Origin of the sequence: Nostoc sp. NZL, from assembly GCF_015714705.1 — a bacterium.
GTDB lineage: Bacteria > Cyanobacteriota > Cyanobacteriia > Cyanobacteriales > Nostocaceae > Nostoc > Nostoc foliaceum_A.
On record NZ_WBKL01000205.1, the window covers coordinates 1 to 57,671 of the forward strand.

General features: G+C 40.9%; 42 protein-coding genes and 1 pseudogene (1 of these 43 running past the window's edge). 25 read left to right on the forward strand and 18 right to left on the reverse strand.

The annotated features are described in order from the left end of the window. Nucleotides 1-630: 630 nt before the first annotated feature. Nucleotides 631-909 (forward strand): hypothetical protein, encoded by a 279-nt coding sequence (locus F8R90_RS30140; RefSeq protein ID WP_230967131.1) that lies wholly within the window; start codon nucleotides 631-633, stop codon nucleotides 907-909. Between the two features lie 242 nt (nucleotides 910-1,151). Continuing rightward, nucleotides 1,152-2,018 carry a DUF2382 domain-containing protein gene (locus tag F8R90_RS30145; protein ID WP_196513710.1) on the forward strand — a complete coding sequence of 289 codons (867 nt, stop codon included), beginning with the start codon at nucleotides 1,152-1,154 and terminating at the stop codon, nucleotides 2,016-2,018. A 99-nt stretch (nucleotides 2,019-2,117) separates the two neighbouring features. On the opposite strand, the gene F8R90_RS30150 is transcribed toward F8R90_RS30145, so the two are convergent. The 3 genes from F8R90_RS30150 to F8R90_RS30160 all read right to left on the reverse strand — a co-directional run bounded on the left by F8R90_RS30150 (nucleotide 2,118) and on the right by F8R90_RS30160 (nucleotide 6,067). After that, complete coding sequence (locus F8R90_RS30150; protein WP_196513711.1) at nucleotides 2,118-2,891, reverse strand: sucrose-phosphate phosphatase; 774 nt, start codon at nucleotides 2,889-2,891, stop codon at nucleotides 2,118-2,120. 297 nt (nucleotides 2,892-3,188) lie between these two features. Further along, nucleotides 3,189-4,631 (reverse strand): glycosyltransferase, encoded by a 1,443-nt coding sequence (locus F8R90_RS30155; protein ID WP_196513712.1) that lies wholly within the window; start codon nucleotides 4,629-4,631, stop codon nucleotides 3,189-3,191. A gap of 734 nt (nucleotides 4,632-5,365) precedes the next feature. After that, a complete protein-coding gene (locus tag F8R90_RS30160; protein WP_196513713.1) occupies nucleotides 5,366-6,067 on the reverse strand; it encodes a response regulator transcription factor in 702 nt (233 codons plus the stop codon). 718 nt (nucleotides 6,068-6,785) lie between these two features. Here F8R90_RS30160 and F8R90_RS30165 point away from each other — a divergent pair. From F8R90_RS30165 to F8R90_RS30175, 3 genes and pseudogenes are all read left to right on the forward strand, one after another. After that, complete coding sequence (locus F8R90_RS30165) at nucleotides 6,786-8,186, forward strand: sensor histidine kinase (RefSeq protein WP_196513714.1); 1,401 nt, start codon at nucleotides 6,786-6,788, stop codon at nucleotides 8,184-8,186. 598 nt (nucleotides 8,187-8,784) lie between these two features. Then, nucleotides 8,785-10,647: an ABC transporter ATP-binding protein gene (locus F8R90_RS30170; protein WP_196513715.1), complete on the forward strand. Its 1,863-nt coding sequence runs from the start codon at nucleotides 8,785-8,787 to the stop codon at nucleotides 10,645-10,647. A gap of 67 nt (nucleotides 10,648-10,714) precedes the next feature. Next, nucleotides 10,715-10,853 (forward strand): annotated as a pseudogene (locus tag F8R90_RS30175) (DUF2887 domain-containing protein); the annotation flags it as partial. Nucleotides 10,854-11,384: 531 nt separating this feature from the next. On the opposite strand, the gene F8R90_RS30180 reads toward F8R90_RS30175, so the two are convergent. Beyond that, complete coding sequence (locus F8R90_RS30180) at nucleotides 11,385-12,605, reverse strand: HetZ-related protein (protein ID WP_196513716.1); 1,221 nt, start codon at nucleotides 12,603-12,605, stop codon at nucleotides 11,385-11,387. 396 nt (nucleotides 12,606-13,001) lie between these two features. Next, the gene (locus F8R90_RS30185; RefSeq protein ID WP_190893451.1) at nucleotides 13,002-13,661 is read right to left on the reverse strand and encodes an L-threonylcarbamoyladenylate synthase; all 660 of its coding nucleotides are present in this window, start codon (nucleotides 13,659-13,661) and stop codon (nucleotides 13,002-13,004) included. Between the two features lie 61 nt (nucleotides 13,662-13,722). Here F8R90_RS30185 and larC point away from each other — a divergent pair, with 61 nt between their 5' ends. Then, nucleotides 13,723-15,003 carry a nickel pincer cofactor biosynthesis protein LarC gene (gene larC, locus F8R90_RS30190; RefSeq protein WP_196513717.1) on the forward strand — a complete coding sequence of 427 codons (1,281 nt, stop codon included), beginning with the start codon at nucleotides 13,723-13,725 and terminating at the stop codon, nucleotides 15,001-15,003. 42 nt (nucleotides 15,004-15,045) lie between these two features. Here larC and F8R90_RS30195 read toward each other — a convergent pair whose 3' ends face one another. From F8R90_RS30195 to F8R90_RS30210, 4 genes are all read right to left on the reverse strand, one after another. After that, on the reverse strand, nucleotides 15,046-16,650 hold the full coding sequence (locus F8R90_RS30195) for an NAD(P)H-hydrate dehydratase (RefSeq protein WP_196513718.1): 1,605 nt from the start codon (nucleotides 16,648-16,650) through the stop codon (nucleotides 15,046-15,048). Nucleotides 16,651-16,950: 300 nt separating this feature from the next. Beyond that, entirely contained in the window at nucleotides 16,951-18,420 is a 1,470-nt protein-coding gene (locus F8R90_RS30200) for a beta strand repeat-containing protein (RefSeq protein ID WP_196513720.1), read from the reverse strand. A gap of 845 nt (nucleotides 18,421-19,265) precedes the next feature. Continuing rightward, the gene (locus F8R90_RS30205; protein WP_190893445.1) at nucleotides 19,266-19,976 is read right to left on the reverse strand and encodes a GDYXXLXY domain-containing protein; all 711 of its coding nucleotides are present in this window, start codon (nucleotides 19,974-19,976) and stop codon (nucleotides 19,266-19,268) included. Between the two features lie 157 nt (nucleotides 19,977-20,133). Then, entirely contained in the window at nucleotides 20,134-21,552 is a 1,419-nt protein-coding gene (locus F8R90_RS30210) for a DUF2157 domain-containing protein (RefSeq protein WP_196513721.1), read from the reverse strand. Nucleotides 21,553-21,734: 182 nt separating this feature from the next. Between F8R90_RS30210 and F8R90_RS30215 the strand changes: the two genes are divergently transcribed. Both F8R90_RS30215 and F8R90_RS30220 read left to right on the forward strand, forming a co-directional pair. Next, nucleotides 21,735-22,706 (forward strand): RsmB/NOP family class I SAM-dependent RNA methyltransferase, encoded by a 972-nt coding sequence (locus tag F8R90_RS30215; RefSeq protein WP_196513723.1) that lies wholly within the window; start codon nucleotides 21,735-21,737, stop codon nucleotides 22,704-22,706. Nucleotides 22,707-23,107: 401 nt separating this feature from the next. After that, entirely contained in the window at nucleotides 23,108-23,545 is a 438-nt protein-coding gene (locus F8R90_RS30220; RefSeq protein WP_190893437.1) for an NUDIX hydrolase, read from the forward strand. A 44-nt stretch (nucleotides 23,546-23,589) separates the two neighbouring features. Here the strand turns inward: F8R90_RS30220 and pip are convergent, their stop codons facing one another. From pip to F8R90_RS30235, 3 genes are all read right to left on the reverse strand, one after another. Further along, nucleotides 23,590-24,537: a prolyl aminopeptidase gene (gene pip / locus F8R90_RS30225; RefSeq protein ID WP_196513725.1), complete on the reverse strand. Its 948-nt coding sequence runs from the start codon at nucleotides 24,535-24,537 to the stop codon at nucleotides 23,590-23,592. A gap of 488 nt (nucleotides 24,538-25,025) precedes the next feature. Continuing rightward, entirely contained in the window at nucleotides 25,026-25,388 is a 363-nt protein-coding gene (locus F8R90_RS30230) for a hypothetical protein (RefSeq protein ID WP_196513727.1), read from the reverse strand. Nucleotides 25,389-26,056: 668 nt separating this feature from the next. Then, complete coding sequence (locus tag F8R90_RS30235; RefSeq protein ID WP_196513729.1) at nucleotides 26,057-27,835, reverse strand: iron uptake porin; 1,779 nt, start codon at nucleotides 27,833-27,835, stop codon at nucleotides 26,057-26,059. A 352-nt stretch (nucleotides 27,836-28,187) separates the two neighbouring features. On the opposite strand from F8R90_RS30235, the gene F8R90_RS30240 reads away from it, so the two are divergent. The 5 genes from F8R90_RS30240 (at nucleotide 28,188) to F8R90_RS30260 (ending at nucleotide 34,183) form a co-directional block, all read left to right on the forward strand. Next, a complete protein-coding gene (locus F8R90_RS30240) occupies nucleotides 28,188-29,402 on the forward strand; it encodes an HMA2 domain-containing protein (RefSeq protein ID WP_196513730.1) in 1,215 nt (404 codons plus the stop codon). Between the two features lie 37 nt (nucleotides 29,403-29,439). Then, nucleotides 29,440-30,285 (forward strand): HMA2 domain-containing protein, encoded by an 846-nt coding sequence (locus F8R90_RS30245; protein ID WP_196513732.1) that lies wholly within the window; start codon nucleotides 29,440-29,442, stop codon nucleotides 30,283-30,285. A 404-nt stretch (nucleotides 30,286-30,689) separates the two neighbouring features. Beyond that, a complete protein-coding gene (locus F8R90_RS30250) occupies nucleotides 30,690-32,942 on the forward strand; it encodes a heavy metal translocating P-type ATPase (protein WP_196513733.1) in 2,253 nt (750 codons plus the stop codon). A gap of 70 nt (nucleotides 32,943-33,012) precedes the next feature. Next, a complete protein-coding gene (locus F8R90_RS30255) occupies nucleotides 33,013-33,318 on the forward strand; it encodes a DUF5132 domain-containing protein (RefSeq protein ID WP_196513735.1) in 306 nt (101 codons plus the stop codon). 286 nt (nucleotides 33,319-33,604) lie between these two features. Further along, nucleotides 33,605-34,183: an HMA2 domain-containing protein gene (locus F8R90_RS30260; protein WP_196513737.1), complete on the forward strand. Its 579-nt coding sequence runs from the start codon at nucleotides 33,605-33,607 to the stop codon at nucleotides 34,181-34,183. A gap of 17 nt (nucleotides 34,184-34,200) precedes the next feature. Here F8R90_RS30260 and F8R90_RS30265 read toward each other — a convergent pair whose 3' ends face one another. Continuing rightward, nucleotides 34,201-36,549, reverse strand: coding sequence for a WD40 repeat domain-containing protein (locus tag F8R90_RS30265; protein WP_196513738.1), 2,349 nt, complete (start codon nucleotides 36,547-36,549; stop codon nucleotides 34,201-34,203). Between the two features lie 1,072 nt (nucleotides 36,550-37,621). Between F8R90_RS30265 and F8R90_RS30270 the strand changes: the two genes are divergently transcribed. Beyond that, complete coding sequence (locus F8R90_RS30270; protein ID WP_196513740.1) at nucleotides 37,622-38,611, forward strand: hypothetical protein; 990 nt, start codon at nucleotides 37,622-37,624, stop codon at nucleotides 38,609-38,611. A 211-nt stretch (nucleotides 38,612-38,822) separates the two neighbouring features. Here F8R90_RS30270 and F8R90_RS30275 read toward each other — a convergent pair whose 3' ends face one another. After that, nucleotides 38,823-40,211: a cytochrome P450 gene (locus F8R90_RS30275; protein WP_196513742.1), complete on the reverse strand. Its 1,389-nt coding sequence runs from the start codon at nucleotides 40,209-40,211 to the stop codon at nucleotides 38,823-38,825. A 329-nt stretch (nucleotides 40,212-40,540) separates the two neighbouring features. On the opposite strand from F8R90_RS30275, the gene F8R90_RS33595 reads away from it, so the two are divergent. The 3 genes from F8R90_RS33595 to F8R90_RS33235 are packed head-to-tail and all read left to right on the forward strand — an operon-like array spanning nucleotide 40,541 to nucleotide 41,240. Beyond that, on the forward strand, nucleotides 40,541-40,678 hold the full coding sequence (locus tag F8R90_RS33595; RefSeq protein ID WP_331000748.1) for a glycosyltransferase: 138 nt from the start codon (nucleotides 40,541-40,543) through the stop codon (nucleotides 40,676-40,678). Between the two features lie 37 nt (nucleotides 40,679-40,715). After that, a complete protein-coding gene (locus F8R90_RS33600) occupies nucleotides 40,716-40,844 on the forward strand; it encodes a glycosyltransferase (protein ID WP_331000750.1) in 129 nt (42 codons plus the stop codon). A gap of 6 nt (nucleotides 40,845-40,850) precedes the next feature. Then, nucleotides 40,851-41,240, forward strand: a complete 390-nt coding sequence (locus tag F8R90_RS33235) for a hypothetical protein (RefSeq protein WP_230967133.1) — start codon at nucleotides 40,851-40,853, stop codon at nucleotides 41,238-41,240. Between the two features lie 149 nt (nucleotides 41,241-41,389). Here the strand turns inward: F8R90_RS33235 and F8R90_RS30285 are convergent, their stop codons facing one another. Both F8R90_RS30285 and F8R90_RS30290 read right to left on the reverse strand, forming a co-directional pair. Next, on the reverse strand, nucleotides 41,390-43,495 hold the full coding sequence (locus F8R90_RS30285) for an acylase (RefSeq protein ID WP_196513743.1): 2,106 nt from the start codon (nucleotides 43,493-43,495) through the stop codon (nucleotides 41,390-41,392). Beyond that, a complete protein-coding gene (locus tag F8R90_RS30290) occupies nucleotides 43,485-43,679 on the reverse strand; it encodes a hypothetical protein (protein WP_196513745.1) in 195 nt (64 codons plus the stop codon). Before F8R90_RS30290 ends, F8R90_RS30285 begins: the two co-directional genes overlap by 11 nt. A 330-nt stretch (nucleotides 43,680-44,009) precedes the next feature. On the opposite strand from F8R90_RS30290, the gene F8R90_RS30295 reads away from it, so the two are divergent. The 4 genes from F8R90_RS30295 (at nucleotide 44,010) to F8R90_RS30310 (ending at nucleotide 48,222) form a co-directional block, all read left to right on the forward strand. Continuing rightward, nucleotides 44,010-45,041 carry a FecCD family ABC transporter permease gene (locus F8R90_RS30295; RefSeq protein WP_196513747.1) on the forward strand — a complete coding sequence of 344 codons (1,032 nt, stop codon included), beginning with the start codon at nucleotides 44,010-44,012 and terminating at the stop codon, nucleotides 45,039-45,041. Continuing rightward, nucleotides 45,038-46,078 carry a FecCD family ABC transporter permease gene (locus tag F8R90_RS30300; RefSeq protein ID WP_196513748.1) on the forward strand — a complete coding sequence of 347 codons (1,041 nt, stop codon included), beginning with the start codon at nucleotides 45,038-45,040 and terminating at the stop codon, nucleotides 46,076-46,078. Before F8R90_RS30295 ends, F8R90_RS30300 begins: the two co-directional genes overlap by 4 nt. Nucleotides 46,079-46,096: 18 nt before the next feature. After that, nucleotides 46,097-46,915, forward strand: coding sequence for an ABC transporter ATP-binding protein (locus F8R90_RS30305; protein ID WP_196513750.1), 819 nt, complete (start codon nucleotides 46,097-46,099; stop codon nucleotides 46,913-46,915). A 332-nt stretch (nucleotides 46,916-47,247) separates the two neighbouring features. Then, nucleotides 47,248-48,222, forward strand: a complete 975-nt coding sequence (locus F8R90_RS30310) for a hypothetical protein (RefSeq protein WP_196513752.1) — start codon at nucleotides 47,248-47,250, stop codon at nucleotides 48,220-48,222. A 423-nt stretch (nucleotides 48,223-48,645) separates the two neighbouring features. On the opposite strand, the gene F8R90_RS30320 is transcribed toward F8R90_RS30310, so the two are convergent. Further along, a complete protein-coding gene (locus F8R90_RS30320) occupies nucleotides 48,646-49,875 on the reverse strand; it encodes an AAA family ATPase (protein ID WP_196513756.1) in 1,230 nt (409 codons plus the stop codon). Between the two features lie 133 nt (nucleotides 49,876-50,008). Here F8R90_RS30320 and F8R90_RS30325 point away from each other — a divergent pair, with 133 nt between their 5' ends. The 4 genes from F8R90_RS30325 (at nucleotide 50,009) to F8R90_RS30340 (ending at nucleotide 57,238) form a co-directional block, all read left to right on the forward strand. Next, nucleotides 50,009-50,170, forward strand: coding sequence for a hypothetical protein (locus tag F8R90_RS30325; protein WP_196513757.1), 162 nt, complete (start codon nucleotides 50,009-50,011; stop codon nucleotides 50,168-50,170). 286 nt (nucleotides 50,171-50,456) lie between these two features. Then, the gene (locus F8R90_RS30330; RefSeq protein WP_230967135.1) at nucleotides 50,457-53,255 is read left to right on the forward strand and encodes a two-partner secretion domain-containing protein; all 2,799 of its coding nucleotides are present in this window, start codon (nucleotides 50,457-50,459) and stop codon (nucleotides 53,253-53,255) included. Between the two features lie 14 nt (nucleotides 53,256-53,269). After that, nucleotides 53,270-55,870 carry a CHAT domain-containing protein gene (locus tag F8R90_RS30335; RefSeq protein WP_196513761.1) on the forward strand — a complete coding sequence of 867 codons (2,601 nt, stop codon included), beginning with the start codon at nucleotides 53,270-53,272 and terminating at the stop codon, nucleotides 55,868-55,870. Between the two features lie 315 nt (nucleotides 55,871-56,185). After that, nucleotides 56,186-57,238: a hypothetical protein gene (locus tag F8R90_RS30340; protein WP_196513763.1), complete on the forward strand. Its 1,053-nt coding sequence runs from the start codon at nucleotides 56,186-56,188 to the stop codon at nucleotides 57,236-57,238. 335 nt (nucleotides 57,239-57,573) lie between these two features. Here the strand turns inward: F8R90_RS30340 and F8R90_RS33605 are convergent, their stop codons facing one another. Further along, nucleotides 57,574-57,671: the 3' portion of a hypothetical protein gene (locus F8R90_RS33605; protein WP_269141815.1), read on the reverse strand. 25 nt of this gene lie beyond the right edge of the window; 98 of the gene's 123 nt are visible here — the last part of the coding sequence; its start codon lies off the right edge, out of view; its stop codon occupies nucleotides 57,574-57,576.

Sequence of the window (57,671 nt, forward strand, 5' to 3'; positions counted from 1 at the left end):
GACTTGCTCTAGCATCTTTGTCCTTACTGCTTTTTCTATACTCTCAAAGCTTGTCAACTCTTCTGTTGGCGTATTCCGATAAAGAATTTCTGCTGCTTCCTGCAAACAGGTTTCCAAACGTTTGAAGTCTTCAGGGTTCATAGTAATTGCACTTGCCGCTCTTGTTGCCAGTGTAACTTTTTTCCCAAAATTATACCTGTATTTGCAAAGGTGAGATGCTCCCCTTGTTGATCCCCCTAACTCCCTTAAAAGGGGAGAATCAGAATCAAAGTTACCCGATAAATTGGGTAACTTAGAGGGATATCAAACTTTTGATACCGACAAGAGGACTTTTAAAACTTCCTCTTATTATGAGCCTTTACTAAAATATTGATGATTTTGATATTTTGAATGTTGCGTTATCTATACCTAAAGTAATAAGCATGATCAGTCTTTAGTAGTATTTTTAGCTGTGTATAATTTTCTCCAATAAATCTCCACTATTTACTAATAACTATTAAACTATTAGAAATAATGAATTAAAAAAACAGGGGGCATTACTCATGACTCAGTTAACTAAGTTAGTGTCAGCATCTGTATCTTTACTAACTTTAAATTTAAAAGTACTTGCGGTTGGCGCATTAGATACCTATGCTCAATCTTCTCCTGCAACTACCTTTAGTGATGTTCAAGCTAATTACTGGGCCCAGCCATTTATTCGATGTAGCGATAGCAACCAAAAAAAATATAGTGGTCAACCATCAAAATCCTAAACTTCTTAATCCCAGTAAACCTGCAACTAGAGGAGAGATTACAGCTTTAGTTTATCAAACTTTAGTGTATCAAGGAAAAATAGAACCACTTCCTACTAATTCACCTGATAATCAATATGTTGTTACTACTCCTATCAATAACCAAAATACTCAATGAATGTGAGTGACTTGTCTTTAATTAAAGCTAATATTAGCGGTATTTGGCTTATTTTAGGTTGAAAAACATAGTTATAAACCTCTAAAATCTTAGTCAAAGGTTGTATCTCGTCCTGAAATATACTTTTCTGAAAACTTTAAAAGGTGTCAATTAAATCAAGTAACTAATATCTTTCTAAAGAAAGAAGTAGTAAAAATTTTTATTTTTAAAATTGTAAGCATAGATGTTGGATCAAAAAGAATATGGCTTTATACAAACTGGAAGAGTTTGCTGCCAACTATGGCAATGCAGATTTTGATAACTACGACCTTAAGGATTTTGATGTCTATTCAGACATAGATGACGATAAAGTTGGCAGTGTCAAACACATCTTGGTGGATGATTCGGGTCGCGTGCGGTATTTAGTTGTTGATACAGGTTTTTGGTTCTTTGGTAGACAAGTATTGTTACCAATTGGGCGTTCCCGAATAAGCTATAGCAATCGGCGCGTGTATGCTATCGGGCTGACGAAGCAGCAAGTAGAAAGCTTACCAGATTTTAATAATTTGGAACAGATTGATTACGATTATGAGGAACGGGTACGTGGAGTTTATCGGACTCCAATCAGACAAGCAACTTTAGATACATCAACAGCTGTAGATGCACCACCAATCTCTGGCGATCGTAATGCATACAGGTATGAAGATGAACCAAATCTTTACAATATGAATCAGCAGGATCATCAAAACCTGAAACTATACGAAGAACGTTTAGTTGCCAATAAATCCCGTGTTAAGACAGGAGAAGTATCTATTGGCAAACATGTGGAAACTGAGACGGCAAGGGTTGCGGTACCAGTTGAAAAAGAACGCATAATCATTGAACGTACTACTCCAGAACAGTCTGGTAGAACTGTATCGCCTGCCGAGGCTGACTTCCGCGAAGGAGAAGTTACTCGCATGGATCTTTATGAAGAAACCCCTGATATTCAGAAGGAAGCCGTTTTGCGTGAGGAAGTGAAAATTAAGAAAGTAGTTGAACAGGATACAGTTGAAGCCGAAGGTACTGTTCGTCGTGAGGAATTAGACATTAATAAGAACGATGAGCGATTACGTGACAGAAGAGGCTAAATGGCTTTGAGATAACTCCTAGTGAAATATCCCCGTACTTTAAGAAGCTAAGTGCGGGGCAATTTTTGACATTCAAAGTTAATTTGGAATTGGTTGTGATCACCTATGGTGGGGCGTAGCCCATCGCCATCTGTTAGGAAATGGCAAAATATTAAAATAAATCAATCCTTCAAGAATACCTGCGGCACCAGGGTAGTGAGCTAGAAAGTGCCAAGGGTAATGTGTCTTATAATACCACCACAGAAGTTCGGTCTGGGCATTAGCAACGATAATCCCAGCTGATGGCTGTTGAAATAAACTGATGTCATTTCCAGAACCTCCACAGATAACGGTTGCATCTGATTGCGCTTGCAGCAATTGTTGCAGATATGCAGTTGCTTTACCCTTATTACTGTTCTTTGGTATGATATCAACATCTCGCCCATTGCTGAAAACTACCTGAGTCTGCAATCCAGTAAAAGCTAACAAATCTTCTAAATCATGGATAACCTCAAGCGACGCATCCATATCTAGCCAAAAGCTTAATTTATAGGGAGTTTGTTCACTGTCGGGTTGAGGTATCAGTGCAGAAAAGTAGCTAGCAATTGTCCAAACTGCATCCCAATCCCAATCTTTTGAGATTTGATTTGCCCAATCATTTTCTAAAAGCACACCCTGTTGATAAATCTCAGTGCCTACACTAGCAATCAAATAATCGGGTTTCAAAAGCTGTGCTTGTGTTATCACCCGACGACTAGAAGCATAAGACCGACCAGTAATATAGACTAAGTACATCTGGTTGCGTATAGCTTCTAGCCTTTGGTTTAAAGCGGCAATAGCTCGATTGTTACCAACCAAGGTATTATCTAATTCAATAACTAAAAGTAGTTTCATATTTGCTTGTTTCCACTTGTTAAAAAATTACATAAATTTAAAGATGTGTAGATAACTTATATATTTCAATACGGAAGTATAGCCTTACCTCTGTATTAATAACACTAGCGTTAGCGTTGTATGTACTGTGCTAAAAGTCGTTACACTCTCGGCTTTAACACTAAATGAAATATTGTTTCTAGATATTTTATAAAACGTCAACTAAAATACTCTGTAAATAGACTAATTAAAGCTTTTTGCTCAGGTTCAAAAATTTCAAACACTAACTTAGCGACTATCTCAGCTTTTACTTTGAATTTAACTCGTTGCCCACTTCAAAATACCGTTATAAAATGAGTCAATTAATTTTTCTAGAGCTTTAATTTCACGGGATTTTAAAGCTTTCGATTTTAACAAATTTTGGATTTGCTTTTCCAACTCTGGAGTTAAATTTTTAGTTTGAATAATTTCTTGAACAAACGTATCAAGTGTTAAAGATTGGTAGAGTTCGTGAACTTGAGCCGCAACTCCCTGAGTGCTAAAACGAGACTGAACCCAATTCTGTGCAGCATTGCCATAGCTCTCTTTTAGACCCGGATTTTTTAACAAATTGTGAATAGCGATCGCTAATGCTGTAGAATCACGGGGAGGAACCAAAAGTCCAGTTTCACCATGTACCACCGTATGCTGTAATCCTCCCACATTACTAGCAATTACAGGTGTTCCGGCTGCCATCGCTTCAATCGCAACTAAGCCAAAAGGTTCGTAGTAACTCGGTACAATGCAGATATCCCCTGCGGCGTAGTAAGCAGGTAATAGTGTTTGAGAGATTCGTCCCGTGAAAACTGTAACTGCTTCCAATCCCAGTTCGTTCACCAAAGTTTGAATGCGTTGTTGTTCTTGGAAGTCTGCTCCATCTTCACGGCTGCCACCAACTAGATAGAATTGAAATGTATCAGGCAAACTGGCGCAGGCTTTTACTAAGGTTTCAACTCCCTTGCGAGGGTCAAAGCGTCCTACATATAAGATAATCTGAGAATCTGAAGCAATTCCCAATTGTTGGCGAGCAACTTCTTTACTTATAGAACCAAAGTGTTCAGTATTAATTCCACAGGGAATGACTTTAATACGTCCATGTTGCGAAATTAACTGACGTAAATCTTCTGCTTCTTGGGGGCTGGTGGATATTACACAATCTGCTTGTTCTAAAATTGCCTTCTCTACACAATGGCGAATCGCAGCAATCTGCGGTGGATTTTCCAAATTCCGATATTTAACTGCCCCTATAGAGTGATAGGTATGAACTTGGGGTAGTCCCAATCGAGATTTAAGTTGCAATCCCACCCAAGCAGAAAGCCAATAATTAGTGTGAATCAGTGCATAGCTACGCCCTGTTCGTTCTTGAAAATTCAGCCAAGCTTCTACAAATTCCGGTAGATATTCAAATAAATTATTTCTAGAAATGAATTCTGCTGGGCCAGCATTTAGACGAATTGTGCGACACCCTGGTGCTAATTCCACAATTTCTTCTTGGTTAGGGTATTCGCGTCGGGTAAACATATCAACCTGACAGCCGCGTTTTGCTAATGCTAACCCCAATTCTCGCACGTAGACATTTTGACCACCTGCTCCTTCTTTACCAATTTCAGCTGTAGGGTCGCCATGAACTGAAATTAGTGCATAAATGGGTTGAGAATTTGGCGTTTCTTGAGCAGATTTTTCTGGACATTTAACTAAACTCAAAGAAGCAAGAGTATTCATAATTAAAATTTATTTGTAGATGACAGAAAAATCCACAGCTAGGTTATTTATAGTAACAAAATTTACAAGTTACCTATCATTCAAGGAAACGTGTAAAAACCTTCTAGGAAACATAAACGAATAACTTCGACTTAATTTTTTATTCGTTTGGGAGCATTCTGGAAGAGAATCAATTAATAACCGAAGTGCTTCATTAATTGATATCTGATGCTCTCCTGCATAATTTTTAAGCTTGCGATACTCTTCGTTGGTAATAACAATATTAGAAATATTCACTGAAAAATGAGACATAAAAATCTCCTAAAAGCTTAAATTTACTTTCCAAAAATACTTTTGTTCTGGATATTACACCTTAGAAGTTTAAATATCGGTTAGTAATTGGGTAAAAATCGGTTATTTAAAAATTAGTAAGAAAGAATTCAGGAGTCAGCAATCATAATTCATAATTGAATTCTGATTCAACGCTATTTAATTTCAGAAGAATTTGAGCCAAGATTATTGTAAACTTGTATCTTATTTTGAGATGCTATTTAATAATTAAGGTTTAAAAATAAAATAATTATGTATTTTTTGCTTTATTGACGTAAAAATTAAAATTCTCCAAACCAATAATTAAATTGATTTGGAGAACTCTAGTGTTCTGGTGTAAAAGAATAGGTTAATTACATTAATTTTAGTTTAACAATCAGTTGTAAAGATAAAGGGTAAATATCAGGTAGAAATCGGTTAGTTTTCTAAAGCTGCTTTAAACGATAGCCCAATCCATGAACTGTTTCAATAAAGTCATCAGGCGCACCTGCGTCTTTAAGTTTATACCGTAAACTCTTAATGTGAGACTTAACAGTTTCTTCGCTAGGAGGGTCATCAAGTGACCAAATACGCTCAATAATTCCGGCTCGACTTAGCACCCGCCGACCGCTAGAAACCATTAATTCTAGAAGAGCAAATTCTTTGGGCGTTAGGTGTAAAGGCTGATCAGCATAGGTGACTTCATAAGTGCTGGAATTTAAACGCAAACCACCCCAACCAAGGTCTGGGAAAGATGCTGCGGCACTATTACGGCGTAACAATGCGCGAACACGAGCCATTAACTCTGGCATTTCAAAAGGTTTGACCATGTAATCATCTGCTCCAGCATCCAACCCAGTAATTTTGTCACCAAGGGTATCACGTGCTGTTAACATGAGGACAGGTATTGTGCTATTACGCGATGGGCTACGACCCACCATAGGCGATCGCAAGCGTTGACAAAAACTCACACCATCCAACTTTGGTAAGGTAACATCTAGCACCACTAAATCATATTCCAACACTTTGATGCAATCCCACGCTTGCTCTCCATCCTGGGCTATATCCACCACATATTGACGGTCAGTCAGGGCTTCCATCAGCATCTCTGCTAACTGGACATCATCTTCAACTACCAAAATCCGCATTGTTTTAGAATATTTATCAATTTAAAAACTAGGATGAATCCCAATACCTAACCTTAATACTTCTAATTTGATTTAGGACGAGGAAATTTAGAAGCTGGTTTAAAGTTTTCTACTGGTACACCCTTAAGTGCCTTCTGCATAAAATCACGACAAATAGGAGCCACCATACCTCCGCCTGTTGCGCAGCTAGATAATTGTTGGTTGTTGTCCCTAGTTCTCCAGCTAACATAGAACTTGATAGCATAGTAATTGATAAGAGCGTAGTGCCAGTTATTTGGCCGACTCCTTGTAAAAATCTAAAACTAGGTAAAATCTGAGTTTGTGATTGTTTTTTTTCAAAAGTTTTAAACGAAGACACGGCAATTAGATTTCCTCACTTGTAAATTAAACTAAAATTCATTTTGTAAAGCTAGGCTATTAATTGTTATAGAGTTAAATTGGCAATATTAAGTAGATTTAACACTTTAAATAATTAAATTATGTTTTACTAAAAGTGTTAAAATGCAACCTGAGAAGTTAAACTATTTTATTTACTAAATTTTTATATTTTCTCGATTTTAAACCTTAGATGTCAAAAGATTGGGTAAAAATCGGTTAGAAATCGGTTAGAATTAAAAGACCTTTTGACTAAGTTTCTATTGGAAAAATATTTACCTTGATGTAAAGTTCTGTATAAGATATCGGCTCTAAACCATTAATTAATTTAATTAATTTTTTTATGAAATGGTCACTGGAAAGGAAATGGATTGCCTCTGGCTTTGGCTTATCCTTATTATTAATGAGTATAGTTAGTCTAATTTCTTACCAAAACGCTACTCAGTTAATTGAAAGTAGTAATCAAGTCAAGGATACACATGAGGTAATGAAAAACGTTACCGATATCTTCGCTACACTAACCGACGCAGAAGCCGGACGCAGGGGCTATATTCTCTATGGAGAGCAATCAGAACTCAAACGTTACTATCAGGCAATACAAAGTCTAGATACCAAAGTCAAAAAGTTGCAGCAACAAATTGCTGATGACTCTTATCAACAGCAGCAACTAACGAAACTAAAATTCCTTATTGCTCAAAGAGTTGAATTATCTAAACAATCGATTAACCTCAAGGAAGCAGGTAAATCAACCTTTGCTATTCAAGCACCCCTAGTTAATAAAAGCAATCAAAACCGTAATCAAGTCCGCGAAACACTTACCCAAATGCAAGCTAGGGAAGAGCAGTTACTGCAAATATCAGTCAGACATTCCCAAGACAATATTCGCAATCGAATGTCGATTGAATTCCTCGGTACTTTCCTGAGTTTTGCAATTTTATTAGGCGTTTATTCTTTGCTTTATCAACAACTGCTTAAGCGTCAGCAAGCAGAAGCTAATCAACAAACATTAGCTCAAGAAAAAGAACTTAGTGAATTGAAATTGCGCTTTTTTTCAATGGTATCCCATGAATTTCGTACACCATTGAGTATTATTTTAGGATCGGCTCAACTATTGTCTCAAAGTAATCAGCAGTGGACAGAAGAGAAGAAACTTAAAAATCTGTATCGTATTCAATCTTCAGCTAGATCAATGAACCAGTTATTGACCGATATTTTAACTTTGACCAGAGCAGAAGCTGGTAAATTAGAATTTCATCCAGAACTGATGGATTTGGAAGCATTTTGCATTAATTTGATAGAAGACCTCCAATTTTGCAATCAACAACAGCATACTATTAAATTTCTCACTCAAGGTAACTGTACTCATGCCAAGTTAGATGAAAATTTGCTGTATTCAATTCTGAGCAATTTACTCTCAAATGCCATGAAATACTCACCTCCAAAGGGAAGCATTTTTCTAGTTCTTAGTTGTGAACTAGATGCAATATTTTTCCAAGTTCAAGATAATGGAATAGGAATTCCTTCCGAATTTCAGCAGCATTTATTTGAGCCTTTTCATCGTGCCAAGAATGTAGGCAAGATTGTTGGCACTGGACTAGGACTGGCTGTGGTGAAAAAGTGCTTAGAAATACATCATGGAGAAATTTATGTAGATAGTAAGGTAGAAGGCGGAACAAGTTTTACGGTAAAATTTCCCCAACAGAGAACAGTAATAGTCAAGAGTAAATTAAGCAGTCATTATTAATATATAGGAATCTGCTTTGATTTCTGAAATGATTTGCGGTAGGCAGGCAATAACCCTCTGCTTTTATCAAGATAGTTTTTTTGAGAAACGCGATCGCAGCAAGTGAGATTTTGATAATTGGACGAGTGCGTTAAGCGGGGTTAAGGCTAAAACTCCTTATCAAAGTCCATTTTTTTAACGTAGACAATCGAATCGATTTTCGTGTCGGGTGGTCAGCCAATGCAGTAAAGTACATTGAGCGCACCCTTGAGTTTAGATCAGACTCAGTGCCAATCCAATCGTATCCAACAGTTAGTCAGCGAAGAAGCCTTAACCAGACAAGTCAAAGGCAGAAAAGTCAAAGGGAATAGGAGTTGCGATAATCTTAACTTTTTTGAGAACTAGTATTATTGGTGAGGCATTAGCTGCTACTCTGATAGAGAATTATTTATTGATTCAGAGATAGTACATCATACTCAACAAACTTTTTTGCAGCAGGGATGTAGTTATGCAACCATTCCTGTATTTTTAGCATTTTCAGTGGCATTAAATTACTAAGGTGTTCGTTTTTAGCCAAGGCAAAAAGAAGCCCTAAGTCTGACTTGTAGGGCAGTGTGTGATGATTTTGGGCAATGACGAATTGACCCGTAACTACAAAAAACAAAAAGTCGTGAAAATCAAATCTAAATCTCCTCAAATATCTCAGAAGCCTAGAAATTCAGACCATCCTTTACAACGTTTGCTCAACTATGGAAGACGGCATCGCCAACAAATTTGGCAAGCAACATTATTTTCAATAATCAATACAATATTAGATTTAGCACCACCTTGGCTAATTGGTACTGCGGTAGATATTCTCGTCAAGCAGCAAGATTCCATAATTGGAAAGTTGGGAATTCAAGATATATTCTCGCAATTTTTGTTGCTTTCATTGATCACTGTGATTATTTGGATATTTGAATCGGTTTCTCAGTATGCATACGATAGACTGTGGCGTAATTTAGCCCAAAATATTCAGCATGATTTACGTTTGGATACTTACAATCATGTACAAGAATTAGATTCAGCTTATTTTGAAGAAAGTAGCACTGGGGGCTTGATGTCAATTCTGAATGATGACATCAACCAGTTAGAAGATTTTTTAAATTTTGGAGCTAACGACATCATCCAGATTAGTACTTCAATCATCATTTTAACTGGTGGTGCTTTCTGGATTTTACCACCCTCCATTACCTTAGTAGTAATGCTGCCAATGCCATTTATTGTTTGGGGTTCTTTTATTTATCAAAAGCGTCTAGAAAGTCGTTATGCTGATGTGCGGGAAAAGGTAGGTTTTCTGAACTCACGATTAGCAAATAATCTTAGTGGAATTAACACAATTAAGAGTTTCACATCTGAAGAATATGAAAGTGCTAGATTGGCAGACGACAGCGAAGCGTATAGAAAAAGTAATGCTAAGGCAATTAAACTTTCAGCTGCATTTATTCCTTTAATCAGAATGCTAGTTTTAATAGGATTCACAGCTTTACTATTTTGGGGAGGTATGGCAACATCTGCTGGTACGATATCTATTGGTAATTACAGTGTTTTACTGGTTTTAGTACAGAGGTTATTGTGGCCCTTAGTATCATTAGGGGAAATATTTGATAAATATCAAAGGTCAATGGCTTCTGCCAATCGTGTCCTGAATTTGTTGGATGCTCCCATCAATATTATTAGGGGAGATATATCTTTAAATACTGCTCAGGTACGTGGTGAAATTGACTTCAAGCAAGTCACTTTTGCTTATCAAGATAGAGAACCAGTAATTAAGAAGTTATCCTTACATATTCCCCAAAGTCAAACTATTGCGATTGTTGGTTCTACAGGTTCTGGTAAAAGCACTTTAGTTAAGTTACTATTGCGATTTTATGACATCTCTTCTGGAAAGATTACTATTGATGGTATTGATATCCAAAAATTAAATTTACGTGATTTGCGTCGCAGTATTGGCTTGGTAAGTCAGGATGTATTCTTATTTCATGGTACTGTTGCTGAAAATATCGCCTACGGTACTTTTGATGCCAATGATGAACAAATAATTGAAGCTGCCAAAATCGCCGAAGCGCATGATTTTATTATGCGGCTTCCTCAAAGTTATAAGACGATAGTTGGAGAACGGGGTCAAAAATTATCTGGTGGACAACGGCAACGAATTGCGATCGCTAGGGCTGTTTTAAAAAATCCACCTATATTAGTTTTAGATGAAGCTACATCAGCGGTAGATAATGAAACCGAAGCGGCAATTCAGCGTTCTTTAGAACGGATTACCGTTAATCGAACTACGATAGCTATAGCCCATCGTCTTTCGACTATCCGCAATGCCGATTGTATTTATGTAATGGAATATGGCGAGTTGGTTGAGTCGGGAACTCATGAAGAATTGTTGGATAGAAACAGGATTTATGCTAATTTGTGGCGGGTGCAATCGGGGGTGAAATGATTAAGTTGAAGAAAGACATATCCGGCTAGGCTCAATTTTCTAAAAACTTTTTCAACAATACCCCACTTTGCTATTTGAACTCTTGACAAATACCTCAACAAATGGAACTACTTACCGAAAAAGGCAAGAGGCAGAAGGAACGATTTGATGCGGTAGCTGTCAAAGAACACAAATTTGAAATTGATGGGGTATTTTTACCACCAGAAACAGTTTAGTAAATCTTAAAGCTTACGGGCAGGATATCTGCACAGCTATTTTCAGAAATCTATATTCGCTGGTTAATACCAGATTTTAATATAACTTATAACGATTTACTGAACTTTCGTATTGTTACTTTTTTAATATTATTGGCTTCTTTTGCTTCATGCAGTATTAAATTGTTTCAAGCTATAGACAAAGGTAAACTAATAGGAGTAATTACACTAATCAGAAATATAATCTCATTTTACCAATATTTTTTGGAGTTAATGGAATCCATTATGCTATTGCTTTTGTAGACTTACTGGTTTCTTTAATAATTGTTTTTTACATGAGTAGAATTTAGAAAAACTTTCTTTAAAACACAGTTAAATTTTAATGATAAACATGGGTGAATTTATATCAAAATTCATCATTAAAAAGTGTTTGATTTCCCTGCTTTTAAAAGCAGTGCTGTTTCAAGTGGGGTTTAAATACACTTTCTGTTACATCCCATATTCTGCGCCTTCTACTGGCACGTAAATTTTAGCTATTTGGTCTTAGCCTGTCTGTGCCTCAGTATGGCCGTTACGGATAGCCCATGCTAGTTCTAACAGTTGAGTCCAACGTTTTTGTAGCTGTTTGGGAGTGCATTTGATGGCTTTAGCGATCGCTTGGTCGTTTTGTCGTGCAGTTTTCAACTCTAATATTTGCTGTTGCTGTTCTGTGAGTTGATTCACAAAGATTTCCCACTGCTGGGAAGATAAACCCAATTTTTGCTCTAAACCCGCACCTAGCCATTGATGTACTAATTGCCAATGGTGTTGCTTGGCAAACTTTTCTACATGGTATTTAAAGCGCTGTTGGAGATAATCGCGCTGACGGCTGGTTAAACCGAGAATTTGGTCAATTTCTGGGGCTGAGAGGTCTTGGAGTTTCAGGCTGAGGTAGTTCATACAGTCAGATTGACCTTGAGACTCCAGGTATTTCATCAATTCAGTGATGACGCGATCGCGTTCTGACTCTTCAGATGGATCGAAATTAGTTTGGGCAACCATTTGCGATCGCAGCTGTTGCACCGCCGAGTTACGCTGGTAAGATTCTGCCTCTTCACCCTTAGCAGACTCTACCGCCATTTCGATATCCACGGTAGTTTCTTGGGGCTGACGACGAGCAAAACCTTGGGCCCGTAAGATAATCAATTGCTGATTTGCACCACCAGGTAAATTGATCCGGCGTTTAGCATACTGTTCTGTAAATGCCATATATTCAGCTAATTGCAGCTGAGTACGCGGCGTGTGATCATTAGGTAGTTCGTTTTCTCTGCGGAAAGCTTTAATAGCTTCGATATAAAACGCTTGTAGAAAATCTTCAATTAGGCTGTAACGAGCCTCAAAACCCAACTCAGAGCCAGATATAGTTACATGGCGGTAAACCATAGCACCCAAATTGCTATGTAATTCCACGCGCCCTTGTTTGGAACCTAGTTGGTAGTAACGTAAGCACTTTTGCATCCGATGCCTTCCCAACGTAATCTGCCAGGACTTGATTTCCCCAGATGTTTGGATACGGGAGCTTTTATCGCAAATGCGTTCTACTTCTATGGTTATGCGCTTTGCTAAAGCTTCTACGCACCTGGGTGCTGCTTTTACTTGCGCTTGCATTTCGTGACAGAGCAATTCAATTAAGCTTTCGCTGCTGCTGTCTGAAAATTCTTCAGTCGAAAGGTGGTTATTAAAAATGGGTGTAGAGTTTGGTAGATTGACGACGTTAGCTTTCATGAATTTTCCAGGGAGTAGTATTGCACCGTAATTACAACGCAGACACAGCAATCAAGGCTAGCCAAGGCTTGTGAATCTTTGGGTATTCATCCATTAAGACTTGCCGTATATAATGCTCACATCTAAAGCTCATATATAAAACTGTAGGAAATACGAAAGAGTTACGGTTATGGCAATGTGTCGGTTTTTTCACAAGCCACCAAATTGACATGGGTACTCATGTCCCCACCATTGTCTCAAAGTTGTCAAATCTCTTGCTATACCGACTTTTACCCCATCCTGTTATTGCATCTGTGCCCGTCGTAGACATGGCCTTTAAATATGACAATTTAAAAACTGGAGTCGCTTTTATCACAATTTCCGAAACGGAGAGGTGCGCCTGTGAACGTTTAATTCTTATACCCATGCTGCTGCTGCTTCCCAACCTAAACCCCTCCGTATAATCATTGCTTCGTCTCCGGTCATATCCAAGATGGTAGACACTTCATATGTAGGTTCCTCGCCAGTATCTACAATGATGTCGACCAACTTGTCCAAACGGTCAAATAGCTCTACCCGCGACTGAACAGTTGCTGGATCTATCCGAATCATGCCATCATCTGCTTCATCTGGTGGCAAATGTGCTGAAGTTGAAATAATCGGATTGCCCAACGCTGCCAGCAACTCCAAACACACAGTATGGTTTGGAACTCTAATTCCAGTAGTTTTCCGCTTGGGGCTTTGCACCAATCGCGGTACTAATTTAGTTGCTGGGAGCAAAAACGTGTATGGCCCTGGAATCAAGCGTTTCATAATTCGATAGGCTGTGTCACTTACGAAGGCATAAGTTGCCACATTTGAAAGCGAGGGACATAAAAATGTCAGTGGTTTATCATTTGCTAGCTGTTTAATTTGCCGCACTCGTTCTACCGCCGACTTGGCATTCAAATCACAACCGATCGCATAAACTGTATCAGTAGGGTAAAGCATAACTGCGCCACTAGAAAGCGCCGACTTTATTTCCTCTATTCGGCGACTCTGAGGATTATCCGGATGAACTGGGAAAATTTTTGCCATAGGACGAGGAGTAGGGATTGGGGACTAGGAAGAAAGTTACTAACTCTTGACTAAACTTATTATGAATAAAATTGCTTATCTTCAATGTCCGACAGGAATTTCTGGTGATATGTGCCTGGGTGCTTTAGTAAGTTTGGGTGTTCCTGTGGAGTATTTAATTGAAAAACTCAATGGGTTAGGTATTGAACAGGAATATCAGTTAAGGGCAGAACTTGTCCAACGAAATGGTCAGCAGGCGACTAAAGTCCATGTGGATTTACTGCACGATCATCATCACCATCATGACCACGAACACAGTCACCAACACACACGCCACTTACCAGAAATAGAGCAGATGATTCTCAAAGCGGGTTTGCCATCACGGGCAGAAGCTTGGAGTTTGGCAGTATTCCGGCAGCTAGCAGTAGCAGAAGGGGCGGTGCATGGCATTTCTCCCGAAAAAGTTCATTTTCATGAAGTGGGTGCTATAGATGCGATCGTAGATATTGTGGGTACTTGCCTGGGGTTGGATTGGTTGGGGATTGAGAGCAATGAGGAAGGATGGCCCCTACTTTACTGCTCGGCGTTCCCGACTGGTGGCGGCACCGTTCGGGCTGCACATGGGCAGATGGCGGTACCAGTACCAGCGGTATTAAAGCTGTGGGAAATGCGTGGTTGTCCAGTTTATAGCAATGGGATTGACAGAGAACTGGTCACACCAACAGGAGCTGCGATCGCTACTACTTTGGTAAGAGATTTTGGTTCACCACCCGCGATCGCTATCAAGCAGATAGGACTAGGAGCAGGAACCATAAATTTACCCATTCCCAATATTTTACGCCTCTGGTTCGGTGAAAGCGCAAGTTTACAGCCAAATTTCAGCGATTCTGAAGATAATAGCTCAAATTTAGAAACGATATCAGTACTAGAAACCCAAATTGATGATTTAAATCCGCAAGCGATCGGCTATGTGTTTGAGGCGTTGTTTGCGGCTGGTGCGGTGGATGTATTTACCCAAGCGATCGGCATGAAAAAGTCTCGTCCAGGGATTTTGCTGACTGTGATTTGTCATCCAGAAAATTTACTCGCTTGTGAAGCTGTTGTATTCCGTGAAACCACTACTTTAGGGATTCGGCGAACAACTCAGCAACGCTCCATTTTACAACGGGAAATTCAAGAAGTGGAAATTGAATATGGCAAAGTGCGTGTCAAACTAGCATGGAAAGGACAATCACCAGAAAAAGTTATTGCAAATGTGCAGCCAGAATATGAAGATTGTGCAGAGTTAGCCCGAAAGCATAATATTCCCTGGCGCGAAATTCAACGCCTGGCGCTACAGCGTTGGTATTTAGTCAATAGCTGAATCTCCTCGTTCCCAGTCGGAGACTGGGGACGAGGGAATTGACTAAGTTAGAGCTTTTATCAAATATTGTGTCAACGTAAACGCATCTACACCCAATTCGGTACGCTCTTGGGCTGCTAAAATACCGGCTTGCGAATGCCACCAAGCGGCAGTTGCCACAATATCTTCTATGGGAATCTGTTTAGTTGCTGCTTGCGCCAACAATCCACCCAGTAGCCCAGTTAACACGTCACCGCTACCGCCACGCGCTAAGGCGGGTGTACTTTCAGGAACAATCCAAACGGCACCTTGAGGGTTTGCGATCGCAGTTCTTGCCCCTTTCAACAACACTACAGCCCCACTTTGCGTAGCTGCTTCCCCTACTGCTTGCACCCTGTCATGTTTGGCATCGGGGACATCAGGAAACAATCGTTGGAATTCGCCGGTGTGGGGTGTGAGTACGGTTACTGCTTGACGTTTTTTTAACGTCGCGATCGCTCCCATTTGTGCCAAGATATTTAAACCATCGGCATCGAGAATTAAAGGGCAATCGCTTTTTATGACTTCTTGCACAATGAGAGTAGCATCTCGTGTTAAACCAGGGCCACAAGCGATCGCATTAAAGGAACTCAAATCAGTTTTTTCTGGTAATTGCAATTGGGCGATCGCTCCAGTTTCCGTCTCTGGACAACCGACAATTAACGCTTCTGGCAAGTGTGACACCAAAAGAGATTTCAGCGATTCGGGTACAGCGATCGAAAGCATCCCCACACCACTAGCCCGCGCACCCAAACCAGTTAAAATTGCTCCACCTGCATAGCGCCGCGAACCACAAATCAGCAGTAAATGTCCTTCCTTATATTTGTGAGTGACTGGTGGACGGAGTAGGGGTAAAGTAGCAAGTGCTGTTGCTCGTGTAATACGTTTTATTCTGGGTGCATCTTTTAGAACAGCTTCTACATCAGCTAAAGGAATATCGAAATCGATTAACTCAGCTTTGCCGACATATTCCAGCGCCTGATCTTGGAAGAAAGCTAGTTTCCATAAACCCAAGCAAAAAGTGTGAGTGGCGCGAATGGCAGTTCCTAATACTTCGCCTGTGTCGGTATGTAAACCTGAAGGTAAATCAATACTATAAATTGGCACAGACAATTCATTTAGCTGATTAATTGCAGAGGCGATGGGATCGGTGAGGTTTCTTTCTAAACCAAACCCAAACAAGCCATCAATCAACAAATCAGAATCTGGCAGTTGCTCAATTGTTTGATAAATTGGAATGCCCAAACTCTGAGCATACTGCAAGTGCTGCGAAGTTAATTCCTTAAGCTTAGAGAAAGGAGAATAAATCCAAATCTCATACCCACGAAAGTGTAATTCACGCGCTACTACTAAAGCATCCCCGCCATTATGACCGGGGCCGACAAGAATTCCGACACGAGATCCTCCCGCTTGTGGCGACTCCCTTAAAAAGGGGGTATTTAAAGGAATAGAGTAAGCCTTTTTTACAGGGGTTGGGGGAATCTCTTGAATACGACGGGCAATTAATCCCGCCACTTTTTCCATCAAAGCTACTACAGGCATTCCCGCTGCAAAGATCCGCTTTTCAATATCGCGCATCTGCCCAGCAGTCACTACTACTTGCGAAATTTTTTCTTGCCTGTTCTGCATCAGTCGTGAGTCCTGTTAGCGGATAGCTATGGTTTAGCTCGTGTTGAATTATTAAGTTTTAGGGTAACTGAAACTTTATAATTTTTGGTAAAAGAAAGAAAATAATTGGTGATTCGTCATACATCTAAGATTGATTTTTACTTTCTAAAAAATCAATCCTAGATGCAATCTTCATCACCCGCCTTGTATCTCACCACTGATTCTAATTACAGAATTCAGTGGGAGACTTACGGCGTAAAAATTAAAGGTTTTTTGTTGTAGATGCCTCTCCCTGATCCGATCAGGAATCCCAAGCACACTTTACTGGGGAGCAGCGCCAAAAAAGACGATTTCCTCAACATTCAATACATTAAGGGTGAACTCATCACGTTTAATAGTGTAATTGTTGGAGTTGCCTAAAATGGTGTAATCACTTTTGGAATCAGACAGAATTAGCTTGTCCCATCCCCAGCCACCATTGATTGTGGCATTACCGTAACCAACATCAAATATGTCGGCTCCACATCCACCCTTAATCAAGACATCGGCGATCGCGCCCCCTTGGTCTGAAATAGGATTACCGCTATCATCAATTCGACGGGCTTTGAAGTAATCGTTACCGTTTCCGCCATCAATCGTACCACCTTGGATACCAATGTTGGCACCATACCCAGTAAGGGTATCATCTCCTCCTCCTCCACAGATAATGCCATTAGTATTATCAATACCTATGCCTTGACTAATGCCAGTACCGATGATGGTATCCTTGCCATCGCCTAAACTGATGATGCCACTGTTAACAATGCCTATACCTACACCGGGTTCATAATCCCCAAAAGGGCTATCGTAGCTCCCTTCACCGCCAGTGCCTGTGCCAGAGATGAAGTCGTTTCCCTGCCCTCCACTGATCACGCTACCCTCGCTGTTGGAGATGCCTATACCGTTAGCCGAAGGACTATCGGCAGTAGGGGCTGGCTGGGCATCACTGCCTTTGCCGATACCAACAATAGAATCGTTTCCTTTCTCTCCACTAATCACGCTACCACCACTGTTGAAGATGCCTGTACCATCTCCTGTATAAGAAAATCCACCAGTTGCAGTTCCAGAGATGGAATCGTTCCCTTCTCCTCCATTAATATAGCTACCCTCAGTGTTAGAGATTCCTGTACTAGGCCCGTTACGAATTCCAATTCCAGTTCCGGTGATTTCGTCGTTACCTTTTCCTCCATCAATGCGGCTATCCTGAGTATTATTAATTCCTATAGCAGAGTTAAGGTCTTCAATGGAATTTTCATCGCCTCCTTGTCCGGTTCCGAAGATCGAATCTTTTCCATCTCCTGCATTAATGTAGCCGCCCTGAGTGTTAGAGATACCTATACCAGGTCGAGTGTAACCCCGATAGCCTGAACCGCCAGTGCCTGTCCCAGAGATAGTATCGTCTCCCCTGCCCGCATTGATGATGCCATTGTTAGCAATGCCTGTGCCTGTGCCGCCACTTCCGCTGGTATTCTGCTCTCCGCCAATACCTGTGCCAGAGATAGTGTCGTTTCCTCTACCTGCATTGATAATGCCACTGTTAGCAATGCCAGTGCCTGTGCCGCCAAAGTCGGTGTTACTCTCTCCGCCAGTGCCACTACCCTCAATAGTGTCGTTACCTCCTTGAGTATCAATGACTCCGTTTTTTAGAACCTCAATTCCAATTGCTGGGAATGCATTATCCTCTTGGCCGACTACTAGATCAGAACCAGAGGTGCCTATGATCGCGGGAAAAGAAACAATTAGTCTGGGCATAATATTAACTCTCTTCAATTGAGTGTGATAGAGCTTTAACCCCTGAAAGTCTTGCTCTTTCAATAAGTGTGAATTCTGATCTCAGAAGTTCACACAGTCAGAACTAGAAAGTTCCAGACTTGACAAGTATTAATTAACGAATTATTTGTCATGATCCCAACAACCTTTAAGAGTGTTAATGACAAAAAATAATCTGTTATTCGATTCTTGAAAAGAAGAAACAGTTAACAACTTGATAGTACTTACGTAGCGAAAATTTACTTAGATGTCTATATTGAAATCAATAACTTTGCAAAATCTTCATATTTTTCGTTGAAAAATGTATAAGAGAATACTGTATTTTATGTACTCTTTATATTTTGATCTCACCGTTGGCGTAATAACCGAAGTTGCGGGTTATAAAATTCTTGATGCTTTGTAACCCTCGGTTCAGACGATTGTACATGACAAGTTGACGGTTGTTTACAGCAGATTGCGACTTAGTGAGGTACAGATAATCGTAGGGGCACAACATGTTGTGCCCCTACCCATGTACTCAATACTAAGAGTGTTAACTCGTCTTTCAGTATTAAAATTAACTTATTAAATAAATATTTCTGGAGAGTTAAAGCCCTGCAAAAGACAGTCTACAATTTGGATTTGTCCACTTAGACTGCACCCTCGATACATTAGTGTAATTATCTTAATCTCTGACAAATGGTACTAAATAAGGGCATCAAGATTCATTTTTCTGTTTGTCATTTGTAAATAAAAATGACAAACAAAAAATTCTGAGCGCCGGAAATTGGCACTCAGACGGAGACAAACCTTGCGTGTAAATATGCAATGTTTATTTGCCTAACAGCTTAAAAGCGATAGTTGCGATCGCGCACCCACATACTAACTGGGACTGCCTTACCCTGTGGATCTACTTTCGCCTTCACCACAATAGGGGGTACTTGCCCTCTGCGGGCGCGTTGGGCTTGCAAATCATTCCTAATCTGCTGCCGTTGGTTTTCTGGGATGTAATAGGTTTCTAAGCCGTAGTTAACAGAACCATCCTGATAAACACCTTTTAAGGCTACCTGATTGGCTCTAAGAGTTGTGGGGCGATCGCTAGTCACTCGTAACGGTCTCCAAGCTCTAGGAACACCTCGACCAGAGGATATTTGCTCTTGCAAAGTCACGTAAATGTTGGTTCCTTCAGGTAATCGTCTGCCGCTTCCACGACCTCTGCTAACTAATGTTTGCCAACCAGGCAGTCTGCTCAAATTTGCGGTACGGGATATGTTGTAATCTAAGGCTAAGGTGTTACCTTCTAGCACATTGTTAGGGTCTACAGGTACGGTTTGCAAAATTACCGTCTTACCTGTCACATCTGTATAAAGCGCTTGGGCTGGTACTGCCATAATTAGCCCTGTTTGCAGCGCCAGGGGAGCTAGTAACCGCCAAAAAGGTAAGGGCTTATTCGATTTTTGTTCAGTAGCAATCAAGTAATCCCGAAAAGTCACCTTACTGGAGAATTCGGCTTCGGGAGACAAGGGTTTATTTTTAGATTCAGAAGAACTATTAGTCATGAGCGTAGTCCTAAAAAGCAGAGGTATTGAGGAGGTCAAAAGTAACGAGATTAGGACTAACGCAGAGAAACTTTAAAAACTTTGACGCACAGAGATTTTGATGATAGGCAGATTTCTGTTAGCGGTAGCGGGGCGTTTAGCCCATTCTGATTTTGCACTACTTCTTACTTGTAGAGCTACCACCAGGTAGGCGGCGTTCAAACCAGAGTCCAGCGCTAATTAAAGCAGAACCGCACAAAACAAAGACTAGGGACTTGAAAAGTAAATCGGTATCGTACTCTTGCACCCGACTGATAATTTGCAGTGTTACTAACAACATACCGCCCCAAAAGGAACTTCTGTTGCTTAATTTCAATCCTTCTTGAATTAGTCCCCAGGCTAATGTTGCTAGAAGTACATTGAAAATAAAAACACCAAGTTCATCAATCCGGCTGATAGTTTGATGCCAAAAAGGTACTATGGCAATAAACGCAAGAAAGGTACTAATAACAGCTGTCGTGAAAATCACTTCGCGGCGCGGTGGGTTATTTCTTTGACGCAGTAGAAACAACCATTGCAATACCGCCAAGCCACTGAGAATCCCCAAATCGATGATCGGCAGAGACTCAAATAAGTTTGTCAAAGTCGTTGGCTGATTATAACCATAATCAGGAGATTCCCAGACCCAACGAAAAGACAGAACGTAAAAGACAATCCCGAAGCTTACCAACGCTAAATTACGGGACAGAGATTGAAACAACCTGTAATTTATGGTTGGAAACAGCAGGTCATCATAACTCCAGAATAATGCAGGTGGGAGTGCAAAAGCAAAAGATGCCACCCAAGGGGCTATATCAGCATAATTCAGCAGTGGTAGAGGATTGAGGTTGGCTTGTAAGGAACTAGCAAAAACAAAGGCTGCTAGACCAAAAATCCAACGTGAGCGACAGAAGTAGGCTAAGGGTACAAAGACCAGCCATGCCAATAAAGGCATATGCTGCACCACTAGGCGCGACCAAGTTAACTCACCTGAAGAGTACCACAAGTCTTCCAGTCCAGTCCAATAACCGATTTCTACGAGAACAATTGACAGAATTCCTAAAGAATTTAAGGACAAACCGAAGGCCATCACTACAACACCCAGCCCCCAGGCAAGAAAAAGTTGGGAAGCTGAACCGGCAATATTAAACATCTGGGCCATCAGCAGTAAATTTGCACCGAAAATGAAGGCGCTTAAAATTAGCAACCCCTCTCCCAGTAGACGTTTGCTTCGTTCTGGCTTCTTTCCTTCAGGTGGTCTCCAGGTGTAAAAACCAGTAATAGCGATCGTAAAAAACAAACTTATCATCAGAATAAATTTGACTTCTCGCGATCCTCCCTGCCAGTTTCCTGATACAAAGGTAATTATGCCTAAGCACAAAAGGATGCTACCCACAGCAATTGCGATCGCTTTATTGCGATCGCGTGCAGCAGCTTCCAGGTTTTTAAATTGATAACGTTCTGCTATTTGCTCATACAGCGAAGAACTAATTAATCCTTCATCCCTCCATAGTTGTGCTTCTTTGCGTAATTTTTGCGGAAAATTATCTAAGAACATGACCTTCTCCGGTGCAGTGGGGTAGCCTGGCCATTGCGTTCTGAATGGCGGTCATTATATTTTGAGTATGAAGCCAAAAGCCTTAATTACATTGTTCTTGTGTAACAGTTTTATTTTGATTCTGATACAACCTAATTTGTAATTCGTAATTCGTAATTCGTAATTCGTAATTTGTAATCTAGATGGAAAAACCTTCTAATTTATTACTTAAAGTCTCGCGGCGTTTGTTCACTAATCTAGATGAGCAAGAAAAATTTATCGAGGCTTTGATCAATCCTCAGCCTTTTTCACCTAGTATTCTTTGGTGTCAAGAAAAGCCCGATGTTTCGCCTTTGGCAGTGGAAACACCAACCGATTGGCAACCAAAATTTACTGACCGTTTGTGCTTGGGAGAAAAACCCGGTCAGCATTCCTTGCATCAACAAGGATATTTTTATTGTTTAGATTTTTCTTCGGTGTTTGCAGCTACTACTTTGTTAGCTATTCCTGTGCCAGTAAGCTTAGTTTTTGATATGTGTGCTGCACCAGGAGGTAAAAGTATCTTTGCTTGGAAAGCTTTACAACCTGACTTACTCATCAGTAATGAAGTTATTGGCAAACGTCTGGGAATGCTAATTTCTAATTTGAAGCGTTGCCAGATCAGCCCTAGTGTAGTGGTTAATAGAGATTCGAGTATATTCGCTGAAATGTTTGCCGGCTGTAGCAATTTAGTAATAGTAGATGCTCCTTGTACTGGACAATCTTTACTTGCTAAAGGTGAAAAAGCACCTGGTTGTTTTCACCCGACTGCTATTAATAAAAGTGCAAATAGACAAAAACGTATTATAGCTAACTCCGCTAAACTTGTTTCACCACAAGGCTATCTTGCTTATATGACTTGCACATATTCACCCGAAGAAAATGAACAAGTCTGTGAATGGTTTTTGGAACGCTTTCCTCAGTTTCAGGCGATGGAAATTAGTAATTTAGCTAAATATCAGTCGCATTTAACTACGATGCCTTGTTATCGAATCTTTCCTCAGGATAGGTTAGGTGCTGGTGCATTTACAGTATTATTTAAAAATATCAATGACGATGAAGATGAACCTAAAGAAGTAGATTTAAATACAATATCTTCGTTGTATATCTATCAAAATATGAAAAAGTCAAGTTAAATTGGTGGCAGATATTCTGGCATTAAGCCAGACAGAGTATCTGATGTTTTGAATAGTGCTGCATTTGTCAATCAGTCATCAGGAATACACATTTTACAGCAGTTGATTTTATATTTGTAAAGTTACAAACCTAGCCATTCTCATACTCTGCGGGTTTGCAGATGTTCTCGTAGAGTGAGCCTGACTCACTACTACGCATCTTATTGCAAGACACAGTGGGGCGCATAGATGTGCGGCCGTATTTAAACAATCAAAAATTTTCAATAATTAACTCTTACTTATGGGCAAAGTTTTTTAACCTTTTCATAACCTGAAGTTAACTAAAATTTATCCGGTATCAGCTCTCGACTTTTTGAAGTAAACATTGTACAAAAAAGCTAGGCCTACAGGATGCAAATTAGATGAGTCGAAAAGTAAGCAAAGTGTTTAAACAATCTGGTGTGATTCCTTATAGAGTGAACAATGGCAAAGTCGAAATCTTGCTAATCACAACCCGTAACTTTCAACACTGGGTAATTCCGAAAGGAGATATTCCTAATGGCATGAGTCCACCCGCTTCAGCAGCCAAAGAGGCGTGGGAAGAAGCAGGGGTGATTGGACAGGTAGACGGCAATAAACTGGGAACTTATAAGTACCGCAAACGAGGCAAAGTATACCGAGTAAAGATGTATTTGTTACCAGTAGAAATGCTAAGTGAAGATTATCCAGAAGCAAGCAAAAGAAAACGCCAGTGGGTAGAAGTGACTAAAGCTATCAGGCGAGTTAAGTTTAATTCACTCAAACGAATCCTTAAAGGTTTTTTCCAGGTTAAATCTCAATTTTGTGCATTTCGATGTTAGTCAGATATAGAAATACACATTCATCCTCTTAGCAGGCTAAGTATTTAACCGAATTTAATATTATCTGTTGCTTCAATCAAGGCACTGCGGATTCCTGGCTCACTCATTGAATGCCCGGCATCAGGAACCACAATAAATTCTGCTTCTGGCCAAGCCCGATGTAGTTCCCAAGCTGATATCATCGGGCAAACTACATCGTAGCGTCCCTGAACAATTACAGCCGGAATGTGGCGGATGCGGTCTACATTTTGGAGTAATTGATCTTCTGTTTCAAGAAATCCCTTATTCATAAAGTAATGACATTCAATGCGGGCGAAAGCTGAAGCAAATTCACTCTCGCCAAACTTTTGCATGAGTTCTGGGTCTAAGAAAAGTCTACTAGTACTAGCTTCCCAAATTGACCAAGCACGCGCTGCTGCTAATTGAATTTCTAAATCTGGACTGGTCAAGCGTTTGTAATATGCTGCGATCATATCATCACGTTCTGCGATCGCAATTGGTTTAAGATATTCTTCCCAAGCATCAGGAAAAATATAGCTAGCACCCTCTTGGTAGAACCATCGCAACTCTTTTTGCCTCAGCATGAAGATTCCACGGAGGATTAGCCCCGTGCAGCGAGAGGGATGGGTTTGACTATAGGCTAATGATAAAGTGCTACCCCAACTACCACCGAAGACCGCCCACTTTTCTATACCTAAATGTTGGCGCAGTTTTTCGATATCACTGACTAAATCCCAAGTTGTGTTTTCTCGTAATTCAGCATGGGGCGTACTTTGACCACAACCGCGCTGGTCAAACATCACCAACCGCCATTTTTCTGGGTGAAAATATTGCCGATAAAAAGGTGGACATCCACCACCAGGGCCCCCATGCAACAAAACAATGGGTTGACCTTGGGGGTTACCTGACTCTTCAAAATGAATGGTATGAAGGTTGGAAACCTTTAAACTACCTTCTAAGTAAGGCTCGATCGCTGGGTAAAGTTCTCGCATTTTGTTTGGACATTTTAGCAGCAATGTAGTCATAGCGATCGCGCCAGCCCTGAGTTATTAGATCGTTGGCGCGATCGCATTACACAAGGAAGATTATCTTCTAAAAATTCCTAGTTTTACACTGCTGAATATAACGACGAAGCCGGCGTAGGATTTTGGTTAGAATAATCCAGCCTTAATCTCCCCTTAAAAAGGCTACGGTGTACACACAAGTCCTAAAAACGTAGCTTGATAAGGCTTGACTCGTTCCCAGGCTCCGACTGGGAATGCATTCATTGAGTCTCTGAATCAATGCCTGACTGGAGGCAGAGCCTCGTAATCGGGCATTCCCATGCTCTGCATGGGAACGAGATAAACGAAAGAATAATCGAAAATCGAGTTTTTTTCGACTTGTGTGTACACCGTAGCTTAAAAAGTGGGGAAACAGGAAATCCAGTTCCCTCCTCAATCCATCGGGGAGGGTTAGGGTGGGGTAAAACCCAGATTTATCAAGCAATAGCCTCTTGCTTAGGCTTTCGCACCGGACGCTTGCGATCGCTTCGACGAACGCCTCCTGCCATTTTGTACTCATCGCTATTCTTGCCATACTTTGCAGCTACACTGAGTAACATGTGTTCTGTTAGTTCCATTAGCGATTTTTCGGTAACTTCTAAGGCTTCCTGAGTCATATCCACGGTGGAGAGGCTTGAGTTATAAGCTTCCAATTTGTCTTGCGTTGTTTTAATGACGGCTGCAAAGGAGTCAATTGTTACCCCATTGCCTAAGTCTAAGGTGGGATTGATCGATTTCAAAGCCGCAATCCGACGCTGCGCTTTATCAATTACTTTAGACCCGCGTTTTGGACGTGACATAAATCACTTTCCTATTATTAATAATGCGCCAGGATAAAAACTGACTTATACCCTGAACTGTACAGCACTAGGATAAACAGAACTAGGGTTAATTGACACCCGCATTATCCAGTATATGTTGATTTATTTATCACAAATATCTTGAATGGCTTTATGTAAATTCTTGTAGGTTGCCCGAATTCAATTAACGACTGCCCGAATTCAATTAACAACTGCCCGAATTCAATTAACGACTGCCCGAATTCAATTAACGACTGTCCGAATTCAATTAACGACTGCCCAAATTCAATCAACGACTGCCCAAATTCAATCAACGACTGCCCAAATTCAATCAACGACTGCCCAAATTCAATATAGGAACTTAGCAAACTTGCTTTTATAGCGCTTTTCGTTTAAATGCGATACACTCTGAACTCACTTCCATTCCTCTCTCCTTTGAGGCTACGGTGTACACACAAGCTTGAAATAGCTGATTAACTAAGGTTTTACCCCACCCTAACCATCCCCTTATAAAGCTACGGTGTACACACAGGTCGGAAATAGTAGTTTGTCAAGGAATAATTGACGAGTACATTCTTTGTAGAGACGGCGATTTATCGCGTCTCTAAAAATTGAAAAAGAATGCAGAATTCTGAATTCTGCATTCTTCACGCTTTTGCTGTAAACCTTTAGAAGGTGAAAGTTGTTCTCAGCGTACCGATAATCGCATCGTCGTTAGCGCTGTTTTGACCAGGAGAAGTCAACCAGATCACACCAGGGGTGATTGAAATGTTATCTGACACGCGATACTTGTAAAAACCTTCAATGTGGTAAGGTACATCATTACCAGCAAAACCTGGTCGGTTAAAGGCATAAGGCTCTGCACCAGCAAAAATACCTAAAACGTTACCCTGTTTACCGAAGTCAGGTAAGGCTATGCCAACTCCGTAGCTCCAAGCTTCAAAATCATCATCAGCACCGAAGCCTGTGACATCGTGGTAAGAAACGAAGCCACTAATTGACAGTTTATCGCTAGGTCTAAAGGCTGCCGATATCCCATAGGAATTACTAGAAGATGCGTCTAGAGCACTTAGGGTATTAGATTGACCAGTACCTACAACGCGGTTAGTGCCAGCTAAACCACCACCTGCATCAAATAAATTCCCACCTCCAGCACCATGATACCCGTGAACGTAGGTAGCAGCCAAAGCCAAGCGATCGCCAACACTAAAGTTCAACTGTCCCAGGGCTGCATAGTTACCTTCAAGCAAACCTTGATTTACTCCAGGATTATTAGCATTTGATGCCAAATAACCGACAGTTAGTGAACTTGGTTTGAAAAAGCTGCCACCGCTACCAAAGGGTAAAGTTAGGGCTGCACCGGCACCACCACCAATGCGATAGATGGGACTTTCAGAAGCAAAGGTAGACAAAGCACCATTACCACCATCAAAGTCCTCAAAGTAAGGGTTGTTAGTGGCAGCATAATCGCTATGAATACCTCCGGTGGCCGCAAAGTAAGCTTGAGCTGGTCCTATAGGTACGTAATACGCCAGCCAGTCTATAATGACACCGTTGTTACCAGTGCTGCCGACTTGAAATGTTTGTGTACCTTCAGCAGTATCGATAGGAAGACCACCATTATCCACTTGACTGAAGGCTGCTGCATTACCTGCTGCAAGACGGGTGTGTAAAACGTCTTTACCCGTGAAGCTGGTTTGCAAGTCTAAACGTACCCTATTTTGGAAGACAGTATTGTTAGCATCGCCAGTGTTGCCGCCAAACACATCAGTAACGGCAAAAATAGCTTCACCCACCAATTTTGTGGTAGTGGAAAACTGATTTGCTTCAAGTTCAGCAGTCCGTGCTTCTACAGCATCTACTCGACCACGTAGAGTTGTTAGTTCTGCCGAGAATTCCTCTTGCAAACGTTGGAGGGTTGCTAAATCCTGTTTTGTCACTAAATCAGCGGTTGCTGTCGCAATCAGTTCATTAACCCGATCTAAACAAGCATTCAAACCTGCGGCAAACTCATAACGAGTCAATGCCCGGTTGCCACGGTAAGTGCTATTGGGGTATCCAGCAATACAGCCATAGCGTTCAACTAGGGATTGCAAAGCTTGAAATGCCCAGTCAGTCGGCTGTACATCAGAAAACTGAGAAACTGATGTGACTTGAGATAGGGAATTCTGATTCTTGCCTTCGCTGCTATAGCGGTTAACTTCTTCTAAAACCTTATTATCATCAGTCTTTGCCTGGGCAACCAATTGCTGATTAACTTTTGGTTGCTCTGTTTGGATGAATATTGAAGCGCTAGAAGCTATTGGCACTTCTGCCTGAGCAACTTTTGCCTTTATATCTTCAGAAGAGCTAGGTACTTTAGTAGCCATAGCTCTAGCGGAAACTAACACCGTCACTCCCAAAACTACTGGACTTAGTACCAGAGTTTTCCACAATAGATGAGACATTTTTTTATCTTCCTTTCCCAAAAAAGACCTGAAATCAATGGCTTCAAGAAAAAGAGAACAAGCAGTTATTGTGCTTGTTGGAAATCTTATCAGATTACAGTGACTTAAATATATGGATATGGGCAGTGAATCTAATTGGAGCAAAAATATTCTGTCCCATCTACGGTAAAAATTATGGGAAGGCCCCTACTGAAAGTTTTGTATAGTTTCGTTACTCGGCGATAATCATTCTCGTACAAATAATTATTGTTAAAAATAATTCGGAAGACACATACTTGACCCCCCAAGCTTAAGTTAGATTTAATCTATTGTTAACCTTTTGACTTGATCTAGCTATTGGGTAATCCGGTAAATGGCTAAAAATATTAGTAATCGTGAACAATTAAATATTTTTGCGAAAATTTCTACTGATTTAATCCCTACACAACAAAGCAACGAAGTCAATCAAAGTACAACTACGATGGCACAGGCAACGCAGTCACAGCCCTCAGGTGCCTTACAAATAGTTCATGTAACTACCGGGCGTGTGCGATTGCGTACCACTGACAGTAGTCTTAATTTGATACTAGCCAGCATAGCCGAAGATTTACGCTCCTTAGAGGGAGTGAGCGAAGTTACTGTAAATGAGCAAACGGGTAGTTTGGTAGTTAATTTTGATGAAGATAAGCTGTCATTACCGCAAATTTTGGCGCTAAAATCCGACCTTGAGATCCAACCGCCGCAACCTTCGTCTGATTCACTTAGCAAAACCGATCCCTTTGCAGCTTGGAAATCGGCTTCATTTTGGAAAGAGCAAGGTATTTCCTTAATTCCGATGATGACAGGCTTGGCGGTAACAGGAGGGTTGGGAATTCATGGCTGGGTATCGATTCCAGTTTACGTGATTGCGGCGGATGCAACCCGTGGTGTAATTGGTTATCTTGGCTCTCAAGTTTCGATATCAGACAAAATCAAAGATAACGATACCAGTTCTGCGATAAAAAGCAACATAAAATCTGATTCGGAATTATCAAAAGACGATCGCAAATCTTCTATCCAACAAGAAAAGTCCATAAATAATCTTGAGAAGCCTAGCGAGGCGGTAGCACCTGCAAAGATTGACTACAGCGTAATTCATGCAATTAATGGGCGTATTCGGTTCAATGTGCCAAAAATCGCCCAAGATCGAGTTTATGGACGACGACTTGAGAGAATAGTGAAAACCGATGCTGAAGTTACCAGCGTGCGTGTGAATTTTGATGCAGCATCGATCGCGATCGCTTATCAGTCTCGCGAGATTCCATTATCTCATTGGGTGAGTTTGATGGAATTGGCATTGGAGATAAACCCACCAATAATAGGGATGACAACGGCTAACCAACCCCTCGAAGAAGTTAGCCAGACGGCTGAAATTCCAGACGCAACAACAGCAAATCTTACTAGTCAAGTTACTCAGACTGCTGAAGTTATCAACTCAACAACAACAAACCAAACAAGTTCAGAGTTATCCAGTCTGTGGAGTAACCTAAAATCGCCTGCGATGTCATTGTCATTAGGTATTATGGCGAACTTACCCTTAGAAACCTAATATACAGTTTCAAATTGCGGAATACGGGAGGGGAATTATGGCTGGTTTAAATTTAGCAACGGTAGCAGATTTAGACAAAAAACAAGAGCAAACAGTCACAGACGAGATTAATTGCCCAGCAACACCGCCTTCAAGGGTAGCATGTAGCATCATTTGTGCATTTCCTGGACAAGTGGTGTTTTGCATACCTCAGATTAGCGAAGATCCAAAATATGTGGAACGTCTTCTCGCCTTGCTTGCTAATGAGCCTTTGGTAATCAATCAGCAAGTCAGTAATACTACGGTAGGGTCAATTGCCATTACCTACAATTCTGATGTAATGTCAGATGTTGAGATGCGATCGCATTTGGCTAATTTGATTCAGTTGGCTAGCAATGCAGAAGTGGTACCAGCAGCCGCAAACCAATTCAAACCATACTCAGCGGCGGTGACAACGGAAGGTAGGCAGGATAGAATGCCAAGCAGAGAAGCCCAGAAGCAGAAATCAGCAACATTCTCCTTATCCTCTGCGGATGCGTCAGTCTCTAATACTAAAAGCAATTCGGTATTCTCTACTCATTCTCAGCTTGCAATTCAACAAGCAAAAAAACCTGCAAAAGTAGCTTATAGCGTTGCTCATGCAATTCCCGGAAGGGTGCGGTTTCGTGTACCTCAAATTGCCTGCGATCCAAAATTTGTCCAACGCTTAGAGACTTTACTCAAATCAGATTCTACAGTTACCAGTGAGCGAGTTAATAGCGCTGCAAAATCAGTTGTCATTACCTATAAAACTGGAATGATGCGGGATTCGCAAAAGCGAGTGCAAAGTTTTTTGTCAGCAGCAATATCTCATCTAGCCAGTCTAATTGAATCTGCCAATGATCCCGCCACAGCGATAAGTTAGCTAACGAATTCAGCAAATGACGAATAACCAAACTTTTGATAGCTAATCAAACCGCAACGCGAGAGTTATTAGTTATTAGTCACTTGTACTGGGCGACTGTGCTCAGGGTAAGTCGCTCAGTACAAGTGATCAATGACTATTTAATCAATCTCGCAGGATTGGTGGCAATACGGTTCAGTTAAGGCTTAACTTTTTGTCAAACAAAGTCAATTTTTTAACGTAGACGCGGAGCGGCTTGCCGCAGGCTACCGCAAAGGGCGCAAAGGGCGCAAAGGAAGAGAAGAAAGAGAAAAAAGGAATGCTTAACTGAACTGTATTGGGATTGGTGGCTAATTTGCTCTCTTTACCTCAGTAAAGAGCCTGATTTTCATCGAAGTGTAACAATCTTGTATCAAGGAAAAGTAATGGCAAAAGTAGCACTGGAACTAGCATCACCCTCAAAATCTCAATTTACTGTGTTGGAGGGTAATGGAAAAGTTTCTTTAATTGACACTAATGGACACTCTCAAGGAGAGTTTCCCAACGTTACCTACAGTGTTGTCCATACAACTCCGGGAAGACTGCGGTTCCGCCTACCTCGCTTACGCTGTGATGCAGATTATGCCAAGCGTCTCGAAGTATTGTTGGCAGCAGATGCGCTGGTGAAGAATGTCCGTGTCAAGCCTGCGGCAATGTCAGTTGCAGTTACTTATAAATCTGAGAAAGTTTCCGATGCGAAAATGCGATCGCACCTTCACAATTTGATTCAGGCTGCAAGTGAAGTAGTCGTTCTCAAAAATTCTACATCATTATCGGAAACTGAAAAAGAGACATCTTGGCCAGGTTTACAACTCTCGGCTGTTGCTACGACTTTAGCAGTGCTGGGGGGGCCGTTAGGATTACCGATCCCACCTTTGATAGTCGTGCTTCCAATCGCCATTGCCACACTTCCCGTTGTCCAACGAGCCTGGGAAGGTATTCGGGTAGAGCGAAAATTGAATATTGACTTTTTGGATTTTATGGCGATCGCTATTACTACCTTCCAAGGTCATTTTCTCACACCATCGCTCATGCTCAGTTTAATTGAAGTGGGCGAAAATATCCGCGATCGCACGGCTCGTTCTTCTGCTCAACAAACTCTAGATTTACTTAGTTCTCTAGGGCAATTTGTCTGGGTGGAACGCAATGGCGACAAGCAACAAATTCCCATTCAAGATGTGCAACGTGGCGATACAGTGATTGTTTACCCTGGCGAACAAGTGCCGGTTGATGGTAGCATTTTGCGAGGTAAAGCCCTACTAGATGAGCAGAAACTAACTGGCGAGTCCATGCCGGTGCTGAAGAAAAAAGGACAACCAGTTTTCGCCTCAACCCTGGTACGAGAAGGACGAATTTATATTCTTGCAGAATGGATAGGCAATGATACCCGCGCCGGACAGAGCATTAAGTTAATGCAAGAAGCGCCTGTCCACGATACGCGGATGGAGAATTATGCTACGAAATTTGCTCAAAAAGCTGTTATGCCAACTTTGCTACTTGGAGGGGCAGTATTTGCCGCAACCCGCAATCCCTCACGGGCAGCCAGCGTTTTAACTCTAGACTTTGCTACAGGTATTCGAGTATCTGTCCCCACAACAGTTTTAGCAGCATTAACTTATGCTGCACGGCGGGGTATTCTCATCCGTAGCGGACGGGCGTTAGAACAACTAGCAGAAGTTGATACCATAGTTTTTGATAAAACGGGGACACTGACTAAGGGAGAAGTCGATGTTGTCAGCGTGGAAAGTCTCAATCCAGCAACATCAAGATTGCGAGTGTTGGAATTGGCAGCAGCCGCCGAACAGCGTTTAACTCATCCAGTCGCAGAAGCAATTGTTCGCTATGCCCAAGCAGAGCAAGTGGCAATTTTGCCGCGTAGTAAGTGGGATTATCAACTAGGTTTGGGCGTAAAAGCTCAGATTGATGGAGAGACAGTTTATGTCGGGAGCGATCGCTTTTTACGTTCCAGTGGCATTGATACCGAAGCTCTAAATGGTCAGAAAAAATCTGCAAATTCAGCGATTTATGTAGCCAGCAACGGTCAACTTCAAGGTATTATTAAATATAGTGATCTTCTCCGTCCCGAAAGCCGGGAAGTCATTAGGGCACTTTCGACGGTCGAAGGTGTAGAGATTCACATGCTAACGGGGGATAACAAGCGAACTGCTACCGCTGTTGCTGCTGAACTTGGTATTTTGCCAACGCATACTCACGCAGAAGCTTTTCCAGAACAAAAGGCAACAGTTGTCCGCCAACTGCACGAACAAGGTAAAACGGTTGCATTTGTAGGCGATGGGATCAACGATTCGCCAGCTTTAGCCTACGCCGATGTTTCCGTTTCCTTTGCCAACGGTTCTGAGATAGCCCGCGAGACAGCAGACTTAGTGTTGATGCAGAATGACTTGCATAGTTTATTAGAAGCGATCGCGATCGCTCGTCAAGCCAAGCAATTGATTCGGCAAAACACAGGACTAGTTGCCGTTCCTAATTTAGCAGCATTAGCGATCGCTGTTTTCTTTGGTCTTAACCCCTTAGCTGCAACAGTAGTCAACAATGGCTCAACCGTAGTTGCCGGAGTCAACGGTTTACGTCCAATTCTTAAAAGTCGCCACCATAAAACTCTACCATCGGCAAGATGATACAACTATGCTGGCAAGAGTATCTTAAAAAGCTTTCTGAGATTTCTTAATTAATAGGAGGAAATTGAATATGGCTAAAATTAGTGATTTTGTTGAAGATGCAGGCGCTCCCGGTATTATAGCCGGAATTGGTGCAGTTCTCTTAGCACCTGTTTTGCTGCCGATTGTCGCTGGAGTTGGTAAACCCTTAGTCAAGTCAGTCATCAAAGGCGGAATTGGTCTTTATGAAAGAAGCAAAGGAACCATTGCAGAAATGGGCGAAACTTGGGAAGACATGGTAGCCGAAGCCAGAGCCGAACTTGCTGATGAAAAAGAAACCCCCGTCTTTGAAGCTACTGCCAGTAAAGGGGATAATGTCACCGATAATGGTGCATAATTTCATCTACCCATTAGCAAGTTAAATTCTTCGCTATAGGTGACTTCCAATTACCAAAATATCAAATTAGTAAGGTGCGTTACGGTGTTCCATCTAACGCACCCTACGAAAATAAAATAATTTATGTTTTGGAAGTCCCTAATGCAAGATAGCGCAAAAACTCTCTCATTCCTCTGTGTTCTCTGCGTCCTCTGCGGTTCGTTTTTTAGTAATTTTGCACTCATTCCTGTAGATAACAAACCCACAACAAAGAATCCACAATCATACAAGTCAAAAAGGCAGTTGTATGTTAAAAAATGGCTATAGCACTTATAATAAAATGCCAAAAATTATAGACAAAGCTAGCTTAAAAACACCACCACAATCGATATCTACAAAAGTTGTAAGTTCGACTCCCGGAAGATTGCGGTTGAGAGTCGCTCATTCCCATCGTCAACCAGAAAAGATGCAACGCATCGCCAGTGCTTTGTCAGCAAATTCTCACATTAATCGAGTTACGACAAATGTCCATCATGGCAGTATTGTGATCAATCACGATGGTAACGATGGCAGCCTAGAAAATGTGCTAGCAACACTTAAAGATTTAGGAATAGTTTTTGCCGATGTTACCGAGGGTAACACCGAGGCAGCAGCAGGAGTATCATCTGCGCTTGTTGACTTAAACCAGCGCGTAAAACAGTCAACGCATGGTGCTTTTGATCTGCGGATTCTTTTTCCATTGGGATTAGCTAGTCTTTCAGTGCGGCAATTACTTAATAAAGGGTTGGAGTTAGAAGTTATCCCTTGGTATGTTTTAGCATGGTATGCTTTTGATAGCTTTATTAAGTTGCACAGAACTAGCCAAGAACAATCAACAAACGAGTAACCAAAGCAGTAAAAAGCTTAATTTATCTGCCAAATTTTGATGGTTTTATCAGAACTAGCACTAGCAAGAAATTGACCATTGGGGCTAATAGCAATAGAGTTTACAGCCCCTGAGTGTTCTGTGATAGATTGCAGTAACTCTCCCGTCTGCAAATGCCAAATTTTGATGGTTTTGTCTGCGCTAGCACTAAAGAGAATTTCCCCATCAGGACTAACAGCTAAGGATTTTACCTCTTCAAAATGTCCAGTCAAGCTGTGTAATAGTTTACCTGTAGCTAAATGCCAAATTTTGATAGTTTTGTCTGTGCTACCGCTAACGAGAATTTCTCCATCAGGACTAATGATTACTGATTTCACCCCACCTAAATGTCCGTTGAGGGTGCGTAATGGATCGCCTGTGCGTGGGTTCCACAGCCTAATTTTGTTATCAGAACTACCACTAGCAAGGATTGTACCATCGGGGCTAATAGCAGCGGCATTAACTGCGGATGAATGCCAAAGGGTACAAATGCGTTGGCATAGCCCGCCGCAGGCATCGCCTTTATGCAAGTTCCAAATTTTAATTTTATGACTGCCACTGGCAATAATTTGTCCATCAGGACTAATTGCAATGCAGTTAACCGGTTTTTGATGTCCTAAAAGAGTGTGGAGGAGTTTGTCAGAATTGAGATTCCATACTTTGACATTACTTCTGGGGTGTTGGCAGCTACCAACAGCAAGAAAATGTCCATCAGGACTAATCGCAACAGATGAAATTTCGCCTAAATCTTCTGTGATGCGGATAAGTTTGCCGGTCTTAAGATTCCATACTTTGATGGTTTTATCTGCACACCCGCTAACTAAACTCTCAGAATCAGGGCTAATGGCGACAGATGTGACTTTTTTTGAATGTCCAGTGAGGGTGTGGCTGAGAACAATATGTTGTAATGTTACTTGGTGTTTGAGGTTAGCGACGTAATTTAAAATTTCTTCAACATCAGCAATTCTCTGAGTATCACCCACTGCGACAAAATATTCTCTTAACTTTTTGACATATTCCTCATCTTTGACGCTGACGGCTGATTGCATTGCCTGAAGCGGGTTCGTAGAATCTTGTGGTGATATTTGGCGTAGTTGCAACCATGTATTCACAGAATAATCAAGCTGCTCGTTTGCCCAAGAGCAATCGCTTAAATGAGATAAACTCTGGGCTAATTGCAAAGCCAATTCTGGAATCCAGTAACAACGCTCATTTTCCAGAGCTTGGTAAACTTGTTTATAACCTGAGGCTATAACCTGTAATGATTGTAAATCAAAAGTATCTGACAGTAAACTTGGCAGCAACTCTGGTAGTAGGGGAGGTACACTATGATCAACCAAGTGGTAAGCATCTGCTACCCAACCTGCAACCAAACAGTGATAGGTAATCAAAACTTGGCAAAGGTTTTCAAAGTCCTGACGATTGACTTGATATTGTAAGGATAACTTACTAATATCAATTCCTTTTTCATCCCATTTTTCTAGCTTTTCTAAAATTGCCAAATTAACAACATTCTCTTTTCCAATGTGGTTAATTTCCTCTAAGTCTTCTCCCAATGCCAGCAGTTCATCTCTAATCTTTTTCCATTCTAACGCCCGTCTTTTAGCAGACTCTTCCAAAATTTGTCGATAAGGTAAACGGGCAATTGTTTTATAATAATAATTACTTTGTCCCAAACCCCAGTAGGCAATCCGAAAATTTAAATAATCGCCATCATTTTCTGACTCCAAAATCAAACTTGGCTCTGTTTTCAACATTTCAAACAGAGCCTTAATACTTGATTCACTGTGAAAACGTTTACTATCCCAAGCTCCTGCCAATAACTCTGTTGGTCTAACTTGACTGTGTAGAGAGTAATGCTTGTTAAGAAAATCTCGTATTCCTTCAGCTAACATTAACTCAATTTGGGAAGTTTTATCATCTTTATTATCGTCAAATTTGTCAAAATGTACTTGAGGAGGAGCAATAAAAATTTTCAGTGGAGTGTGCCCATAATGGGTGGAGTCTAAAATTTGTGAAGGGTATAATCTTAATGGCCAGCTATCAAGAATTTTATTAACTTCTGGCAACTTAAGCGCTGTTTCTCGCTCTTGCGCGGTTATTCTTAATCGCATTTCGTGATTATAAGCTACTAATTGCTGCTGGGAAATTCTTTCTTGTTGAAAGTCCTCAACGTAACTGCTGTTTTTATTTGAAGGATTCAGAGCTTTGACTAATTCGGGAATTGCTTCAATCGGTTCATATTTATTCAGAGATAAATTGTCTTGATTTCTCTTCTGTACTAGCTCTGCAACAACAGGTGCAAACTCTAGTACTAGTTGAATTAGTAACCTTAACCCTTGGTGCATAAACACATACCTAGAAACTAAATAAGCAAGATTTGTATGAAATCAGGGCAATGCTGCCATCCAGTAAATTCATACATCCTCTTGATATTACTAACTGAAAGTATAGTAACTCAACCGTAAAAGTTTAAAACCCTTACATGTCAATAAGTCTATGTAATGAAATACCTGTAAATAGAAATGATAATCATCTAAGAGGGCGTTTTAAAAGTTCTCTTGTTGGTAGCAAAGCTATGACTAGCCCCAATACTGCTCGGTTAAGGGGAAATAGATGGTAGGTTCAAGAATAATTTGTTCATGTAAATTATACGCGAACAAAATGATTCAACAAATTCAGGCTTCAGGGGAAGTAGCACTACTTAGTTATTGTGTTTTACGTTACCCAATACGTGGAAAAAGGAAGCTTGTTGGTAGTATAAATTACACGTTACCAAACCAATTTTTCCACAACTCAACCCAACAAATTGAGCAAATATAAGTATTTGGGTAAGGCTGGAGGCCCTGCTCATATTGATGCTGTCCTCTCCGTAGCTAGAAGAACTCAAATCGATGACTTAACTTCGTGCATCGACTCTCTTGGTCAAAATTGGGTGGACTTGTACGATAGCCTCAAACAGAAAAAGTAAGTCGAATTATCCGATTTGTTGTTCACGTAGTTCTTACGCGAACACTATTTTCTTTGTTTTACCCTCTATTTCCCCTTAACCAAGCAGTATTGTCGCCGTTAGTCATATTCCTGCCATTATCTTCACTGTAAGTAATCATTAAAACAGTTTTAGTGGTAAAATGTAATCACTTAAGTATAAGCAAAATCAATCTAAAAATAATTTTAAAGATTACCCAAAATATAAGTTTTTCAAATATAAATGCTAAGAATTTTATGATATTAAAGTCAATATAAGTAATTTTTTCACTAGAAGATAGCTTACAACAAGCCTAAAGCTAGAATTACTAAAAACTTATTAAGAGCTATTTTTTAGAAAAACGGGAGCCGTAAAATAACTCTACTGAAACTCATTTTCTCAACATTAATGTAACAGAATATTACGTATTAACTGCTAAAGTTTAAATAATAATGAATGACAATAATGGACAACTTAGTATGTTGACTCGAAATTATTTTAAAAAAAAATTTCCGTTACTATATGATATTTGCTATGAAAACTATAAAGGATTGGTTAGAAATCCCCAATGGCTGTTAATGCGGAAATTAGCGAGATTTCGTATAGGGCGATTTCTAAGAGAGTTTTTCTTAAAAGCTACAGCTAAATCATCTAATTTTTATGTAAATGAATCTCCTACTTTATTCCCATATATCGACGTAAATTTAGTAGTTGACAGTCTCAAGAAAGATGGGTTTTATTTAGGTATCAATCTACCTGAAAATATAGTAGAAGAAATAGTCTCATTTGCACACTCTAATCCTTGTTATATCCATCGCCAATCCAGATTGGGATTCTATTATTATCAGAAACAATTAGCAGAAATTGCTTATGGTGAACCATTGACTTTAGCTGGTTACTTCAACACAGCTTTGCTTTGTCCTGCTATTTGGCAACTACAGAACGATCCTAAATTATTGGCAATAGCTGCCAAATTTTTAGAACATGAACCTGCACATCAATGTAATCAACTGTGGTGGAGTTTTTCTGGAGAGGTAACAGATGAACAAAGGAGACAAACATTTCAAATGTTTCACTACGATATGGATGATTATCGATTTTTAAAATTTTTCTTTTATTTGACAGATGTTGATGCAAATGGCGGCGCTCATATCTGCATTCGGGGTAGTCATAAACAAAAGAAACTCTCACATTTATTGCTACCTAAATCAGAAACTGATGCAGAAATTATTAATTATTATACTAAAGACTCATTAGTGACTATTTGTGGTAAAGCAGGCTTTGGATTCGTTGAAGATACATTTTGTTTTCATAAAAGCAAAACTCCAATTAATCGAGACCGTCTCATATTACAACTTGAATATGCCATAACTGACTATGGTATGCAGCATGATACACGAGACATTTCAGGTTTGCGATTCCTCGTTAACCCGAAATTATAATTTTAAACAATTAAAATAAATTAAACACCCATCTGAAGAGGTTAAAGAAAAATTTATAGACTAAAATTTTCACCCACCTTGAAAGGGCTATAAAGCGTTCTAGATCCCCCTAAATCCACGCCACTTGCTCCAGTTCGGGTTTTCGCCCAACTGGAGCAAGTGGCGTGGGTTAGAGGAGATTAATAACTGCCTAAAATCTTTTTCGCTACTGCTAATTAGAAGTTTGTACGTGTTGAGGTTTCCCGTCTTTAGAAGCGTTTGGCACAATCTGTTTGAGTTGCACCTTCAGCCCGTTTTCCGGGCGTAAGGTGATTGAAGGCTGTGGCACGATTGGGTATCCTGGCACTAAATCTATTTGGAAGCGTTGAGCAATAGTCGCCAATAACAAAGCCGCTTCCATCTGAGCAAAACCTTTACCAATACAAATCCTTAGCCCATCCCCAAAAGGTATATATACTCCTTTAGGAAGTTCTTTTTCAAACTCCTGTGTCCAACGTTCTGGTTGAAAAGCTTCAGGATTCTCAAAATACTTTGGATGACGGTGCATTACCCATTGGCTAATCATGATTGCCATGCCTTGGGGAATTTCGTACTCACCAATCTGGGTATCTACTGCTGCTTCCCGCCCCATGAGAGGGACTGGAGGATATAACCGCATTGATTCTTTGATAATTTGCTGTGTATAAACTAACTGCCCAAGGTCTTCGAGTGTTGGTAACTTGCCTTGCAGAACTTGATTTAGCTCTAATTCTAATTTTTCACGCACTTCGGGATTTTGTGCCAAGAGCAACCACGTCCAGGATAAAGCATTTGCAGTAGTTTCATGCCCTGCCAACATTAAGGTGGCGACTTCATCTCGCAGCAGTTTATCATCCATCTGCTGAAGAGTTTGTTCGTCTTTCGCTTCCATTAGCATTGTCAACAAATCATTGGTTTTTTCCCCACTGTTGCGACGCTCTTGAATCAGTTTGTAGATAGCTTCATCCATTTGGGCAATGGCATGACGATAACGGATGTTTTCAGGTCTTGGCAACCACTCCAACACCAGAAAATTCTGCCGTCGCTTACTTTCAAACCACTGCATTGCCACATCTAGTGCATTGGCAACAACTTTTGTTTCTCCTGCATCTACATCAGTGCTAAATATGCACTTCATAACTATTTGCAGCGTCAAATGCATCATATCTGCATGAACGTCATGAGTTTCACCATCGTGCCAAGTTTGAAGCATTCGGTTGGTGTACTCTACCATTATTTGGCTATATCCATTAATCCGTTTTTGGTGAAATACTGGTTGGGCAAGACGACGTTGCCAAAACCAGGATTCTCCTTCTGCGCTTAACAACCCTTCTCCTAGTAAGGTTTTTAAGGCGCGTAAGCCTCGGCTTTTAATAAAATCGTTGCGGTTTTTTAGAACTTCTTCTATGTATTCAGGATTAGTTACTAAAAAAGTCGGAGTTAACCCTAACTGTAAGGGAATAATATCACCATAGTCACGACAACGGGTAAGAAATCCTAATGGGTCTTGTCCAAGTTCAAATAAATGTCCAACAATAGAGTTAACCGGCGGTGCTGATAACTCGAATACATTCAGAGCCATAGTAAAAACCCTCTAGGTTCGTGTCTATTCAAGAACCTTAATTCACTATTAATATTGAATTCTTCATCACATAGAGAGATTTTGGTAAATACGCTTTGTCAGTTAACCGAAAAGTTATCGTATTAAGTGCAGTTTCTGATCCAAAAATGCCTATTTTATTAGCCCAGATTTTGCGAAGCCTCCTCCTTTAAGCCGGATTCACCCAGTTTCTACAGGCGTTGAACCCTTGAAATTAGCAAAGGTGTTGCCTATATGATGTGCTTATTCTATAATTTCGTTACATACTTTGAAATTTTCCCGCTCACCTACATAGTCTGAAATTCAATGTCGTGAATCCTAAAGTATCTGTCATTATCCCTGCTTGCAATACTGAAGCTTATATTGCGAAGGCAATAGAGTCAACCTTGGAGCAAACGCTCAAAGATATTGAAGTTATCATGAAACCTTTGAGTTTCCGCTGCGCGTAATCGTGCTCTCAAAGCAGCCCAAGGAGAATGGATTGCTATTCTTGATTCAGATGACTGGTATGATCCCGAAAGATTAGAAAAGCTTGTATTGCTGACAGATGAAACAAATGCAGATATGATTGCTGACGATCTGTATTTAATCAAAGATGCTGCAACATCTCCTTAGAGTACATTGATTGAAGAAAGTGGAGAACATATAGATAAAATTCTCCAAATAGATATAGTTTCTTTTGTAGAAACTGATGTCTATGGAAAACCAGGGTTGCATCTTGGTTTAAGCAAGCCTATATTTAAACGAAAATTTCTGATTAAGCACGGCATTTTGGACGACGAAACTGTCAGCATAGCTGAATCTAGCTTATTCTCAAGTTGTAGAGCCTATAAAACAAAGAAAATGGTTAAAGGCATTAAAAAAAATCAGAAAAACCCATCCTTTTTTTATGATTTCCTTTCCCGATTTAACAATATTATCAAGCGTCGAATTCAATACTATGTGATGGGTAATAAATCAGTTTTTGACATTTCTTATAACCTCCAGAGAAAACTAAAAACTAGCAATTAGTACTATAGCAATCCGAATTGAAACGTGGGTATCTCTCAAATTTTCAACCGAAGTCTTGTACAGACAGAATAAGATTCTGGGGAAACAGTAGTAGCTCAGTAGCCTGATATTTTGTAAGCTGATCTTTCATAGCTGTCTCCCCAGAATCCTCAGAATATTTTACGTTCTTCTAGATGAGCAAGAATATCTGAGCGCGATCGCCATACAGGACGCAACTTTTTGTTAGCAAACATCTGTAACTGATCGCCAATGTGAGGCGATCCGGGTTGAGATGCATTACCGTAGCTGGTGAGTGCCATTGCTCGTACAGGGTTAGAAAATTCAATTGCAGCCACATAGGAATCACCTGCAAAGGCTTGGAACTGACCATTTTCTCCTGGAGCAGAATTCAGTACACGAAAAATTCCCAGGTTGCCATCCCCACCATTACTAGGCAAATCCTTATCACCCAATTTTAGCCGAAAAACCTGTCCCCACGGTACATCAAGCGCCCCATAGGTCTTTTCTACCTCTGCTGCGACTGCTTGCAAAGTTGCAACTGCACTTTCAGGATTAGCTAAACCATCGGGTGTGGTGCGTGGAGAATTTTCATTCCAGGGTTTACTAAAGGCCTTATCTAAGTCCATCTGTTGTACCCAAAAGGCAAATAATACAGCCCCGCGACTATCTCCATTGGCTTGCCGATCCCAGGCTTCTAGGACATTGGCTGCTTTTTGCCCTACGTCCTGACCGTACTTGCGTGCAGCTGGAATTAAATCATCCAAAATCCGATCAGCCAATTCCATGCGGGTAGAGTGCTTGTATGCAACCATTTCATCAAAAGAGATTTTGTCATCCTCAGCCAACATCCTTACAGAACGTTGGGAGCGGAAATCCATGAAACGAGGTGCCATGTAAGGCGGGTAGTTATCTGCTTTAATGGCAGCTGGAAAGGTAGTTGTCCAAGGTGGATCATTTGTATTTTGTAACCAGCCACTCTTAGGGTCAACTATGCGTGGTAAATCTTGGTAAGGATGAATTTTTGTCCACAAGGTTTTAGATGTATTGCCTGGGATTATGCTTTGCCAGTATTCAAAATCACCCTTAGAGCGCACTGGAACTTGACCATTGAATAGGTGCATAATATGCCCTTCTCGATCTGCATACATCACCGTAAACATTGGTAGTTGCAAGCGCTTAAGTACGGCTTGAAACTGGCTAAGGTTGTTTGCTCGTGCCATATCCCACCATTGCTGGAGTACGCCTGGCCGGTCAAGACCTGCAACTCTCAGCGCCACGGCTTTACCTGCTTTCTCAGCTATTACAGGCCCGTGAACAGAACTTTTTACTACTAATGGTTGCTCTTGCAAGGAGCCATCTTTCTGTTTCACCTTCAAGGAGAGGGTTTTTGTCTGGAAATTACGAACTTTGTCATCAAAGCGGTACCCATTACCTCCCAGTGTGAGTTCATAAAGATCCCAACCATCATAGGTGTTAACTGTGTGAGTCCAACCTAAGTTGTTGTTAAAGGCGATCGCTAATACAGGAATACCTACAAGTGTTGCTCCATAAGCATCAATTCCTGGTGCGGTGATTTGGGCTTCATACCACAAAAATAAATCTGACCAAGGTAAGTGTGGGTTTGCTAGCAACATTGCGTTCCCATTAGCAGAATGACTTGGTGCGATCGCCCAACCATTAGATCCTGCTTGCAATTTTTCTTTGCTCAGATCTAATGCTTCCTCTGGATTGACTACAAAGGTGAAATTGAGCACCCGATGTAAGTGAGCCATGACATCTTCTGCCTTGACTGGTAGCACCGCCTCAACTTGATCATCAATCAAGTTAGGATTTTGTTTTGCATAAGCATTGATCCCAGTAGCAAAAGCATCAAGATAACTACGAAAAGTTGGACTCTGTGCTTTGTACCAAGAACGAGCGCGTTCTGGTACTCCCGCAGTCTGTACCCAACGATCTGACTCTAGGTATTCCTCTCCCCAATATTCGGCGGCGCGTCCCCGTGCTTGACCATAGAGACGCAAAAGCAAATCTCCATGACTTTGCATTTGTGCCCAACCAAAGGCATAAAATGCACTCCGCTCATCTTTGCCGTAGATGTGCGGCACACCATAGGTATCCCATAATATCTCTGTGGATTTTGTTGGTACAGCCATAGTGCGGCTTCCGACAAACAAAACCAGTATGAAACTGAGTATTAAGGGTAAAACGCGTATTGATTTTCTTTTGTAAACCCTAAGTAAAAGATCAATCCTCATGAACACCACCATTTACAGATGTAACGCCTGGTGACTGAAACTGCTGTTGGTCAAAGAACAAGCTGGGGAGAAAAGTTTTCCCTTCGCCCTTCTGCACATCTGCAAAGGAACTTCCAAATAAAAAAACATCCAACTCTTTTTGTGGGGTAGGCCAAAGAGCCAGACCCTCAATAAGGGTGGACATCTTGTCCGCCCCACAAGTAGTAGTGATTTATTTCTTGGTAATCCTTAGAGCAGCCTCTTGATAACAAGGTAAAGCTGCACGCAAGTGACTTTGACAAAGCAGATTTAAGTTGATCTAACAATACCACTTTGTTGAGAAAGTATATCAAAGCTGGAACGGTATCCTTTATTCCGTTTAAAAATCTGGAAAAGACTACGCGATCGTGTAATCTATATATTTATCAAGAAAGATTATCAACTCCAATGATTAAAAAGCTGTTAAATATTGAGAGTGCCTATTGAAAAAACAACCTACCAGCAGAGCGTAATATTTTCAAATGATGCCAGGATAATGATAAAAGCGACCACAGTATCACCTAGAGAATTGAAAAAGCCACCAATTACAGCCTTATTTGGTTTGGTTTTTGGACTGTGTATGCTGCTAATCTGTTTAGTATACAGTGTGACATTAGGTGCGGCAGAAATACCTGTTAGCAAGATTTTGACATCTTTTATAGCCTTTGATGGTTCCTATGATCACTTAGTTATTCAGACTGTGAGATTACCGCGATCGCTAATTGCTATCCTTGTAGGTTCAGCCCTTGCCGTATCGGGAGCATTGATGCAGGGTTTGACGCGAAACCCCTTAGCAGATCCAGGTATTTTAGGTATTGAGTCGGGAGCCGCCCTTTTTGTCGTTGTGGCAATTTTTGTTTTTGGCAGCTCATCCCTAAGTGTTTACGCCCTTGTGGCATTTCTGGGCGCGGGAGTAACAGCGGTGTTAGTTTACATCCTTGGTTCTCTGGGACGGGGAGGAGCCACCCCACTGAATCTGACAGTAGCAGGAGCGGCGTTAACTGCTCTGATTTCTTCCTTCACCACCGGTATCCTCATTGTCAGTCAACAAACCCTCGAACAAGTTAGATTTTGGTTAGCTGGTTCATTATCTGGTCGAGATTTTAATTTATTCTTACAACTACTGCCTTTCGTCGGCATCGGATTAGTAATAGCTTTTGCCCTCGGCAGACAAATTACCACTATGAGTTTAGGTGAAGATGTCGCCAAAGGGTTGGGTCAACAGACAGCTTGGATAAAAATATTTACCGCTATCAGCGTAGTCTTACTAGCAGGAAGTTCCGTCGCTCTTGCAGGGCCAATCGGCTTCATTGGTTTAGTCGTTCCCCATATAGTGAGATTTTACATTAAAGCCGATTACCGTTGGATATTACCTTATTGTGCAGTTTTGGGTGCTATTTTACTCTTGGTTGCAGACATTGCCGCCCGTGTATTGCTCAAACCGCAGGAGTTACCTGTGGGTGTAATGACAGCAATAGTTGGCGCTCCTTTTTTTGTATACCTAGCTAAATCAAAGGTGAAAAAATGAGTTTTGATTGGCTAGTCATTCGTTCCCAAGCGATATCTTTCCGCATCGACCGACGTGTACCAGTCATACTGCTATGTTTGGCAGTAGCGATCGCAGTGGCGATGGTGATGAATGTCGGGCGGGGTGAATATCCAATCTCGCCTTTAGATATCGTGAAAACTATATTGGGTTTAGATACAGGAAATCCAGACCATTCATTCGTGATTCAGAATCTCCGTCTACCCCGCACCCTTGTAGCTTTTATGGTAGGGATGGCGCTGGCAATTTCTGGGACTATCTTTCAAGGACTGACACGCAATCCATTGGCTGACCCAGGTATTATTGGCATCAATGCTGGGGCGAGTCTGGCGGCAGTTACAGTAATTGTGCTATTTCCTTCAGCACCAATTTACACCTTGCCACTATCAGCCTTTGCTGGTGCTTTGCTAATGGCGATTTTAATTTACTCGCTAGCTTGGAATAACGGTAGTTCCCCGATTCTATTAATTTTAATGGGTGTTGGTTTATCTGCGATCGCCAGTGCCATAACCAGCTTGATGATTACCTTTGGCGAAATTTATGACGTTAGTAATGCTTTGGTTTGGTTAGCTGGGAGCGTCTACGGCCGGACTTGGGAGCAAGTCTTTTCCTTACTACCTTGGTTAATTGTTTTTGTGCCTATGGCTTTGACACTAGCAAGGCATTTGAACGCTCTTAACTTAGGAGATGATGTCGCCAAAAGTCTAGGTAGCCAGGTGGAATGGCAACGTGGTTTACTGGTGCTGGTGGGTGTAGCTTTAGCAGGTGCAGGAGTCGCCACCGCCGGAAATATTGGTTTTGTTGGTTTAATCGCACCCCATTTAGGACGACAGTTGGTAGGTGCAACCCATGAAGGCTTGGTTCCTACCTCCGCACTGTTGGGGGGAGTGATTGTTGTAATGGCAGACTTGCTAGGAAGAACACTATTTGCACCTATTGAACTTCCTTGTGGGGTGGTAACTGCTGCTGTTGGCGCTCCTTACTTTCTTTATTTATTAATTCGTAACCGCAAAAAATAAAGCTGAGAAATATCACCTATGAAAGGACTGTCAACCAAAAATCTGTCTTTAGCCTACGATGGTGCGCTGATTATCCGTGACCTGAATTTGGCAATCCCTAACGGACAAATAAGTGCTTTAGTTGGTGCTAATGGTTGTGGTAAATCAACGTTGTTACGAGGTTTGGCAAGATTGCTTAAACCCTGTAGCGGTAATGTCTATCTTGATGGAACGTCTATTTTTAATCTTTCCACTAAAGAAGTAGCACAGCAGTTAGGTATTTTACCCCAAGGGCCAGTAGCACCGGAAGGGTTAACAGTGCAAGATTTGGTAGCACAAGGGCGTTACCCTTATCAAAATTGGTTGCAGCAGTGGTCAGCAAAAGATGAAAAAATCGTACAGCAGGCACTCTTCATTACAGATTTGTTGGAATTGGCAGATAGAGGATTAGATACTTTGTCTGGTGGACAACGACAGAGAGCTTGGATTGCAATGGCACTGGCGCAAGATACAGATATTTTACTTTTAGATGAACCGACTACTTTTTTGGATTTGACCCACCAAATAGAGATTTTGGATTTGTTGTATGAGTTGAACCAAACTCAGGGGCGAACAATTGTGATGGTGCTGCATGATTTAAATCAGGCTTGTCGTTATGCTGATTACTTAGTTGCAGTTAAAGATGGTCGAATTTTTGCTGCTGGCGAACCAGAGCTAGTCATGACTCAAGAAATGGTTCAGGAGGTTTTTGGATTGAAGTGTAGGATTATTCTTGACCCAGTTGTGGGGACACCGATGTGTTTACCTATAGGACGCAAGGGTAAAGGAAGTGAATTATCCCACTCTGGCAGAGCCTGAGAGTTGGGAGAGATAGCGCATTTAATTTAACGGCTCAACGCCGTTAAATTAAATAATTTCCTGAAACTACTTTGTCAATAGAGAATTTTTTATTTTGCCTTGACTGACTTCTGCCAGCAATAATCGAATCTATAGGACTCCGATTCGTTTTATCAAAGTTGTATCTGAAATATTGTTCAGAAATCAGACAGGAGTCCTATACAACTGAGAAATTTTAAAATTTGATACTAATTACACAATGCAATCCTAGTGTATTATGAGAGTAGTAACAGTCTACTAAGACTTGTTATAAACGCAATTCTATAAGTCCGTAAACAATTATTAAAAATGATATGAATTCTAATATGCAAGAAAGTGCTGTGCAGACATCTTCCATAATTTATGGAGTACACTTTGCGGCCAAGAAAAACCTAAGTATGGTTAGTACAAGTGTAGCCAATGAAACTGCAAAAAAAAATTGTAATCCAGCAGGAAAGCCATTGCACACTTCAGAAGTGGAAAATATAGCCCATACGACCCCTGAAATATCTCTAATATCTTTAGATATAGAAACTGGTAAACAGTTATCCCACTCGCCAATCTCGGTTAACACCGTTGAGAATAAAAATATACGTACTCCAGATGTGCATAAAGCCTTCCATAGCAACCCTTATGAGCGGCTAACAAGTCTCACTCATCTATCCAACGGGACGTTCATTATCACCTGTGTAGCACGCACGCAAAATGGCGATTTTAATCGGCTCATATTTTTTAATCGTGACAAGTCTTCTCGAACTCACAAAGCTCTAAAAGTGTGGGGATTTCAACAGGATAGTAGTACTTTAGAAAGTCTGCTAGAAACTCAAGATGGCAAGCTTTTGGGCATAGTTAGTCTAAGAGGGGGTGTTCCACCTTTTGAGTTAGCAACCATTGACTATGAGACGGGTAAAGTAACCTATGATCCACTATTACCCGATTTGCAACCAGACCGACGCTATAGTAATCTCGCCCAATCCCCTGTTAATAGAAAAATTTATGCTACAAGCATGGGTATGGGGTACTCTCTGCATTTGGTGCAGTTAGATATGGAGAATAATTCAGTAATGACTGGCAAAGCACTAATTATAAAGTTGTCAGAATTACACTTCAACAATAAGCCTTTAGAAAGTGACTTGCTCAGTTTAGCTTTTTCTTCATTAGGAAAACTATATGCAGTGGCTAATCTCAATCATGAGCCAATGAATTCTCTATTCACCGTGGATATCGATACCGGAGAGATGACGCTAGTAAGAAAATTAGCAGTTATTAAAATTGCCTTTGCTTATTAATAAGACCTATCCGAAAACTCGCAAGCCAATATTTACAAAGCTTTTGGTCAAGCTTAAATATACCCATCGGTATGCAGTTATTAGTCAAAATTCCCGAAAATCTGTACCAAGCCGTTGCGATCGCAACCCAAGAAAAGCCAATACGCTTGGGTTAAGGCTTTACTCTTTGTCAAACAAAGTCAATTTTTTAACGAACCGCATACTCCTAGGTCGAAGCAAGCTACGCGCAGCATCTCGTTAGAGAAGGGCGCAAAGGAAGAGAAGAAAGAGAAAAAAGGGAAGAAAGAAATGCTTAACTGAACTGTATTGCAAGAAAAGCTGCCGCCGATTTTGCTAAAGTTGTTCAAAATCCAGGTATCAGCAATATTGATTCTGAGCGAAAGCGGAACGTCCCCGGCTCCGCTCATGAATTCTTCTTTGATTTTAGTTTTCTAAATCTTTGCTGCTAACAGTTGTGCTGATCATTTGTTCTCGCAAAATAGCAACTTGAGAAATCATGATTTTCTCTAACGCACCATCTTCCATTCCTCCCATCCAACGAATCATTGACGAGAGAAATAGTTCTTTAAGGTAGGCAAAAGAAAAGCCTTCAGTTAACGCAACCATCTGACTCACAGCCTGCTCAGACAAGCCCATAGCAGTTTTTAATTTATCATTCCATAACGTGATGTAGGCTTCTCGTTCTGGGATAGCTGGCAAGTCAAAATGATATTTGCGGTCAAAGCGACTGGGGCGATCGCTAATTGCTGAATCTAAACGTTCTGGATGATTAGTGGTTGCAATGGTCACAATTCCTTCATTAGAGGCAAAGCCATCAAGTTCATTTAAAAAGAAAGAGCGATTTTCATCATTCAATAGAGAATCAATATCTTCTAATACCAAAATACAAGGGGCTGACTGCCGTGCCTGTTTGAATACATTACGGATATTTTCGCTATCAGTTGCATACTCAGATTTAAAGCTTTTAACATATAAACAAGGCTGCTGCATTTGATTAATCAATGCTTTCACTGTATGGGTTTTACCATTCCCAGGCGAGCCAATTAATAAAATACCACGTTTCCAAGGAACACTATAATTTGTGTAAGTTTCGCGGGATGCAAAGAAGGTTATTAGGTCATCTTGAATGTCTTGTTTCAGAGTGCTATGCAAGACGAGATTATCAAACTTTGCGCTTTGAATAGATTGAAACAACTCTGGGTTTTTATTCCAGTACCCATCTTCAAAAACTAAAAGTTCATCACGAATTTCTGAGTTCCAATCACAAACTGCGGCGAAAAAGTTTTTAGCCAACTTTGTGCTGTTAGCCAAAATCCAAAAATGGCGAGTTTTGCAATAACCTTCGTGCCAACTCATTAAAAGTACATTAAGTTTGTCTCCTTGCCATGAAACTTCAAAACTGGCATTTTCATTAAAATTGTAAATCTCGTTCTCCATACCATTCCAACCAGTGAGGATTTGGTTATGGATATGAGTATCATATTGAATTTTGCAGAGGTTTGCCTCAGCATACTTTTCTAAATTAAACGAACTATCATTACTTACTAGCAATGTTTTTTTAGGATAAATAGCTGCTAACTGCTGACTAACATGATAGGAAATAGCATCATTAGGTAAACTAAGTGCTTCTGTAATTAGTTTTTGAATTTTCATGTTTATTTATTCTTCTGGTTAACTGGCACTTAGAAAGATATCCAATTAGGATAATCTAATCTAACATTAAGATATCAGTAATGTGTGCAGTCCAGAGATTAGCAACGCGATCGCTTAGATTTAAACTATCAAGATGTTTGGAAATTTCCACCTTGCCATTAGAGCTTGGGGCAAATGGGGTTGTATTATCAAACTTGAGATGCGGCGCAATCGAGAATTCGTAGTTGGGGAGTTAGTGGCAGATGGATACACTGTTATAGATGCAGCCGATTGGGACAGTTCTGGAGTCTTTTAAAGCCGCGTCTCTGGAATTGGATGCAATCGAGTCTCAATTCATCAAGGACACTGACCTTTCAGGTTTAGTATAAGCTTTCTTGCTGTACAGGTAAATTAACAAATAAAATATGAGTGCCATAGCACGATAATGGAATTTTGATTTATATAGAAATTCTGTCTTCAACAAAATTTTACAATTGGATAAAATCTCCATTCTTGATAAACCTAAAAAAATCAAAAAGTGTTATTGTTTATAACAACAATTAATTTTTATAAAATAAAGATTGTTTAAATTTTTAAGAGAATTGTTACTTTTTACATTAGCCCTTTCGGCGCTGAGTTCTTTTATTTTTGGAAAAAACCATGTCCTCGCCGAAATTAAAGCTGATACCACCTTGGGAAGTGAATCATCAATCTTAATCCAAGAGGTTGAGGTTAAAGAAGCAATAGGCGATCGCATCGATGGTGGTGCAGTCCGAGGAAGCAACCTATTTCACAGTTTTGGCGAATTTAGCATTGGTAACGAACAACGGGTTTACTTCTCTAACCCCACGGGAGTAGAGAATATCCTCACGAGAATCACAGGTAATAACCACTCCAATATTTTGGGGACACTAGGGGTTTTAGGTAATGCAAATCTGTTTTTAATTAACCCCAATGGTATTGTATTTGGAGCCAATGCAAGATTAGACATTGCAGGTTCTTTTGTGGCGAGTACAGCTGATAGTTTGAGATTTGATAACAATTTTGCTTTTAGTGCTACTAATCCCCAAATTCCTCCCTTATTGACTGTCAATGTACCCCTTGGCTTACAATTTGCCGCAAATCCAGGTAGTATCCTCAACCAATCCACTGTTAAGGATAGTAATGGTGAAATTGTCGGACTCCAGGTGCAACCGCAAAGAACCCTTGCACTTGTGGGAGGCGATATTTTTCTAGAACAAGGGAGGATGAAAGCAGATGGGGGACAGATAGAATTGGGATCTGTATTCGGTAATGGTCTTGTCCACTTGAACTGGTCATTTGCCTCTGATGCTATTCCTCTGACATTAAGCTATGAAGGCATTGAAAATTATCGGGATATCCAATTGTCTCGTAGGGCTGAAATCATTGCTAATTCTGACAGTATTAGTCAAAGTATAGGTAGCGTTCATCTCCAAGGGAGGCAAGTCACTCTCAGCGAAGAATCAGGAATTTTTAACCGCAATAGAGGTTCTGGAAAGCCAGGAAGTGTCATTATCAACGCCACAGATTTGGTAGAAATGAGTGGAGGTTCCCCGATTGACGAGAACAGTCTAATCAATGTCGCTAATTCTGGTTCTGGAGAGGGAAGCAGCGTAATTATTAACACTAGCCGATTGATTATGGGGGATGGCTCAGGTATTTTTGCTAACACCAGAGGTGTAGGTCAAGGTGGAAGAATAATTGTGAATGCCTTGAATTCTGTAGAACTCTTTGGTACTTCATTCAATGGGTCTTCTACTGGTCTTTTTGCCACAACTCAGGCTGAGGGTAGAGGCGGCAATATAACGATTGATACTGGACGGTTAATTGTTCAAGATGGAGGAGTCGTATCGGTTTCTACTTTCAACACGGGTCAGGGGGGAGAACTGACAGTGATTGCGAAAGAATTTGTAGAGCTAAGTGGAATATACGGGGGTGGACGGAATTCCAGTGGCTTGTTTGCTCAATCTAATATAGGTGCTAAAGGTAATGCTGGAAATTTGACAATTAAAACTGGGCAGTTAGTTATCCGTAACGGTGCACAGATAGGAACATCCACTTTCTCTTCAGGGAATGGCGGAACAATGATTGTGGATGCCTCTAAGTCTGTGGAAGCCAACGGTACAGCCATAAGAAGCGATGGTTCTCAAGTAAGTAGCGGCATATTCAGTTCAGTTGGCAGGCGACCAGACATTACACAACCGACTGGTAAGGGAGGAGATATAACAATCAACACTAGTCGCTTAGTAGTTCAAGATGGAGCACAAATCCAAGCTAATACTTTTGCTAGAGGAGCAGGAGGAACATTAACTCTCAACGTAGAGAATTTACTGATTCAAAACGGGGGAGAAGTTGGCGCTAGCACCTTTAATGAGGGTTTAGGGGGAAAGGTGACTGTGAATGCCTTGGAATCTGTAGAAGTATCTGGTTCTGGAATAGGAGATACTGGGTTGGGAAATTCTAGTATTCGTAGAGTTAATAGTATATTGTCTGCTGGTTCGCAAGGGTTCGGAAATTCTGGCAATCTCACAATTGCTACAAAGAATTTGGTTGTGCGAGATGGAGGTCAAGTTACTGTTAGTGGTTTGGGAGTAGGCAATCCAGGTAATTTAGATATCACCGCCAAGGCTATCTTGCTGAACGAGGGAGCGCTCTCTGCTACCACAGCCTCTGGTAGTGAAGCTAACATTCAGCTTAGAGTGTCCGATTTAGTAGTATTGCGGAATAATAGTTCAATTAGTGCCCAAGCCTTCGACAAAGGTGATGGCGGCAATATCAATATTGATACAAGTTTTGTGGTTGCTGCCCCCAATGAAAATAGCGACATTATTGCCAACGCCTTCGAGGGTTCGGGAGGCAAAATTAATATTACCGCTCAAGGTATTTTTGGATTGCAATTCCGTGAAACTTTAACTCCCCTCAGTGACATCAACGCCAGTTCAGAACTGGGAATTAATGGAGTTGTAGACATTAACACACCCGATGTCGACCCTAGTCGCGGACTAGCGAATTTGACCACAAATATAGTAGATGCTTCCACACTCATTGCCCAAACCTGTAAGAGTGCTGGGGGAGTAACAGCCAATCAACAAAGTGAATTTATAGTCACTGGGCGAGGTGGTTTGCCACCTAACCCCATTGAGCCACTTAGCAGTGATGCCATCTGGCAAGACTTGCAACCCCACGCATTGCTTAATGAACAGATCAGTGGCTCTCAACAAGAGGTAAGCTTAGTTTCACAAACACCTGCTGCGATCGTCGAAGCTCAAGGATGGATAATTGCTGCTGATGGTACTATTACCCTTGTAGCTCAAGCTCCAACTACTACTCCTCACAACTCCTCATTCACACCTGTTAATTGTCCAGTTGCCCAAAACTGATGTTGGACTCTCACATGGCAAAAAAACAGCCAAGATTTTTGCGTAAAGCTCTAGCTTTTGCGCTTTGTCTGCTAATAGGGGTGAGTCTAACTCTGATACTTGAATTGAGGCAAGTCACAGCTTCTTCTGTTCAACCTCTGCTTCTAGAAGAGAAAATTGGAGAAAAATCAACACAATACTTATCGGACTCAAATTTAATTCAACAAGGTAGAGAACTGTACCAAGCAGAACGATATGCTGAAGCTGTAAATATTTGGCGATCGGCACTCAAAGCAGAAAAGAATTTATCGTCTCAAGCTATGGTGCTAAATTATCTCTCCTTGGCTTACCAGCAGTTGGGACAGTGGCAGCAGGCAACTAAGACAATTAGCTCTAGCTTGAATTTAATCCAAAACTCCAAACAGACAACAGCACAAACAAAACTCATCCTTGGCCAAGCGCTCAACACTCAAGGAAGTTTGCAATTAGCTCAAGGTAAGGCAGAAGAAGCTCTCAATACTTGGCAACAGGCAACTGCCATTTATACCACAGCAGGCTATACACAAGGCAGAATTGGCAGTTTAATTAATCAAGCTCAAGCCCAACAAGCTCTAGGGCTTTATCTCCAAGCTCGTAAAACCCTAGCAGAAGTAGAACAAACACTAGAGAATCAACCAGACCGGCAGTTAAAAACTACAGGATTGCGTAGCCTGGGCAACGTTCTTAAATCAGTGGGCGCTTTCGCTGATTCTCGCAGAGTTTTACAGCAAAGTTTGCAGATGCTACAGGGTGGTGCTAATGTGTCACAACAAGAATTGAGTGCCACCTTACTCAGCCTGGGTAACACAGCTTATGCTCAAAGCAATACAGATGCAGCATTGGCATATTACGAACAGGCTGCAACTACTGGCTCTGCAAGCAGCATGACGCAGATTCAGTCTCAAATCAATCAACTCCAGCTATTGATAGCAACTGGACAAACGAAAAAAGCCGAGAGTCTCTCGCTACAACTCCAGCCAAAGTTTAGTAATCTACCTCCCAGTCGCTCAACAATTTACTCTCGCATCAACCTTGCCAAAAGTTTGGTGAAACTGGGAACTAAAGGAAACGCTGAATCTGCTAAACTACTGGCGATCGCAATTCAAGAAGCTCAAAACTTAAGTGACCAACAAGCAGAATCTTATGCTTTGGGTTATCTAGGTGGACTCTACGAACAAACTCAGCAGTGGTCAAATGCTCAAGATTTAACCCAGCAGGCTTTGCAAATAGCTCAAGCCATTAATGCTCCACATATTAGTTATCAGTGGCAATGGCAATTAGGACGAGTTTTAAAAGCCCAAGGAGCAATCAAGCCAGCAACATCAGCTTATGAAGTAGCCTTTACAACATTAAAATCTCTGCGTAGCGATTTGGTGGCGATTAACAGTGATATTCAATTTTCCTTCCGTGAAGCTGTAGAGCCTGTATATCGTGAATATGTACAATTACTGTTAAATCCAGGTGAAAACGTAGAATCTAGTCAGGAGCAGCTAAAACAAGCCCGTCAAGTAATTGAATCACTACAACTAGCAGAACTCGACAACTTCTTTCGTTCAGCTTGTCTACAAGGTCAGATAGTACCGATTGAGCAGATTCAACAATCAGAAGCAGCGGTAATTTATCCCATCATTCTCCCAGACCGACTAGAAGTAATTCTGAGTTTACCTCAGCAGCCACTACGCCACTATGCCACCAAAATAAGTCAACCTGAAGTAGAAGAAATTATAGAGCAACTCAGAGAAAATTTAGAGAAGTCTTTCACAACACCTGAAGGAAAATTATTATCTGCAAAAGTTTACGACTGGTTAATTCGCCCTGTGGAAGCAGAACTGTCTGAAAGTCAGGTGAAAACATTAGTTTTCGTCTTAGATGGTTCTTTGCGGAATGTGGCGATCGCAGCCTTGTATGATGGCAAACAGTATTTGGTAGAGAAATACAGTATTGCACTTACACCTGGGTTAGAGCTATTAGGGCCCCGTCCTTTGCGCCAAGGTAGGCTAAAAACTTTGGTCGCTGGACTCACAGAAGCACGACATGGGTTTAGTTCCTTACCAAATGTCAGTGACGAATTAAAAGCAATTGAGTCGGAAGTGCCTAGCGAAGTTCTCGTGAATCAGAAATTTACTAGTTCAGAATTACGAAAACAGATTGACTCTGTGCCCTTCTCTGTAGTGCATCTGGCAACTCATGGTCAATTTAGTTCCAATGCTGATGAAACCTTTGTGCTGGCTTGGGATAAACCGATTAAACTCAACGAACTAAAAGATTTGCTTCGCAGCAGAGAGCAAACTACACCTGAGCCAATTGAATTACTCGTTCTCAGTGCTTGCGAAACTGCCGAGGGAGACAAACGAGCAGCTTTAGGACTGGCTGGAGTGGCAATTCAAGCAGGCGCACGCAGTACCTTAGCTTCTCTTTGGAGTTTGGATGATGAATCTGGTGCTCGCCTCATTGGTCAATTTTATAAAGAATTAGCAACTAAGCAGGTGACAAAAGCAGAAGCACTGCGGCAAGCTCAACTCTCTCTTTTAAAAGACCCAGATTACCGCCATCCCTTACATTGGGCATCTTACGTCTTGCTGGGAAATTGGCTCTAGTGGGTTGTTAAAAAATTTTTTGGCTTTGTTCTTATTTGAGTGCATAAACCTCAAAAGTTAAACGTGTAACTCTGTGGAGGGTGAAGTAAGTAACGCCAACCAACAAATTCGAGGTTGCGGTAATTCAAACTACTTTAACTACTCTCCACAGAAGTTGAAGCCAGGTAGTCATTATTTCTGCCCAATGCAGACTTGTACAGTGGCAGCAAATCATCAGCATGATGAGCGATTTGCCCTGTTAATTTCGCCTAGCTCAACAGCAAATCAACTTATAAACAATCATACCGTTAACTACTCAACAAAGGAACGTAAACCATGACTACTAATTACACCTCTAAATCTGCTTTTTCGTCTCACCAATCTACTCGTAAGGAAAAATTTATGTCCCGCAAACCATTAGGTCTACTTGCAGCACTCATCAGCGTCGGTGTGCCACTATTTTCATTGAATTTTGCTCAACCTGCAATGGCACAAGATAAGGCTAATTGCATAGATGTTAAAGGTGTAGGTGTATGTGTTGAAGAAAAAGGTGCTGGTTACGAATTTTATGCCAAGCTTGGGCCAATCACCAGTCAGAAACAATATATAGGTCGTGATGGTGGTTGTGCGACTTTTGGTACTGTTGATTTTGCTGGCTCTTACGCCCAAGTACAAGGTTGTGTTAAGGGAAGTCCACTAAGATTTGAAGGGAAAGCAGAAGCATGTGCATTTCGCCGTTGCAAAGGTGACAATTTTGCCATCAATTTACCCAATTCAGGCAATACTGCTTCTCAACCAACCCAAAATCCAAACGCTTTAGGTAAATACCAACTTTTCTGGGATGGAGTGCAAGTTGGCATGGAACCCAGTTGGACACTCCAACAAGCGATCGCTAATTTAGAATTCAATAAGAAAAGCTATCCCGACAAGAAAGTTGAAGGTTTATTCAACGGTCAAAAAGTCGGATATGAATTAATCTGGGATGGTACGAGAGTTGGCTTTGAACCAGGTTGGACACTCCAACAAGCGATCGCTAATTTAGAATTCAATAAGAAAAGCTATCCCGACAAGAAAGTTGAAGGTTTATTCAACGGTCAAAAAGTCGGATATGAATTAATCTGGGATGGTACGAGAGTTGGCTTTGAACCAGGTTGGACACTCCAACAAGCGATCGCTAATTTAGAATTCAATAAGAAAAGCTATCCTGACAAAAAAGTTGAAGGTTTATTCAACGGTCAAAAAGTCGGCTATGAATTAATCTGGGATGGTACGAGAGTTGGCTTTGAACCTGGTTGGTCACAAGAGCAAGCGATCGCTAACTTAGAATTCAATAAGAAAAGCTATCCCGACAAAAAAGTTGAAGGTTTATTTAATGGTAAACAACTCTAATAAATTAGAATTGATGCGATAGCCAATAGAATTAGCTCTAGCAAAACTGCTAGGGCTATTTTAATGTCCTGAAGAAAATTGCCAACCCAATCGCTACTAAAACCTGTAATTTCAGCTACTTACTTGCTCTACTTTCATTGGTTTTTCTGGTCGGCTCAACAGACGAATGACTAATCATCTGCTGCGTTCTTTTACATCTCGACAACGACGGTAGCGTTGGGTCAACTGTGCATAATCTAAATGAGCAAGAATCTTCATCCGAGTATGAGGCATCGCTGCACACCGATTTTACTTCCACTAAATAATACTATCTATTGCAACTTGGTATGAGAATACTAAACCAAATTTCTACGGGCACGTTGTGCGATTTGCTGCGGCGTACTGGGTCGATTCACTAACTTTTCCAGGGCTTGCTGGTCAGTATCACTCAGGG

Bases quoted from the DNA above. Each gene is read 5' to 3' on its own strand.
- F8R90_RS30140 (WP_230967131.1), top strand. From the start codon at position 631: ATGCTCAATCTTCTCCTGCAACTACCTTTAGTGATGTTCAAGCTAATT.
- F8R90_RS30145 (WP_196513710.1), top strand. From the start codon at position 1,152: ATGGCTTTATACAAACTGGAAGAGTTTGCTGCCAACTATGGCAATGCA.
- F8R90_RS30150 (WP_196513711.1), bottom strand. From the start codon at position 2,891: ATGAAACTACTTTTAGTTATTGAATTAGATAATACCTTGGTTGGTAAC.
- F8R90_RS30155 (WP_196513712.1), bottom strand. From the start codon at position 4,631: ATGAATACTCTTGCTTCTTTGAGTTTAGTTAAATGTCCAGAAAAATCT.
- F8R90_RS30160 (WP_196513713.1), bottom strand. From the start codon at position 6,067: ATGCGGATTTTGGTAGTTGAAGATGATGTCCAGTTAGCAGAGATGCTG.
- F8R90_RS30165 (WP_196513714.1), top strand. From the start codon at position 6,786: ATGAAATGGTCACTGGAAAGGAAATGGATTGCCTCTGGCTTTGGCTTA.
- F8R90_RS30170 (WP_196513715.1), top strand. From the start codon at position 8,785: ATGATTTTGGGCAATGACGAATTGACCCGTAACTACAAAAAACAAAAA.
- F8R90_RS30180 (WP_196513716.1), bottom strand. From the start codon at position 12,605: ATGAAAGCTAACGTCGTCAATCTACCAAACTCTACACCCATTTTTAAT.
- F8R90_RS30185 (WP_190893451.1), bottom strand. From the start codon at position 13,661: ATGGCAAAAATTTTCCCAGTTCATCCGGATAATCCTCAGAGTCGCCGA.
- larC (WP_196513717.1), top strand. From the start codon at position 13,723: ATGAATAAAATTGCTTATCTTCAATGTCCGACAGGAATTTCTGGTGAT.
- F8R90_RS30195 (WP_196513718.1), bottom strand. From the start codon at position 16,650: ATGCAGAACAGGCAAGAAAAAATTTCGCAAGTAGTAGTGACTGCTGGG.
- F8R90_RS30200 (WP_196513720.1), bottom strand. From the start codon at position 18,420: ATGCCCAGACTAATTGTTTCTTTTCCCGCGATCATAGGCACCTCTGGT.
- F8R90_RS30205 (WP_190893445.1), bottom strand. From the start codon at position 19,976: ATGACTAATAGTTCTTCTGAATCTAAAAATAAACCCTTGTCTCCCGAA.
- F8R90_RS30210 (WP_196513721.1), bottom strand. From the start codon at position 21,552: ATGTTCTTAGATAATTTTCCGCAAAAATTACGCAAAGAAGCACAACTA.
- F8R90_RS30215 (WP_196513723.1), top strand. From the start codon at position 21,735: ATGGAAAAACCTTCTAATTTATTACTTAAAGTCTCGCGGCGTTTGTTC.
- F8R90_RS30220 (WP_190893437.1), top strand. From the start codon at position 23,108: ATGAGTCGAAAAGTAAGCAAAGTGTTTAAACAATCTGGTGTGATTCCT.
- pip (WP_196513725.1), bottom strand. From the start codon at position 24,537: ATGCGAGAACTTTACCCAGCGATCGAGCCTTACTTAGAAGGTAGTTTA.
- F8R90_RS30230 (WP_196513727.1), bottom strand. From the start codon at position 25,388: ATGTCACGTCCAAAACGCGGGTCTAAAGTAATTGATAAAGCGCAGCGT.
- F8R90_RS30235 (WP_196513729.1), bottom strand. From the start codon at position 27,835: ATGTCTCATCTATTGTGGAAAACTCTGGTACTAAGTCCAGTAGTTTTG.
- F8R90_RS30240 (WP_196513730.1), top strand. From the start codon at position 28,188: ATGGCTAAAAATATTAGTAATCGTGAACAATTAAATATTTTTGCGAAA.
- F8R90_RS30245 (WP_196513732.1), top strand. From the start codon at position 29,440: ATGGCTGGTTTAAATTTAGCAACGGTAGCAGATTTAGACAAAAAACAA.
- F8R90_RS30250 (WP_196513733.1), top strand. From the start codon at position 30,690: ATGGCAAAAGTAGCACTGGAACTAGCATCACCCTCAAAATCTCAATTT.
- F8R90_RS30255 (WP_196513735.1), top strand. From the start codon at position 33,013: ATGGCTAAAATTAGTGATTTTGTTGAAGATGCAGGCGCTCCCGGTATT.
- F8R90_RS30260 (WP_196513737.1), top strand. From the start codon at position 33,605: ATGTTAAAAAATGGCTATAGCACTTATAATAAAATGCCAAAAATTATA.
- F8R90_RS30265 (WP_196513738.1), bottom strand. From the start codon at position 36,549: ATGCACCAAGGGTTAAGGTTACTAATTCAACTAGTACTAGAGTTTGCA.
- F8R90_RS30270 (WP_196513740.1), top strand. From the start codon at position 37,622: ATGAATGACAATAATGGACAACTTAGTATGTTGACTCGAAATTATTTT.
- F8R90_RS30275 (WP_196513742.1), bottom strand. From the start codon at position 40,211: ATGGCTCTGAATGTATTCGAGTTATCAGCACCGCCGGTTAACTCTATT.
- F8R90_RS30285 (WP_196513743.1), bottom strand. From the start codon at position 43,495: ATGAGGATTGATCTTTTACTTAGGGTTTACAAAAGAAAATCAATACGC.
- F8R90_RS30290 (WP_196513745.1), bottom strand. From the start codon at position 43,679: ATGTCCACCCTTATTGAGGGTCTGGCTCTTTGGCCTACCCCACAAAAA.
- F8R90_RS30295 (WP_196513747.1), top strand. From the start codon at position 44,010: ATGATAAAAGCGACCACAGTATCACCTAGAGAATTGAAAAAGCCACCA.
- F8R90_RS30300 (WP_196513748.1), top strand. From the start codon at position 45,038: ATGAGTTTTGATTGGCTAGTCATTCGTTCCCAAGCGATATCTTTCCGC.
- F8R90_RS30305 (WP_196513750.1), top strand. From the start codon at position 46,097: ATGAAAGGACTGTCAACCAAAAATCTGTCTTTAGCCTACGATGGTGCG.
- F8R90_RS30310 (WP_196513752.1), top strand. From the start codon at position 47,248: ATGAATTCTAATATGCAAGAAAGTGCTGTGCAGACATCTTCCATAATT.
- F8R90_RS30320 (WP_196513756.1), bottom strand. From the start codon at position 49,875: ATGAAAATTCAAAAACTAATTACAGAAGCACTTAGTTTACCTAATGAT.
- F8R90_RS30325 (WP_196513757.1), top strand. From the start codon at position 50,009: ATGTTTGGAAATTTCCACCTTGCCATTAGAGCTTGGGGCAAATGGGGT.
- F8R90_RS30335 (WP_196513761.1), top strand. From the start codon at position 53,270: ATGGCAAAAAAACAGCCAAGATTTTTGCGTAAAGCTCTAGCTTTTGCG.
- F8R90_RS30340 (WP_196513763.1), top strand. From the start codon at position 56,186: ATGACTACTAATTACACCTCTAAATCTGCTTTTTCGTCTCACCAATCT.